Genomic DNA, 41,718 nt, shown 5'->3' with positions numbered 1-41,718 from the left:
ATCCGCCGCCGCGCCGCGTCCCGCTCGGCCTCGTCGCCGTCGGCCTCGGCCCGCCGCCGGGCATGGGCCCGCAGCAGCTCGGGCAGCCGTGCACGACCGTCCTCCGAGTCCCTGTCGTCCAGGAGCCCCGCCTCGCGCAGCTCGTCCAGCGCGTCCTCGGCGGCCTCGGCGCCACTGCCGAGCAGCGCGTCGAGGGCGGCCGGGGTGAAGGACGGGCCGGGGAAGTCGGCGAGCAGCCGGTAGAGCCGGGCGGCCTCGGCGCTCAGCCCGCGGTAGGCGGCGTCCCAGACCCGTTCCACCATCGGGATGCCCTTCTCGTGCAGCTCGGCCGTCAAAGACCGCAGCAGGCGGGGCAGCGGTCGCCGCGGATGGCGGCGCAGCCAGCGGCCGGCCACGTGCAGGGCGGCGGGCAGGCCCGCGCACAGCCCCAGCAGCCTGCGCGTCTCGTCCGGCTCGGCCGCGAGGCGCTCATCGCGCGTCACCCGCTGGAGCAGCTCCAGCGCGTGGGCCTCAGCCAGCGGATCCAGGGGCAGGTCGACGGCGGCGCCGGCCTGGAGGTCGTAAAGCGGTCCATGGCTGGTGACGATCGCGAGGCTCTCGCCCGAGCTGGGCAGGAGCGGTTCGACCTCGGTGTCGAAGCGGGCGTTGTCGATGACGACGACGAGCCGCTTGCCGTGGGTCAGCGACCAGTACTGCCGGGCGCGTTCCCGGAAGACCGGGGCGATCCAGTCCGACTCCAGGGCCCGCAGCAGATCGCCCAGGACGTCGGCGACATCCACCCCGCCGTCCTCGTGGCGCACCTCGTCGAGGTTGACGTAGAGCACGCCGTCCGGGTAGCGCTCCTGGACGCTGCGGGCCAGCCGGAAGGCCAGTTCCGTCTTGCCGGTGCCGGCGTATCCGCTGACCGCGAAGCACAACGGCCGCGCGCCCGGCCGCCGCTCCTCGATGGCCCGCAGAACCCGCGCCTGCTCCTCGTCACGGTCGACGAAGTGCGCCGGTTCCGGCGGAATCTGGTACACCATACGTCGCCCAACCCCGTTCGCCTCGCTGCCTGGCACGATCCGGCAGGAGCCTATCCGCAGAGGGGAGTTGATATGCCATCAGCGGGGTGGGACACGGCTCGTCACAGCGCCAGCGCCACCTGGAGCAACGGTTCGCGGCCGGCCGCCTCGGCGAACACCTCCTGCGCCACGTCCCACTCGTCCGGGCGCGTTCTGGCATACGGCCGCCAGTTCCGTACGACGACCAGCAGCCCCTTCTCGACGGCGTCATCGGGCCAGACGGTGTGGTCGGCGAGGCTGTCGGCCAGCGCGTCCCAGTTGCGGCCGAACCAGTCCGGCAACGACAGGGCATGGGCGCAGCGGTCCATCAGGCCCGCCTTGTCCGTGACCCCGTCGAGGTCCAGCGTGACCACGCGTTCCGTCATCTCGGTGCCGCCCTTCAGTACTGCCCTGAACGAGTCGTGGTGATCGCCGGTGTGTGGATCACCTTCCGTCAGGGGCCGTCCGGGTCGGACCTGTTGAGCGCGGGCCTCGGCGTCGGGCCCATGGTCATCAGGGCGTCCGCCGCCGACGTGTCGGTGACGAGGCTGGTGACGAGCCCGGACCGCAGCACCGCGTCGATCGCGGCCGCCTTCCGCTGCCCGCCCGCGATCGCGACGACCTCGGGGATACGGCGGAGCTGGTCGGCCTTGACGGTGATGCACCGTTCGCCCAGGTCCCGTCCCACCCGGCGCCCCTCGGCGTCGAAGAGGTGCGCGGACATCTCGGCGGCGACGCCGAGCGAGGCGTAGTGCGAGCGTTCCTCGTCGCTGAGCATGTCGTGCACCGTGGAGATGCCCGGCTCCCAAGAGCCGATGGAGACACAGGCGACCGTGACCTTGTCGAAGTACTCGAAGGCCCGGGCGATCCCGGTCTGGTGGCGCAGCGCCTGCGCGGTGGCCGCGTCCGGCAGCAGCATCGGCGCGTAGATGGGGTGGGCGTCGCCGCCGGAGACCTGGGCGGCCCGGCGGACGGCCTCGACCGAGCCGCGCTCGGCGGTCCCGGCGTCGTACACGCCCGTCAGCTGCACCACCGTGCACGGTGGCAGCCGGTCCAGGGCCGCGGCCATGTGGATGGTGGACCGGCCCCAGGCCAGGCCCAGTACGTCACCTTCGTTCAGGAGCTCGCCGAGCAGGTCGGCGGCCACTTCTCCCAGGTTCTCGGGGTCGGGCGTCTCCTCGGCCTCGGCCGGGGACTCGACCACGACGGCATGCCTGAGGCCGTAGCGGGCGCGGAGCGCGTCGGAGCGCTCGGCGTCCAGTTCGGCCGGCACACGGATCTCGATGCGTACGAGATCCCGTTCGAGGGCGGTCTCCAGGACCCGGGCCACCTTGAAGCGGCTGACGCCGAACTCCTCCGCGATCTGGATCTTGGACTTGCCCTCGAGGTAGAAGCGGCGGGCCATGGCCGCCGCCTGCACCAGCTCAGCGGGTCCCATCCGCATGGCTGACCGGCCCGCCGACATACCCGACACGGCGATCTCCTCACTGCTGTTCACACTCTGGATTCGCCGTTCATCCTCGCAGATCCGGCGCTGTTGATCAGCCCTGATGAGAGCCGTTCACGTTCCCTTGGCTCAGTGGTCGCACGCCCAGCTCGCCTCGGCCGTCGTCGCCTCCGCCTGGTTGCGCAATGCACGTACCGCCTCGGCCGGGTCCGATGCCCCGTACACCGCCGATCCCGCGACGAAGACGTCGGCTCCCGCGTCCGCGCACCGCTCGATGGTGGACGCCGAAACCCCGCCGTCGACCTGGAGCCACAACTCAAGACCGTGCTTGCTGATCAACTCGCGGGTGCGGCGAATCTTCGGAAGCATGATGTCGAGAAACGCCTGGCCCCCGAAGCCCGGCTCGACCGTCATGATCAGCATCATGTCGAGTTCGGGGAGCAGGTCCTCGTACGGCTCGATGGGCGTCGCGGGTTTCAGCGCCATGGAGGCGCGGGCTCCCTTGGCCCGGATCTCCCGGGCGAGCCGTACCGGAGCGGCGGCCGCCTCGACATGGAAGGTGACGGAACCCGCCCCCGCCTCTACGTACTGGGGAGCCCATCGATCCGGGGCCTCGATCATCAGATGGCAGTCCAGCGGAGTGTCCGTCGCACGGGCCAGTGACTCCACGACCGGCACACCGAGCGTGAGGTTCGGGACGAAATGGTTGTCCATGACGTCGACGTGGAGCCAGTCGGCTCCCTCCACCGCCTTCGCCTCGTCCGCGAGACGGGAGAAGTCGGCGGACAGGATGCTGGGATTGATCTGCACGGCCATGCCCCAAGACTGCCATGCGCTGCGCTGTGCTGGAACGGCGGTCCCTCGGGGCGAGGCGGTGCTTCGTCCGCGGGCCGTCCTTGGCCGGTCGCGCCCCCGCGGCGGAGCCGCATGTGTCACGGCCCCGGGCCCCTTACGGGGCGCGCCTGCGCATGCCGTATTGGGCGGCCCACCGGCTCCACAGGCGCCTACGGGGGTGGCCATGACGGAGGCCAAGAGGAACGAACGCGGCATCGCGCACCTGGTCTGCAATGCATCACGTTCGCCGCCCTCGGCACACTCCCGATGGTCTCCTTCGCGGAGATCGGCTTCGCGGTGGCGCTCGGCGTGCTGCTGGACACGTTCATCGTGCGGTCGGTGCTGGTGACGTCCCTGTTCCTGGACGTCGGCCCGAAGGTGTGGTGGCCGCACCGGCTGGCCCGCGAGGACGGCGGGGCACCGGCGATCGCCGAGCCGGAGAAGGTCAGCCGGTCCTCCGAATGACCGCCAGATACATGGCGTCGGTCCCGTGCAGATGCGGCCACAGCTGTACGTCGGGGCCGTCGCCGAGGTCCGGCATGTCCCGCAACAGGGGCCGCGCGTCGAGGAGTTCGGCCTCGGGGCGCTGCTTGAGCACGTCGTCCACGACGGCCCGGGTCTCGGCGAGGTGCGGCGAGCAGGTGGCGTAGCCGACGACGCCGCCCACCCGTACGGCGTTCAGCGCGGTGTGCAGCAGGGCGCGCTGGAGCGGCGCGAACCCGTCCAGGTCCTCGGGACGCCGGCGCCACCGTGCCTCGGGCCGCCGCCGCAGGGCGCCCAGGCCCGTGCACGGCACGTCCATCAGCACCCGGTCGAAGGAGCCGGCCCGCCACGGCGGCCGGGTCCCGTCGGCGGTGATGACCTGATAGGGCCCGGGGTTCCCGTCGAGCGCCTTCGCCACGAGCGCGGCCCGGTGCGGCTGCTTCTCCGCGGCGAGCAGCACGGCCCCGCGCTCGGCGGCGAGGGCGGCGAGCAGAGCGGCCTTGCCGCCGGGCCCGGCACACCCATCGAGCCACCTCTCGTCCCGGCCTTCGAGGGGCGCGTCGGCCAGCGCCAGCGCGACGAGCTGACTGCCCTCGTCCTGCACGCCCGCCCGGCCGTCCCGTACGGCCTCCACGGCACCGGGCTCGCCGCCCTCGGTCAGCCGTACGGCGTACGGCGACCAGCGCCCCGGCACCGCGGCGTCCTCCCGGAGCAGTTCGTCGGTGGTGGCCCGTCCCGGCCGGGCGACCAGGGTCACCTCGGGCCGCTCGTTGTCGGCCTCCAGCAGTTCCTCGATCCCGGCGCGCCCGCCGCCGAGCGAGTCCCACAGCGCGGAGACGATCCAGCGGGGATGCGAGTGCACGACGGCGAGGTGGTCCTCGGGGTCGTCGTCGTAGGGCGGCGCGACCTTCTCGAGCCACCCGTCGAGATCGTGCTGGGCGACCTTCCGCAGCACGGCGTTGACGAACTTGGCCCGCCCGTCGCCGAGTACGACACGGGCGAGTTCGACGGTGGCGGACACGGCGGCGTGGGTCGGGATCCGCGTCCCGAGCAGCTGATGCGCCCCCAGGCTGAGCACGTCGAGCACCGGCGGGTCGACGTCCCGCAGCGGCCGGTCGACACACGCGGCGATGACAGCGTCGTACGTCCCCTGCCGCCGCAGCGTCCCGTACACGAGCTCGGTCGCGAGGGCGGCGTCCCGCCCGTCGAAGTCGCCCTTCTCCCGCGCCTTGCGCAGCAGGGGCGGCAGCACGAGGTTGGCGTACGCGTCGCGCTCGTCCACCGCCCGCAGGGCCTCGAAGGCGAGGATGCGGACAGGGTCCTTCTGGGGCCGACGGTAGGGCTTGCCGGTCTTGCGGGGCCGACGGGGCTGGTCACTCACGAAAAAGGTGCTCCGGATTTCAGCGGTGGATACGCACCAAGCGTAAGGGGTCCTTGCACTATGAACGCCCGATCAGGTCGCGTGGTCTGGTGCCGTGCATCGCAAGGCGCCGGAGCGCCCTCGTGGCGGAGCCACGTGGGCGTTTCGGCAACGCGGCGAGGTGCGGTGCCAGGCCGCGCGACCCGGGCGGGCATAGTGCAAGGACCCCTAAGTCCGTGGGCCTCCACCTCACGCGCCGAGGGTCTCACCGTCGCCGATCCGCACCCCGCGCGCCCAGTCGGCGGCCTTCATCGGCTTCTTGCCCTGGGCCTGCACCCACAGCAGCTCGACGGCGTACGACCCCGTCCCGACGTGGACGTCGTTCTTGCCGACGGCGAGCGCGCCGGGGGCGAGGTCGGTCCGCTCGGGCACCGGCCGGACCTGGATCAGCTTGAGCCGCTCGCCCCGGAAAGTGGTCCAGGCGCCGGGCGCCGGGGTGCACCCGCGCACCACCCGGTCGACGCGCAGCGCGGGCGCGGCCCAGTCCACCTGGGCGTCCTCGACGGTGATCTTCGGCGCGACGGTGATGCCCTCGGCCGGCTGCGGTACGGCCTTCAGCGTGCCGTCCTCGATCCCGTCCATGGTCGCGGCGAGCAGCCCGGCGCCCGCGAAGGCGAGCCGGGTGAGCAGGTCGCCGCTGGTGTCGGTGGGCCGGATGGTCTCGGTCACCGTCCCGTAGACGGGCCCGGAGTCGAGCCCTTCCTCGATGAGGAAGGTGGAGGCCCCCGTGATCTCGTCGCCCGCCATGATGGCGTGCTGCACGGGCGCGGCCCCGCGCCAGGCGGGCAGGAGGGAGAAGTGCAGGTTGACCCAGCCGTGGGCGGGGATGTCGAGGGCGACGCGGGGCAGCAGGGCACCGTAGGCGACGACGGGACAGCAGTCCGGAGCGATCTCACGGAGCCGCTCGAGAAACTCCGGGTCCCGCGGCTTGGCGGGCTTCAGCACCTCGATACCCGCCTCCTCGGCCCGCTCGGCGACGGGCGACGCGACGAGCCTGCGTCCACGCCCGGCCGGCGCGTCGGGCCGCGTGACGACGGCGGCCACCTCGTGCCGCCCTGAGGTGAGCAGGGCGTCCAGAGCGGGAACGGCGACCTCGGGGGTACCGGCGAAGACGAGCTTCATGGGTGGGTTCGGGCCTCTCGGGCGGGGTTGGCTGCGGCAACGCACAAGTCTATGACCACGGCGGGAACAGCCGCCGACGGTGAGCAACCCCCAGGGGAGTCCAGCCTCCCGGCCAACTGGAACCGGGTGGTGCGCGGGTGGGAGACAAACCGAGGCCGAAGGCCGAGGCGCACACCCCCAGCGCAGGGGGCGTACAAACTTCCGCACACGCCCCCACTGCGTGACCCGCGGAGCGAATCCGCGTTGGTCAAGAAAGAGTTGACCACAACGGGCCGCACATCGCGCGGCCCCATCCTTTTCAACGCCGGTTCGAGAGGCTTGTTCATGGCCGACCACGCAACCCACGACGCCCAGGCTCGGGCCAGCCTGCACTTGCTGGTGCGGGACATCGAGCGGGTCCGCCGGCAGGTGGACGCACTGCGCACGCTCACCGCCCAGTTGGGCAACGTCTACCGCCCGCGCCGCTCCGGCCCCTCCACGGGCTTCGTCGTCTACGGACGCGCTCCCGCCCCGACGGTCCGTCTCGCCCAGGAACTGCGGGACAGTGTCGAGACCCTGGTCACGGCCGCCGTGGACTTCGACCGCTCACTCGGCTTCTCGTGGGACGCGGTGGGCTCCGCCCTCGGGGTCACCAAGCAGGCGGTCCATCGCCGCTACGGCGCCCGCCGCGCCGCGGCCCAGGCGGCGGCCGAGGCCGAGCAGGCCCCAGAGCCGACGGGCACCCGCCCGATCAGCGTGGGCACCGGCATCTCGACGGTGCCCACGGTCCCCGCGGCCCGCTCGATGCCGACCCAGCCGACGGCAGGCAGCCCGTCCCTACGCGACGAGGCCAGGCCAACCGCCTTCCCCGCCCCACGCAACGGCTGACCCACCCCACCTCTGCCCTCCCGGACCGCATCCGGGAGGGTAGCCGCATGTCACTGCCCGCCCCGCACAACCGCACCCGCCCGCCGCGGCCCCGCCGCGCTCCGCAGATGCCGCCCACCCGTTGCGGGCAACCGATGCCGTCAAGCTCCGGGCAGTCCTGCCGCTGGGGCGGCTCCCGACCCAAAGAGGGCGGCACCCCGTAGCGCCGGGCTGCGCGACCCACCCCCGCCCAGCACCACGCCGGGCAACCGGACAGCAGGCGGCACCCTGCCACCCGCCCCACCACCTCAGCCAATGTCAGGCGGATCAACCCGCACCCGCACCGAGGCCTCCACCCCCCCACGCGCCATCCGCGCAGCCTGCGCAGCCTTCAGCGCGGACGCCAATGCCGCCCCACTCCCCGGCGGCACCCGGATCAACGCCCGCTCCCAACGCTCCCCGGGCGGCGGCGCCCCCACCCGTCGCGGACGCCCGGCGGCCGTGACGGGCAACGGAACCGGGCCCAACACCTCCGCATCGCGCGGCAGGTCCACCGCCGCCAGAAACTCGGCGACCGCCTCCGCCGTCCCCGACACCGCCGCCATCCGCGACACCGGCGGAAACCCCAGCTCGGCCCGCTCGGAGAGCTCCCGCACCGCATGGCCGACGGGATCCCACCGCACCAGCGCCTGCACGGGCCGCAACGTGGGCTCGGCGACGATCACGACCGTGCCCCCCGCACCCTGCGGCCGTACGAGCGCCGCGGCCCCGATCCACCGCCGCAACGCGTCCTCACCGGCGCGCAGGTCGGGCCGCCCGAGCATGGCCCAGCCGTCCAGCATCAACGCGGCCGCGTACCCGCCCTCGGCGACGGGTTCGGCGCCTGGCGTACTCACGACCAGTGCGGGCGCCCCGGGCACGGTGTCCAGCACCTGCTCGCGCCCTGACGTCCGCACCGGAACGGCGGGAAACGCGCGCCCCAGTTCCTCGGCGGTCCGCCGCGCCCCCACGACCTGCGCCCGCAACCGAAACGCACCGCACTCCGGACAGTGCCAGGCACCCTCCTCGCGCCCGCACCACCCGCAGCGAAGCGCGGCCCCGGACTCCTGTCCCTCCAGGGGCCCGGAACAGTGCCGACAGCGCGCCGGCGCCCGGCAGTTGGCGCAGGCCATCCGCGGCACATACCCACGCCGAGGCACCTGTACGAGCACCGGCCCGTGCCGCAGCCCTTCCCTGACGATCTGCCAGGCGAGGGTCGGCAGCCGGGCCGCGCGGGCGGCCTCGTCGCGCGCGAGGTCCCCGTCGCCGACGGTCCGCACCAGCGGAGCGGCGGCTCGCACCTGCTCCCTCCCGGCGACGAGGGGGCGGGCCCACCCGCTCTCCACGAGTTGCGCGGCCTCGACGGTGCAGCTCCAACTCCCCAGCAGGAAGCCGCACTTGTCCTGCGCGGCCCGCAGCAACAGCACCTCGCGCGCATGGGGCTGGGGCGCATGCTGCTCGCTGTGGCTGTCGTCGCCGTCGTCCCAGAGGGCGACCAGCCCGAGGTCCTGCACCGGGGCGAACATGGCGGCCCGGGTCCCCACGACCGCCCGCACGCTCCCCCGCCGCACGGCCAGCCACTCCCGGTACCGCTTCTCGGGGCCGGCGTCCGCGGTGAGCACCGCATGCCGCCCCTCCCCCAGCAAGGCCGTCAGGGCGGCGTCGACACGCGCGACCGCCCGCCCGTCCGGCAGGACGACCAGCGCACCGCGCCCGGACGCCAGCGTCGCCGTCACGGCCCGCGCCAGCTCCTCGCTCCACTCGGGTCCCGGCAGCGCGTTCCACACGGCACGGGGTGCGCCTGCCGAGGCGAGCGACTCGAGAAACGCGGCGCCCCTCTCGTATCGGCCCCAGGAAGCCGGCTCCGGCGCCGCCGGCGGCGGGAGCGGCGCGGGCGAAGGCCGCTGCTCGGCCCGTGCGTTGCGCGGCGGTACGGCGAGCTGCAGCACATCGGCGAGACTGCCCGCATACCGGTCGGCGACGGCGCGCGCGAGTCCCAGCAGTTCCCCGCTCAGCACCCGCTCGGGCGACACGACCTGGGCGAGCGCGGCCAGGGGCCCCGAGTAGTCGCTCTCGGCCCGTCGCTCGACGAGAAACCCGTCGATCAGTCCCCCGCCCTCACGCCGCCCCTCCCGCACCCGATGCCGCCCGGCCCCGAACCGCACCCGCACGCGCACTCCGGGCTGCGCGTCGGCGTCCAGCTCCTCCGGCACGGCGTAGTCGAAGTACCGGTCGAGGTGCAGCGCGCCCTTGTCGACCAGCACCCGTGCGACAGGCAGCTCCTTGGCGAGCGCCGCCCCCCGCCAGGTCCGCGGCTTGGCCCGCGGCGCCTTGGCCTTGCGCACACTGTCCCGAATGAGCGCAAGCTGCTCGGGCGGCGGGCCCTCGCCCCCGCCGCTCACCGACCCGTTCTCGCTGCTCACACATGCATTCTTACCAAATACCACTGACAACCGACTGACAACCGACGGCGCCCGAGTTCCGCCATGGAACGCGAAGGAGGCCCGGTTCCGCGGGGGAATCCGGGCCTCGCGAAGCCGCGCGGGCTACAGCCCGGCCGCCTCCCGCAGCGCGTCCACGCGGTCGGTCCTCTCCCACGTGAACTCGGGCAGCTCGCGGCCGAAGTGGCCGTACGCCGCCGTCTGGGCGTAGATCGGGCGGAGCAGGTCGAGGTCGCGGATGATGGCGGCCGGGCGGAGGTCGAAGACCTCGTCGATCGCCTTCTCGATCTTCTCGGTGTCGATCTTGGCGGTGCCGAAGGTCTCGACGAACAGGCCGACCGGCTCGGCCTTGCCGATGGCGTAGGCGACCTGGACCTCGCAGCGGGTGGCGAGGCCCGCGGCGACGACGTTCTTGGCGACCCAGCGCATCGCGTACGCCGCCGAGCGGTCCACCTTGGACGGGTCCTTGCCGGAGAAGGCGCCGCCACCGTGGCGGGCCATGCCGCCGTACGTGTCGATGATGATCTTGCGGCCGGTCAGGCCGGCGTCACCCATCGGGCCGCCGACCTCGAAGCGGCCGGTCGGGTTGACCAGGAGGCGGTAGTTCTCGGTATCCAGCTTGATGCCGTCGTCGAGCAGCGCCTTCAGCTCCGGCTCGACGACGAACTCGCGGACGTCGGGGGCCAGCAGCGAGTCCAGGTCGATGTCGCTGGCGTGCTGTGAGGAGACCACGACCGTGTCCAGGCGGACCGCCTTGTCGCCGTCGTACTCGATGGTGACCTGCGTCTTGCCGTCGGGGCGCAGGTAGGGGATGGTGCCGTTCTTGCGGACCTCGGACAGGCGCTTCGACAGGCGGTGCGCCAGGAAGATCGGCAGCGGCATCAGGGTGGGGGTCTCGTCGGTCGCGTAACCGAACATCAGGCCCTGGTCACCCGCGCCCTGACGGTCCAGTTCGTCGTCGTCACCCTCGACCCGGGACTCGTACGCCGTGTCGACGCCCTGCGCGATGTCCGGGGACTGCGCGCCGATCGACACCGACACACCGCAGGAGGCGCCGTCGAAGCCCTTCTTCGAGGAGTCGTAGCCGATCTCCAGGATCTTGTCGCGCACGAGCTGCGCGATGGGCGCGTACGTCTTGGTGGTGACCTCTCCGGCCACGTGCACCAGACCGGTCGTGATCAGGGTCTCGACGGCGACACGGGAGGTGGGGTCCTCCTTGAGTAGCGCGTCGAGAATGGTGTCGCTGATCTGGTCAGCGATCTTGTCGGGGTGACCCTCGGTCACGGACTCCGAGGTGAACAGGCGACGGGACACAACGCTCCCTGGGGTTGCAGCGGCTGCTGGCTGATCATTGGTGGACGGGCCGGGGGCTGCGCCCGGCATGATCCGAGAACAGTTTATCGGTCGTGCTCGGCCACGGGCCTCCCTGTCTCGCCACTCGGGAGTGCTGTGACCTGCGGCACAGCATTCTGCCCAATCCCGGGCGGCCTTGGCCAGGGGCGTCGCCCCTCAATCTGCGTGGCGCGAACGATCCTTGTGCTGAAGGAAACATTCACCTCAGGCGTTTCACCACCAAGTCCCACACAGTTTCGGCCAGTGCTTCCTTCGGGCCGTGCGGGACCGGGGTCTCACTGCCGTCGGCGCCCAGCACCAGCGCCTCGTTCTCCTCGGAGCCGAACGTCTTGCGCTCCCCCACCTCGTTCACCACGAGCAGGTCACAACCCTTTCGCTGAAGCTTCTTCCGGCCGTTGGCCAGTACATCGTCCGTCTCGGCGGCGAAGCCGACGATCACTTGCCCCGGCCGTGCGCGGTCGGCCGAGATCTCCGCGAGGATGTCCGGATTCCGTACGAGGACGATGGGGTCCGGGTCCTGGGCGTCCTGCTTCTTGATCTTCCCGGACGCGTACGTCGCCGGGCGGAAGTCGGCGACCGCTGCGGCCATCACGACCGCGCCGGCGTCCGCGGCGGCCTTCAGGACCGCCTCACGCATCTGCACGGCCGTGCCGACCGGGACGACATCCACGCCGGCCGGGTCCGGCAGGCCGGTGTTCGCCGCGATCAGCGTGACGCGGGCGCCCCGCGCGGCGGCGGTGCGGGCGAGGGCGTAGCCCTGCTTGCCGGAGGAGCGGTTACCGAGGAAGCGGACGGGGTCGAGGGGCTCTCGGGTGCCGCCGGCGCTGACGACGACGTGCCGGCCGTTGAGGTCCGGCTCGGTGACGCCACGCGCGAGGACGCGGCGGCAGACCTCGAAGATCTCGGCCGGCTCGGGCAGCCGGCCCTTGCCCGTGTCGACGCCGGTGAGACGGCCGACGGCCGGCTCGATGACGACGGCGCCGCGGCGGCGCAGCGTCGCCACGTTCTCCTGGGTGGCCGGGTGTTCCCACATCTCGGTGTGCATCGCGGGGGCGAAGACCACCGGGCAGCGGGCGGTGAGCAGGGTGTTGGTGAGGAGGTCGTCGGCGAGGCCGTGGGCGGCCTTCGCGAGCGTGTCCGCGGTGGCCGGGGCGACGATCACCAGGTCGGCGTGCTGGCCGATGCGGACGTGCGGGACCTCGTGGACGTCGTCCCACACCTCGGTCGAGACGGGGTTGCCGGAGAGGGCGGACCAGGTGGCGGCGCCGACGAAGTGCAGCGCGGAGGCGGTGGGGACGACGCGGACGTCATGCCCCGACTCCGTCAGCCGTCGCAGCAGCTCACAGGCCTTGTACGCGGCGATGCCACCGCTGACCCCCAGAACGACCTTCGGCTTGTCCACCGTCTCTCCCCGCACCTCGGAAACGCAGCACCTCGGAAACGTACGCCGCGGCTCCCGGCGTACGAGTCCACTACACACCACAGGCCCGGCAGTCGCGCTGCCGGGCCTGTGGAAAAGCCAACCTCAAACCGAAAATATTACTGGGCCGGGCCCTCGACAGCCTCGGACGTCAGCAGACCCGCGTTGATCTCGCGCAGGGCGATCGACAGCGGCTTCTCGTGGACGTGGGTGTCGACGAGCGGACCGACGTACTCGAGGAGGCCCTCGCCGAGCTGCGAGTAGTACGCGTTGATCTGGCGGGCCCGCTTGGCCGCGTAGATCACGAGGCTGTACTTCGAGTCGGTGGCCTCGAGGAGCTCGTCGATCGGCGGGTTGATGATGCCCTCGGGCGCGGAGATGGAAGAGGACACGCTCTACCTTCCGATGGATGGGAAAAGATCGGTCGTGATCACATCACTCGTGATCACACAACATCCATCAAGGCTAGCAGCTCACGTGCCACGTCCTCGACGGAGGTGTTGACCAAGGTCACGTCGAACTCCGGCTCGGCCGCGAGTTCGACCTTCGCCGCGTCAAGACGGCGCTCGATCACCTCGGGCGGCTCGGTGCCCCGCCCGGTGAGTCTGCGCACGAGCTCCTCCCAGGAGGGAGGAGCCAGGAACACCAGCTGAGCGTCCGCCATGGACTCGCGGACCTGCCGGGCACCCTGGAGGTCGATCTCCAGAAGGACGGGCTCACCCGCCTCCAGCCGCTCCAGCACGGCCGCGCGCGGCGTGCCGTAGCGGTTGCCGGCGAACTCGGCCCACTCCAGCAGCTCACCGTTGGCGATCAGCTTGTCCATCTCCTCGTCGGTGACGAAGAAGTACTGGACGCCGTGCTTCTCGCCGGGGCGTGGCTTGCGGGTCGTCGCCGACACCGAGAGCCAGACCTCGGGGTGTTCCTTGCGCATATGGGCGACGACCGTGCTCTTGCCGACCCCGGAGGGGCCGGAGAGCACGGTCAGCCGCGGACGTTCACTCATGCAGCGATTATTCCAGCAATCCCGGAGTGCCCGGGACTCCTGCCCGGAGTGCCCGGATTCAGGAGCCGGTGCTGCCGAACTCACGCTCCAGGGAAGCGATCTGGTTGGAGCCGAGGCCGCGCACGCGGCGGCTCTCGGAGATGCCGAGTCGCTCCATGATCTGCTTGGCGCGGACCTTGCCCACGCCCGGCAGGGACTCGAGCAGCGCGGAGACCTTCATCTTGCCGATGACGTCGTTCTCCTGGCCCTGCTTGATGACCTCGTGCAGGGAGGCGCCGGAGTGCTTGAGTCGATTCTTGACCTCGGCCCGCTCCCGGCGAGCCGCGGCGGCCTTTTCGAGCGCGGCTGCGCGCTGTTCAGGGGTAAGGGGCGGAAGAGCCACGCCTACGTCACCTCGGATGTCGAACTGTCGGATACGGACCGGTGAGGAACCTAGTCGCCCCACACCTGGGGAGCTACGAGCAACACGCTTGCCCGTTCACTCTCGTCGGAGACTAGCGGCCAAGTCCGCCAGAGTCAGCGAGAACAGCGGAAAAGTCCTGGTCAGCCTCCGCCAGGCCGGACATTTCAGACATTCTGCCCCGGATTTGAGGATGTATTCAGACTCAAGTGGGCCGCGAGCCACTCATCGGAGGTCTCCCGCGAGGGCCCGCAGCGGCCCGGTACGGCTCAGGCGGCGGCCACCGCGGCCCGGATCTCCTCCGCGAAACGGTCCGCGGCGCCGCGCAGTGCGACCACATCGGGACCGTGACGCAAAACACCCCGGCTGACGTTCGGCACGACGTTGCGCACGGCCGCGCCGAACACCCCGGGAAGATCCGCGGGCGTCGCCCCCTGGGCACCGATGCCGGGTGCCAGCAGCGGCCCGTTGATGTCCAGGTCGTACGACGAGAGATCGCCGAGCGTGGCGCCCACGACCGCCCCGAAGGAGCCCAGGGGCTCCTCTCCCGCGTTCTCGTCGGACAGGTGGGCCAGTATGGTCGCGCCGACAGTGCGCCCGTCGGCCCGTACGGCGTGCTGGACCTCGCCGCCCTCCGGGTTGGAGGTCAGCGCGAGCACGAACAGCCCCGCGCCGTTCTCCCGCGCGAGCGCCACCGCGGGCGAGAGCGACCCGTAGCCGAGATACGGCGAGACGGTCAGGGCGTCCGAGAACAGCGGGGCGTCCTTCAGAAGGTAGGACTCGGCATACGCGGCCATGGTCGAGCCGATGTCGCCGCGTTTGGCGTCCATCACGACCAGCGCACCGGCCGCCCGGGCCTCCTCGACCGACTTCTCCAGTACGGCGACGCCCCGCGACCCGAAGCGCTCGAAGAACGCGCTCTGCGGCTTGAGGACGGCGACCCGGTCGGCCATCGCCTCGACAACGGTCCGGCTGAACCGCTCCAGGCCGGCGACGTCGTCGCCCAGACCCCACTCGGCGAGCAGGGACGCGTGGGGGTCGATGCCGACGCACAAGGGGCCGCGCTCGTCCATGGCGCGGCGCAGGCGTGCGCCGAAGGGCTCAGTCATGCCGTCTTCCTCACGTCGGCGCCGACCGCGTCGGCGAGGGTGGCGTACGGGCTCGTACGAAGGCGCGCGGCGAGCCCCTTGTGGATGGCGCGAGCCCAGAGCGGCCCCTCGTAGATGAAGGCGCTGTAGCCCTGGACCAACGTGGCGCCCGCCAGGATGCGCTGCCAGGCGTCCTCGGCGTTCTCGATGCCGCCGACCCCGACCAGGGTGATCCGGCCACCCACGCGCGCGTAGAGGCGCCGCAGCACCTGAAGGGAGCGCGCCTTCAAGGGCGCGCCGGACAGGCCGCCGGCCTCCTTGACCAGGGAGGGTTCGGATTTCAAACCGAGCTCCTCGCGCGCGATGGTCGTGTTGGTGGCGATGATCCCGTCCAGGCCGAGCTCGACAGCCAGATCCGCCACCGCGTCGATGTCCTCGTCGGCGAGGTCCGGCGCGATCTTCACGAGCAACGGGACGCGGCGGTCGGTCACCATGCTGTCAGCGGCCTCGCGGACGCCCCTCAGCAGGGGGCGCAGCGCCTCGGTGGCCTGCAGATTGCGCAGACCCGGCGTGTTCGGCGAGGAGACGTTCACGACCAGGTAGTCGGCGTACGGCGCCAGCCGCTCGGCCGACTTCACGTAGTCGACGACGGCTTCGGCCTCCGGGACGACCTTGGTCTTGCCGATGTTCACGCCGACGACGGTCTTGAAGACCGGCTCACGCGAGGCCAGGCGGGCGGCGACGGCCAGCGAGCCCTCGTTGTTGAAGCCCATGCGGTTGATCAGCGCCCGGTCCTTCACGAGCCGGAACAGCCGCTTCTTGGGATTGCCGGGCTGCGGCTCCCCCGTGACCGTGCCGATCTCGACGTGGTCGAAGCCGAGCATCGCCATGCCGTCGACCGCGACGGCGTTCTTGTCGAAGCCGGCGGCGAGCCCGAACGGCCCGTGCATCCGCAGCCCGAAGGCCTCGGTGCGCAGTTCCTTGTGGCGGGGCGCGAGAACGGCGGCGACGAACGTCCGCAGGACGGGGATCCTGACGGCGAGTCGGATCCAGCGGAAGGCCAGGTAATGGGCCTCCTCAGGGTCCATCCGGGTGAAAACCAGACGGAAGAAGAGTTTGTACATCTCTGTGTCCTCACGAAGAGGGGGACACCTTCCGGTGTCCCCCTCAAGGCTGCTAGTCGCGGGCCGCGGTCAGGTGTTCCGCGTGTTCCTGGAGCGAACGGACGCCCACGTCACCGTGGTTGAGGGCGTCGATGCCCTGGACGGCCGCCGCGAGCGCCTGAACCGTCGTCAGGCACGGTACCGACCGCGCCACGGCCGCCGTACGGATGTCGTAGCCGTCGAGGCGGCCGCCGGTGCCGTACGGGGTGTTGACGATGAGGTCGACCTCGCCGTCGTGGATGTGCTGGACGATGGTCTTCTCGCCGTTCGGGCCGGGGCCCTCGGACTGCTTGCGCACGACCGTGGCATTGATGCCGTTGCGCTTGAGCACCTCGGCCGTTCCGGAGGTGGCGAGCAACTCGAAGCCGTGCGCCACGAGTTCACGAGCCGGGAAGATCATCGAGCGCTTGTCGCGGTTGGCCACCGAGATGAAGGCGCGGCCCTTGGTCGGCAGCGGACCGTACGCCCCCGCCTGCGACTTGGCGTACGCCGTGCCGAAGACCAGGTCGATGCCCATGACTTCGCCGGTGGAGCGCATCTCCGGGCCGAGAACGGTGTCGACACCGCGGCCGTGGATGTCGCGGAAGCGGGACCACGGCATGACGGCCTCCTTGACGGAGATCGGCGCGTCCAGCGGGAGTTCGCCGCCGTCGCCGGTCGCCGGGAGCAGCCCCTCGGCCCGCAGTTCGGCGATGGTCGCGCCCAGGGAGATCCGGGCGGCGGCCTTCGCCAGCGGCACCGCGGTCGCCTTCGAGGTGAAGGGGACGGTGCGTGAGGCCCGCGGGTTGGCCTCCAGGACGTAGAGGATGTCGCCCGCCATCGCGAACTGGATGTTGATCAGGCCGCGCACCCCGACTCCGCGGGCGATGGCCTCCGTCGAGGCACGCAGCCGCTTGATGTCGAAGCCGCCCAGCGTGATCGGGGGCAGCGCGCACGCCGAGTCGCCGGAGTGGATGCCGGCCTCCTCGATGTGCTCCATGACACCGCCGAGGTAGAGCTCCGCGCCGTCGTAGAGCGCGTCGACATCGATCTCTATCGCGTCGTCGAGGAAGCGGTCGACCAGGACCGGCCGGGAGGGGCTGATCTCGGTGGACTCGGCGATGTACGACTCCAGCCGGGTCTCGTCGTACACGATCTCCATGCCGCGGCCGCCGAGGACGTACGACGGCCGCACCAGGACCGGGTAGCCGATCTCGTCGGCGATGGCCTTGGCCTCGGCGAAGGTCGTGGCGGTGCCGTGCTTGGGCGCCGGGAGGCCCGCCTCGGCCAGGACCCGCCCGAAGGCGCCACGGTCCTCGGCGGCGTGGATCGCCTCCGGGGGCGTACCGACGACCGGCACGCCGTTGTCCTTGAGCGCCTGCGCGAGGCCCAGCGGGGTCTGGCCGCCGAGCTGCACGATCACGCCCGCGATGGGGCCGGCGAGCGACTCCGCGTGAACGATCTCCAGCACGTCTTCGAGCGTCAGCGGCTCGAAGTACAGGCGGTCGGAGGTGTCGTAGTCGGTGGAGACGGTCTCCGGGTTGCAGTTGACCATCACGGTCTCGTAGCCGGCGTCGCTCAGCGCGAAGGAGGCGTGGACGCAGGAGTAGTCGAACTCGATGCCCTGGCCGATGCGGTTGGGCCCGGAGCCCAGGATGATCACCGCCGGCTTGGTCCGCTCGGCGACCTCGCTCTCCTCGTCGTAGGAGGAGTAGAAGTACGGCGTCTTCGCGGCGAACTCGGCGGCGCAGGTGTCGACGGTCTTGTACACGGGGCGAACGCCCAGCGCGTGCCGGACCTCGCGCACGACGTCCTCGCGCAGGCCGCGGATCTCGCCGATCTGGATGTCCGAGAAGCCGTGCCGCTTGGCCTGAGCCAGCAGCGACGGGTCCAGCTTGTCGGCGGCCGCCAGTTCGTCCGCGATCTCCTTGATCAGGAAGAGCTGGTCGACGAACCACGGGTCGATCTTCGTGTACTCGAAGACCTCTTCAGGCGTGGCGCCGGCGCGGATGGCCTGCATGACGGTGTTGATCCGGCCGTCGGTCGGACGGACCGCCTCCCGCAGCAGTTCGCCCTTGTCGCCGGGCTCGCCGACGAACGTGAACTGGCTGCCCTTCTTCTCCAGCGAGCGCAGCGCCTTCTGGAACGCCTCGGTGAAGTTACGGCCGATCGCCATGGCCTCGCCGACCGACTTCATGGTCGTGGTCAGCGTGGAGTCGGCGGAGGGGAACTTCTCGAAGGCGAACCGCGGTGCCTTGACGACCACGTAGTCGAGGGTCGGCTCGAAGGAGGCGGGCGTCTGCTCGGTGATGTCGTTCGGGATCTCGTCCAGCGTGTAGCCGACGGCCAGCTTCGCGGCGATCTTGGCGATCGGGAAACCGGTCGCCTTGGAGGCGAGGGCCGAGGAGCGCGACACGCGCGGGTTCATCTCGATGACGATCACACGGCCGTCGACCGGGTCGACCGCGAACTGGATGTTGCAGCCGCCGGTGTCGACGCCGACCTCGCGGATCACGGCGATGCCGATGTCGCGCAGGATCTGGTACTCGCGGTCGGTCAGAGTCATCGCGGGCGCGACGGTGATCGAGTCGCCGGTGTGCACGCCCATCGGGTCGAAGTTCTCGATGGAGCAGACGACCACGACGTTGTCGTGCTTGTCGCGCATGAGCTCCAGCTCGTACTCCTTCCAGCCGAGGATGGACTCCTCCAGAAGCACCTCGGTGGTCGGCGAGAGGGTCAGGCCCTGCCCGGCGATGCGGCGCAGTTCCTCCTCGTCGTGGGCGAAGCCGGAACCGGCGCCGCCCATGGTGAAGGAGGGCCGGACGACGACCGGGTAGCCGCCGAGCTCCTCGACGCCGGCGAGCACGTCCTCCATCGAGTGACAGATGAACGAGCGGGCGGACTCACCGTGCCCGATCTTCTCCCGGACCGCCTCCACGACCTCCTTGAACTGATCGCGGTCCTCACCCTTGTGGATCGCCTCGACGTTGGCACCGATGAGCTCGACGCCGTACTTGTCCAGGACGCCGTTCTCATGCAGCGAGATCGCCGTGTTGAGGGCCGTCTGTCCGCCCAGAGTGGGCAGCAGCGCGTCCGGCCGCTCCTTGGCGATGATCTTCTCGACGAACTCCGGGGTGATCGGCTCGACGTACGTGGCGTCCGCGATCTCCGGATCGGTCATGATCGTCGCCGGGTTGGAGTTGACGAGGATGACCCGCAGGCCCTCGGACTTCAGGACCCGGCACGCCTGCGTGCCGGAGTAGTCGAACTCGGCGGCCTGGCCGATGACGATCGGGCCGGAGCCGATGACCAGGACGGACTGGATATCGGTGCGCTTAGGCACGCTGGCCCTCCATCAGGACTGTGCTCATCAAAGACGTGAAGCGGTCGAACAGGTAGGCGGCGTCGTGCGGGCCGGCTGCCGCTTCGGGGTGGTACTGGACGCTGAAGGCCGGGCGGTCCAGGAGCTGCAGCCCCTCCACCACGTTGTCGTTGAGGCAGACGTGGGAGACCTCGGCGCGGCCGTAGGGAGTCTCGGAGACCTTGTCGAGCGGGGCGTCGACGGCGAAGCCGTGGTTGTGCGCGGTGACCTCGACCTTGCCGGTCGTACGGTCCTGCACCGGCTGGTTGATGCCGCGGTGGCCGTACTTCAGCTTGTACGTGCCGAAGCCCAGCGCCCGTCCCAGGATCTGGTTGCCGAAGCAGATGCCGAACAGCGGGGTGCCGCGCTCCAGGACGGCCTGCATGACGGAGACCGGGTGGTCGGCGGTGGCCGGGTCGCCCGGCCCGTTGGAGAAGAACACGCCGTCGGGCTGGACGGCGTAGACGTCCTCGACGCTCGCCGTCGCCGGCAGCACGTGCACCTCGATGCCGCGCTCGGCCATCCGGTGCGGGGTCATGCCCTTGATGCCGAGGTCGACGGCGGCGACGGTGAACTTCTTCTCACCGATCGCTGGGACGACGTACGGCTCCTTGGTGGCGACCTCCGCGGAGAGGTTCGCTCCCTTCATCTCGGGGGCCTGGCGCACCTCGGTGAGCATGGTGCCCTCGTCGGGCAGCGCGGCGCCGGAGAAGATGCCGACGCGCATGGCGCCGCGTTCGCGCAGATGCCGGGTCAGGGCGCGGGTGTCGATGCCGGAGATGCCGACGACGCCCTGCTGGGCCAGCTCCTCGTCCAGCGAGCGCCGGGAGCGCCAGTTGGAGGGCACGCGCGCGGGGTCCCGTACGACATAGCCCGAGACCCAGATCCGCTTCGACTCGGGGTCCTCGTCGTTGACGCCGGTGTTGCCGATGTGCGGGGCGGTCATCACGACGACCTGGCGGTGGTACGACGGGTCGGTGAGGGTCTCCTGGTAGCCGGTCATGCCGGTGGAGAACACGGCCTCGCCGAAGGTCACCCCCACGGCCCCGTAGGCACGGCCGCGGAAGATCCGGCCGTCCTCCAGGACGAGTACGGCGGGAGTCTTGGTGGCTCCCCTTGTGGAGGTCGTCATCGTTCGGCGCCTTCCGTGGTGGTTGTTTTGATCATGGAGTTAATGACGTCGACCCACTCGTTGTGCTCGGCCGCGTGGTCGGAGCGGAACCCGGAGTCGATCAGCCGCTCGCCGTGCGCCCAGGTCACCACGAGCAGCCCGCCCTCGGTCAGGACCTTGCCGGCGATGCCCTTGTCGAGCCGGGCCTCGCGCAGCGCGGCGGTGGGGACGAAGAAGTCGGTGGCGCCGGGGCGTACGACGTCCAGTCCCGCGTCCGTCAGCGTGAGCTCGACCCGGCTGCGGGTGCCCAGGCCGTGCGCCACGATGCGGTCCAGCCACTGCCCGGCGGTGGTGGAGCCGTGGTAGCGGCCGCTCATCGTCAGTTTCGCTTCACCCGGCGCTTCCGGCGCGGTGGGCAGCTCCGGGAGGTCGCCCTGGAGCGTGCCGCGCCATTTCCAGCCCTCGCGCATCAGCCAGTAGACGAGCGCGACGAAGAGCGCGAGTCCGACGAGCCAGCCGATGCGGGCGGCCCAGTCGGTCACTTCGGCCGACTTCTCTTCGGCCGCGAGTCCGGTCGCGAGTCCGGCGGCGAGCAGAGTTGCAGGTGTCACGTGAGCTTCCCGTCGACGAGCGTGGCCTTGCCCCGGAGCCACGTGTGCGTGACACGGCCCGGCAGCTCGCGACCCAGGTACGGGGTGTTGCGGCTGCGCGAGGCGAAGACCGCGGGGTCCACTGCACCACGGTATGCCGTGTCGACGAGCATGATGTTGGCGGGCTCACCAGCCGAGACGGGGCGGCCGTGGCCCTTCGCCCGTCCGATCCGCGCGGGCGTGAAGGACATCCGGTCGGCCACGCCGGCCCAGTCGAGCAGCCCGGTGTCCACCATCGTCTCCTGCACCACCGACAGGGCGGTCTCCAGGCCGACCATGCCCATGGCGGCGGCGGCCCACTCGCAGTCCTTGTCCTCGTGCGGGTGGGGGGCGTGGTCGGTGGCGACGATGTCGATCGTGCCGTCGGCGAGCGCCTCGCGCAGCGCGAGCACGTCACGCTCGGTGCGCAGCGGCGGGTTCACCTTGAAGACCGGGTTGTACGTCCGCACCAGCTCGTCGGTGAGGAGGAGGTGGTGCGGGGTGACCTCAGCGGTGACGTCGATGCCGCGGGACTTCGCCCAGCGCACGATCTCGACGGACCCGGCGGTCGACAGGTGGCAGATGTGCACCCGGGAACCCACGTGCTCGGCGAGCAGGACATCCCGGGCGATGATCGATTCTTCGGCCACGGCGGGCCAGCCGCCGAGACCCAGTTCGGCGGAGACCACGCCCTCGTTCATCTGGGCGCCCTCGGTCAGCCGCGGCTCCTGCGCGTGCTGGGCGACGACCCCGCCGAAGGCCTTCACGTACTCCAGAGCCCGGCGCATGATCACCGCGTCGTCGACGCACTTGCCGTCGTCGGAGAAGACGGTGACCCCGGCGGCCGACTCGTGCATGGCGCCCAGCTCGGCCAGCTTCTTGCCCTCCAGGCCGACGGTGACGGCGCCGATGGGCTGCACATCGCAGTAGCCGTGCTCCTGACCGAGCCGGTAGACCTGCTCGACCACACCGGCGGTGTCGGCGACGGGGAAGGTGTTGGCCATGGCGAACACGGCGGTGTAGCCGCCGCTCGCGGCCGCCCGGGTACCGGTCAGGACGGTCTCGGAGTCCTCGCGGCCGGGCTCGCGCAGATGGGTGTGCAGGTCGACGAGCCCCGGCAGGAGTACCTTGCCGTCGGCCTCGACACAGATCACATCCTGCGCGCCTCCGGCACGACCGGCGCCGTCATCCGAAAGCCCCGTACCGACGGCATCGATGACCTCCCCGTCGATCAGCACGTCCTGCGGCTCGCCGCCGAGCACCTTCGCACCACGGATCAGGATCTTGCTCATCTGTCTTACTTCTCCTCGGTACGGGTGTGGGTGACGGCGGGTTCGTTGCCGCCCAGAAGCAGGTAGAGCACGGCCATCCGGGTGGAGACGCCGTTGGCGACCTGCTCGATCGCGGTGCAGCGCTCGGAGTCGGCGACCTCGGCGGTGATCTCCATGCCCCGGACCATCGGGCCCGGGTGCATCACGATGGCGTGCTCGGGCATCCGGGCCATGCGGTCGCCGTCGAGGCCGTAGCGCCGCGCGTACTCGCGCTCGGTCGGGAAGAAGGCGGCGTTCATCCGCTCCCGCTGGACGCGCAGCATCATCACCGCGTCGGACTTGGGCAGTGTGCTGTCGAGGTCGTACGAGATCTCGCAGGGCCAGGTCTCGACGCCGATCGGCAGCAGCGTGGGCGGCGCGACGAGGGTGACCTCGGCGCCGAGGGTGTGCAGCAGGTCGACGTTGGAGCGGGCGACCCGGCCGTGCAGGATGTCGCCGACGATCGTGATGCGCTTGCCGGCCAGGTCCTGCCCGATCCCGGCGTCCCGGCCGACCAGGCGGCGGCGCATGGTGAAGGCGTCCAGTAGGGCCTGCGTCGGGTGCTGGTGGGTGCCGTCGCCGGCGTTGATGACGGCCGCATCGATCCAGCCCGAGTTGGCCAGGCGGTACGGGGCTCCGGAGGCGCCGTGCCGGATGACGACGGCGTCGACACCCATGGCCTCCAGGGTCTGGGCGGTGTCCTTCAGGGACTCGCCCTTGGACACGCTGGATCCCTTGGCGGAGAAGTTGATGACGTCCGCGGACAGCCGCTTCTCGGCGGCCTCGAAGGAGATCCGGGTCCGGGTCGAGTCCTCGAAGAAGAGGTTCACGACGGTGCGACCGCGCAGGGTCGGCAACTTCTTGATCGGCCGGTCGGCGACCCGGGCCATCTCCTCGGCGGTGTCGAGGATCAGGACGGCGTCGTCGCGGGTGAGGTCGGCGGCCGAGATGAGATGACGCTGCATCTGTCAGGCTCCGTAAGGCAGTTCAGGTTGGGGGTCCGGGGGTCTGGGGCCCGCGGCGGCAGCCGCTTGTGTCACAGCCCCAGAAGGCACAGCCGGGCAGGCGGGGGCGCATGAGCAGGCCGTACGACAGTGACGTACGCCCGCGTGCTAGTGCTGCGCGCCCGGCGCGGTCTGCTTCGCGCCGAGCAGCACGGTGTCGCGACCGTCCTCCTCGGCGAGCTGGACCTTGACCGTCTCCCGCAGCGACGTGGGGAGGTTCTTGCCGACGTAGTCGGCGCGGATGGGCAGTTCGCGGTGGCCGCGGTCGACGAGGACCGCGAGCTGGACCGCGCGGGGACGCCCGATGTCGTTCAGGGCGTCGAGGGCGGCACGGATGGTGCGGCCGGAGAAGAGGACGTCGTCGACGAGGACGACGAGGCGGCCGTCGATGCCGTCACCGGGGATGTCCGTGCGGGCCAGCGCACGCGGCGGCTGCATGCGCAGGTCGTCGCGGTACATGGTGATGTCGAGCGAGCCGACCGGAATCGTGCGTTCGGTGATCTGCTCCAGTTTGGCGGCGAGCCGCTGGGCGAGGAAGACGCCGCGGGTCGGGATGCCGAGGAGCACCACGTCGTCGGCGCCCTTGGCGCGTTCGACGATCTCGTGGGCGATGCGGGTCAGGACCCGTGCGATGTCGGGGCCTTCGAGCACGGGCCGCGCGTCGGCCGCTCGTGCGTCCTGCCGCTTGTCCTGCTGCTTGTCCTGCTTGTCCATACGAAACGGACCTCCTTCTCCGCCTCACGGGACGGACCTTAAAGGACGTCGGATTTGCGCCAGCCACGGTAGCAGACCCGCACGACGCTCCAGATCACCCCCTCGGCCCAATCGGTGCCCGATACCACGGAGGAGTCGGTGCGGACCATTCGGCTTGACGCGGCAGAGTAACGCTGCGTAACCTCACAGTGAGTTACCAGCCGCGCGGCATGGAAACAACGCCAGTCGCGTCGACACAGTGTCCGGGGAGCCATATGTCCAGCGAATACGCCAAACAGCTCGGGGCCAAGCTCCGGGCCATCCGCACCCAGCAGGGCCTTTCCCTCCACGGTGTCGAGGAAAAGTCCCAGGGGCGCTGGAAGGCCGTCGTGGTCGGTTCGTACGAGCGCGGTGACCGTGCCGTGACCGTGCAGCGCCTCGCCGAGCTGGCGGATTTCTACGGCGTTCCGGTGCAGGAGCTGCTGCCGGGCACCACGCCGGGCGGCGCCGCCGAGCCGCCGCCGAAGCTGGTCCTGGACCTGGAGCGGCTGGCCCACGTCCCGGCCGAGAAGGCGGGTCCCCTCCAGCGGTATGCGGCCACGATCCAGTCCCAGCGCGGTGACTACAACGGCAAGGTGCTCTCGATCCGCCAGGACGACCTGCGCACACTCGCCGTCATCTACGACCAGTCGCCGTCGGTCCTCACCGAGCAGCTGATCAGCTGGGGCGTGCTGGACGCGGACGCGCGCCGTGCGGTGGCGTCCCACGAAGAGGGCTGAGCCCCTCTCCTCACCCGTCCTCACCTCAGCAGAAACGTGCCGCCGGGGTGGCCGGAACTTCACGGTTCCGGCCACCCCGGCGGCTTTCTGCGGCCTTCAGGGGCCCAGGAGGTACGGGAACGCCTAAGGGCCCGCGGCGGTCTCGCTGCGGGCCCTTAGGCGTTCTCGGGCCCGCGGCGGTCTCGCTGCGGGCCCTTAGGCGTTCTCGCCTCTTGCGCCTCTCTACGCCTCGTCCCGGCGCAGTGAGGGCTTCAGGTCTTTGAGCCGGCCGAGCAGACCGTTGACGAACGAGGGCGACTCGTCCGTGGAGAACTCCTTCGCCAGCTGCACCATCTCGTCGAGCACGACGGCGTCCGGCGTCTCGTCCGCCCAGATCAGCTCGTAGGCGCCGAGGCGCAGGATGTTGCGGTCGACGACCGGCATCCGGTCGAGCGTCCAGCCGACCGAGTACTGCGCGAGCAGCTCGTCGATGCGCTTCGCGTACGCGGCGTAGCCCTCGACCAGCTGCATCGTGTACTCGCTCACCGGCGGCTGCCGGGTGTCGGTCCGGGAGAGCCGGATCCAGTCCGCAAGGACTGTCAGGACGTCGGCGCCGCGCTGGTCGCCCTCGAAGAGGATCTGGAAGGCGCGCTTGCGGGCCGTGTTGCGGGCAGCCACGGTTAGCTGTTCACCCGGCCGAGGTAGTCGCTCGTACGGGTGTCGACCTTGATCTTCTCGCCGGTGGTGATGAAGAGCGGGACCTGGATCTGGTGGCCGGTCTCCAGGGTGGCGGGCTTGGTGCCGCCGGTGGAGCGGTCGCCCTGGACGCCCGGCTCGGTCTCCTGGACGGTCAGCTCGACGGCGGCCGGCAGCTCGACGAAGAGCACCTCGCCCTCGTGCTGCGCGACCGTGGCCGTGAAGCCCTCGACGAGGAAGTTGGCGGCGTCGCCGACGGCCTTCCGGTCGACCATGAGCTGGTCGTAAGTCTCCATGTCCATGAAGACGAAGTACTCGCCGTCCATGTAGGAGAACTGCATGTCGCGCTTGTCGACGGTGGCCGTTTCGACCTTGACGCCGGCGTTGAAGGTCTTGTCGACGACCTTGCCGGAGAGCACGTTCTTGAGCTTGGTGCGCACGAATGCCGGGCCCTTGCCGGGCTTGACGTGCTGGAACTCGACAACGGACCAGAGCTGGCCGCCGTCGAGCTTGAGCACCATGCCGTTCTTGAGGTCGTTCGTGGAAGCCACGGTTGCGGAATCTCCTGGACTGACGTGGACGACCCCGGGGCAGGCGCACAGCTCGAAGCTAGAGCGCGAGCAGCTCCTTGGTCGTGATGGTGAGTAGCTCGGGTCCGCCGTCCGCCTCGGGGCGGACGACGAGCGTGTCATCGATCCGGACGCCGCCCCGGCCCGGGAGGTGGACCCCCGGTTCGACGGTGACCGGCACGCAAGCGTCCAGTTTACCCATGGCCGCGGGAGCCAACTGCGGGTCCTCGTCGATTTCGAGTCCCACCCCGTGCCCCGTCAGGGCCGGAAGCCGTTCCGCGTACCCCGCGGAGTCCAGCACCTGGCGTGCGGCACGGTCCACGTCGCGGTAGGCGGCGCCGGGTGCCAGGCTCTCCCGGCCGGCGCGCTGAGCGGCGAAGACGAGGTCGTACAGCTCGATCTGCCAGTCCGCGGGGGACGTACCGATGACGAAGGTACGGCCGATCTCGCACCGGTAGCCGCGGTAGGTCGCGCCGAGGCAGACGGAGAGGAAATCGCCCTCCTCGACCCGGCGGTCGGTGGGCCGGTGCCCGCGTCGGCCCGCGTTCGGGCCGGTGGCGACGGAGGTCGCGAAGGCGGGGCCGTCGGCGCCGTGGTCGACGAGGCGGCGCTCCAGTTCGAGGGCGAGGTGGCGTTCGGTGCGGCCGACGAGGATGGATTCGAGCAGTTCGCCCAGCGCCTGGTCGGCGATCTCGGCGCCGATCCTGAGGCAGGAGATCTCCTCCTCGTCCTTCACCACCCTCAGCTGCTCGACCGCGCCGCCCAGGTCGGCCAGGCGCAGTCGGGGCACGACGGACCGGATGGCCCGGTGCCGGGCGACCGTGAGGTGGTGCTCCTCGATCGCGAGGGAGTCGCCGCCCTGCGCTGCCGCGAGGTCGGCCGCGGCGACGGCGGGGTCACCGCCGGGGCCGGGCAGGCTCTGCACGCGCAGTGCCTCGTCGGGTCGGCCCTCCGCGGGGTCGTCCGGCGGACCGGTGCACAGCAGCAGGTCCTCGGTACTGCCGAGCAGCAGGACGGCGCCATGCGGGGCGGCGCCCGCGAGGTAGCGGACGTTGGCGGGACGGGAGACGAGCGCGGCCGCGCTGCCGCTGGCTTTGCAGCGTTCCCGTAGGCGGGTTCGGCGAGCTGCGTACACCTCTGACATGAGCCGAGCGTATGAGCTCCGCGGGGTTGGCGCCGGTTGGGAGGGCCGAGTGGGCGGGCGCCGTTCGGGGGACGGGGGTGGGGCCTTGGGTTGTGTGCCGACTGCGGGCCGCGGGGGCTGGTCGCGCCCACGCGGCGGAGCCGCACATTGATACAGCCCCGCGCCCGTTACAGGTTGGCTCAGCCGCCTGCGTCTACCAGTTCGGCGGGCTTGCGATCGACCTTGCCAGTACATCGTCCAGGACCTGGGCCGTCTGCGGTACGTCCAGCTGGGAGTTGTCGATGATCGGAAGGCCGGAGCCGTACCAGCCGGCCATGCGGCCGTGGATGCGGGCGACCTCCTCGTCGGTGAGGCGGCGATTGCCCGTACGTTCGGCGTTGCGCTCCAGGACGATCTCCAGGCCGGGCAGGAGGACGACCGGCAGGAGGCCGGGGCCGACGTGGCGCTTCCAGCCGCCGAGGCCGACGACGGGGCGGTCGGGGAAGACGGCGTCGTCGAGGATGCACGAGATGCCGTTGGCCAGGAAGTTGCGTGCGGCGAAGCCGCAGGTGCGGCGGGCGAGGCGGTACTGCGCCTCGGAATGGTCGTTCCATCCGGACTGCGGGTCGGCGAAGCCCGAGCGGACCCATTCACGTACGTCGTCCAGGCTGATGTGCGCGGTGGGGACCCGGCGATGATCCGCCCAGTACTTGGCGACGCTGGTCTTGCCGGCGCCCGCGGGGCCGATGAGCAGGACCGCGAGGGTGGTGGCCGCCGGGTCGGGAGCGGTCGTGGCGGGCGGCGAGCTGGGCATGGCGACGGGGCCGCCGGGCGGCAGCGGAACATGGCCCGTGGTGTCCGGCGCCGACGGCATGGGGGCATGCTGCGGCGTGGGCGGCATGGGGGCCGAGGGCGCTCCGGTGAAGCCCGGGGCGGGCGACGGCGGAGGGGGCGGCACGGGAGCGGGACCCTGGTGTGCGCCCGGGGGGTGCGGACCCGGGTGGTGTGCGGCCGGCGACCAGCCGGTGGCCGGTCCGTGCCCCGGCTGATGGGGCGGCGGCAGCGGAGAACCCACTGCGTGCTGCATCCGGTGCCACTCCGTCTCGTTCTTTTGGGCTCGGTTCGCCTCCGGGGCGCTGACAGCGGGGCGGACCCGCTTGCTACCGAACGGTACCGCCCCTGGTCGTCGTTTGGTGCAACGGCCGGGGGCGGTCCGAAGTGCCCTGTGGCACAAGGCGAATCAAGCGCAGGGCGAATCAAGCGCAAGGCGAATCGGGCGCAAAGTGCGTCTGAGGCCTTACTCGCCCACTTCGCCGTACGCGGCGAGGAGCACGGCCGGGTCGGGTCCCTCCAGGACGGTGGGCTTGGCCAGGCCGTCCAGGACGATGAAGCGCAGCAGGTCGCCGCGGGACTTCTTGTCGACCTTCATGGTCTCCAGCAGCTTGGGCCACTGGTCGTAGCGGTAGTGCAGCGGCAGGCCCACCGACTCCAGGACCGTACGGTGGCGGTCGGCGGTGGCGTCGTCCAACCGGCCTGCCAGGCGGCCGAGTTCGGCGGCGAAGTGCATGCCCACGGAGACCGCCGCGCCGTGGCGCCACTTGTAGCGCTCGTTCTTCTCAATGGCGTGGGCGAGGGTGTGGCCGTAGTTGAGGATCTCCCTGAGGCCCGACTCCTTCAGGTCGGACGAGACGACCTCGGCCTTGACCTTGATGGAGCGCTCGATGAGCTCGGCGGTGTGCGGGCCGGCCGGCGTGCGGGCGGCCTCGGGGTCGGCCTCGATGAGTTCCAGGATCCTGGGGTCGGCGATGAAGCCGGCCTTGATGATCTCGGCGAGCCCGGAGACGTAGTCGTTGACCGGGAGGGAGTCCAGCGCGGCCAGGTCGCACAGCACGCCGGCCGGCGGGTGGAAGGCGCCGACGAGGTTCTTGCCCTCGGCGGTGTTGATGCCGGTCTTGCCGCCGACGGCCGCGTCCACCATGGCGAGCACGGTGGTGGGGACGGCGATCCAGCGCACTCCGCGCAGCCAGGTCGCGGCGACGAACCCGGCGAGGTCGGTGGTCGCGCCGCCACCGACGCCGACGATGACGTCGGTGCGGGTGAACCCGGACTGGCCGAGCGCCTTCCAGCAGTAGGCGGCGACCTCGGCGGTCTTGGCCTCCTCCGCGTTCGGCACCTGGATGGCGACGACCTCGAAGCCCTGCTCGGCCAGGTCGGCGCGGAGCGCGTCGCCGGTCTCCGCCAGCGCCTCGGGGTGGATCACGGCGACCCGCTTGGCCTTCTCACCGATCAGCCCACCGAGCTCGCCCAGAAGCCGGCGGCCCACCAGGACCTCGTACGGCTCGCTGCCCGCGGTTCCGCCGACCTGGATCCGCGTCACTGCCTCGCTCATGCTTCTTTCAACTCCAGTGCGTCCAGGGCGACTTGGGTCACTTCTTCGGGTGTACGGCCATCGGTGGCCACGACAGCCGTGGCGACCTCCTCGTAGAGGTGCCGCCGGGCCTCCATCAGCTCGCGCCACTGCTTGCGCGGGTTGACCGCAAGCAGCGGCCGGGCGACGTTCAGGCCGGTGCGTTTGACCGCCTCGTCGACCTCCATCGACAGGTAGACGACCCGCTGCCCGGCCAGCAGCGCACGCGTGTCCGCATCCAGGATGGCGCCGCCGCCCAGCGCGAGGACGCCATCGTGCTCGGCCAGCGCCGTGTGCACCGCCCGCTTCTCGATCGCCCTGAAGGCCGGCTCGCCCTCATCGACGAAGATCTCCGCGATGCTGCGGCCCTGCTCGGCGACGATGTCCTCGTCGGTGTCCCGGTAGCCGACCCCGAGCCGCTCGGCGAGCAGCCGCCCGACGGTGGACTTGCCCACCCCCATCGGACCCACCAGCACCACCGCGGGCACCGCACTCACCGGATCGCCAGGTTCTCGAGGTACGACCGCACATTACGGCGGGTCTCGGGCACCGAGTCGCCGCCGAACTTCTCCGCCACCGCGTCCGCCAGCACCAGCGCCACCATCGCCTCCGCCACGATCCCGGCCGCCGGCACCGCGCACACGTCCGACCGCTGGTGGTGGGCCTGCGTGGCCTCACCGGTGACCACGTCCACGGTCTTCAAGGCCCGCGGCACGGTCGCGATCGGCTTCATCGCCGCCCGCACCCGCAGCAGCTCACCGGTGGTCAGACCGCCCTCGGTGCCGCCGGAGCGGCCTGTGGCCCGCCCGATGCCCTCATCCGTGCTGACGATCTCGTCGTGCGCCTTCGAGCCCGGCACCCGCGCCAGCTCGAAGCCGTCGCCGACCTCGACACCCTTGATCGCCTGGATGCCCATCAGCGCGGCCGCCAGCCGGGCGTCCAGCCGCCGGTCCCAGTGCACATGCGAGCCCAGGCCCACCGGCACGCCGTACGACAGCACCTCCACCACACCGCCGAGGGTGTCACCGTCCTTGTGCGCCTGGTCGATCTCCGCGACCATCGCCTTCGACGCGTCCGCGTCCAGGCAGCGCACCGGGTCCGCGTCCAGCCGCTCCACATCCGCCGGGGTCGGGTAGACACCGTAGGGCGCCTTCGCACCCGCCAGCTCCACCACGTGCGAGACGATCTCGATGCCCGCCGTCTCCTTCAGGTACGACCGGGCCACCGCGCCCAGCGCCACCCGGGCCGCCGTCTCCCGCGCTGAGGCGCGCTCCAGGATCGGGCGGGCCTCGTCGAAGCCGTACTTCTGCATGCCCGCCAGGTCGGCGTGCCCGGGACGCGGACGGGTCAGCGGGGCATTGCGGGCCAGGCCCGCCAGGATCTCGGGGTCGACCGGGTCGGCCGCCATGACCTGCTCCCACTTCGGCCACTCGGTGTTGCCCACCATCACCGCGACCGGCGAGCCGAGGGTCAGGCCGTGCCGCACGCCCCCGAGGAAGGTGACCTCGTCGCGCTCGAACTTCATGCGCGCACCGCGTCCATAGCCGAGCCGGCGCCGGGCCAGGTGGTCCGCCACCATCTCCGTGGTGATCGGCACGCCGGCGGGAAGGCCCTCCAGCGTCGCCACGAGTGCGGGACCGTGGGACTCCCCCGCGGTCAGCCAGCGCAACCTGCTCAACGGTGCTCCTCCATGCTCGCGCCCCGGTACTGCCCTGCGTACGCGCGTCCTCGCGTACGGCGACGGCGCGACCGAGTGCGCGGCCCCGGTCCGCCACCTCCGATCCTCCCACGTCCGGTGCCGTACCCGGCCGCGGGTCCATCAGGCGGACGCGGCAATGGCGAGTTCCGCCGGGTCACCCCATCCGCGCCGCCGCGCTCTTGATCGCCTCGCGGATGCGGAAGTACGTACCGCAGCGGCAGACGTTGGCGATCTCGTCGATGTCGGCGTCGGTGGGGTCGCCGGTGCGCTTGAGGAGGGCGACGGCGGCCATGATCTGCCCGGGCTGGCAGTAGCCGCACTGGGCGACGTCCTGTTCCAGCCAGGCCTCCTGGACGGGGTGCAGCCGGTCGCCGTCGGCGAGCCCCTCGATGGTGGTGACCTCGTGGCCCGCGGCCTCGGCGACCGGGACCACACAGGGGCGGATCGCTTCGCCGTCGAGGTGGCTGGTGCAGGCCTTGCAGACGTCGATGCCGCAGCCGTACTTCGGGCCGCGGACGCCGAGCAGGTCCCGCAGGGCCCACAGCAGGGGCAGGTCGTCGGGGGCGTCGACGGTGACGGTCTTCCCGTTGACGGTGAAGGTGTGGGAGGGCACGTACGGGCTCCTTGCGGGATGCTCAGCGAGGGAAGGGCGTGAAGTCCACGTCGAAGGTGACGGGAAAGCTGCGCGGCCTGGTGCCCGTGGCCCGGGCGTAGGCGTTGGCGACGGCACCGACAGCCGCCGGGACGCCGAGTTCACCCGCGCCGCCGGGTTCGTCGCCGCCCTCGATGACGAAGACCTTCACGTCCTTCGGGGAGTCCTTCTGACGGGCGTAGTGGAACTGCGAGTAGCTGCCCTCCAGCGGGAGCCCCTTGTCGATGTGGAGCCCCGCACGCAGGGTGGTGGAGATCGCGTCCGTCAGGCCGCCGAGCAACTGCGCCTCCAGGCCGCGCGGGTTGATCACCCGGCCCACGTCGGCCGCGACGACCGCCCTCGTCACGCGGGGCTTCTTCGGATCGGTGGCGTCGATCTCCACCAGGCAGGCCGTGCAGGACTTGTACTCCTCGTGGAAGCCGACACCCTGGGCCCAGCCGTCCGGCAGGCTCCGCCCCCACTCACCCTCCTCCGCGACCTTGTCGAGAACGGCCCGCTGCCGGGCGGTCTTGAGGAACGCGCGCCGGAAGGCGACGGGGTCCTTGCCGAACTTCGCCGCCAGTTCGTCGACGATGATCTCCTCGGCGCCGCGTGTGTTGGCCGAGTACACCGAACGCCACGATCCGGTGTGCATCTTGAGCGGCACCTCGGTGAGCGTCTGCGTGGTGACGCCGAAGTTGTAGGGGGACTTCACCGTGGTCAAGAACAGGGTCTGGGCGAAGGTCGCGTTGCCGAGGCCGGTGGGCAGATGGGCCGCGGCGGCGGTGACCGCGTCGCCGAGGCCGTGCCGGAAGTCGGTCTCCACGGCCGCCACCTGGTGCTGGAAGGTGAGTACCTGACCGGCGGCGTAGGTGGCACGGACCCGGTGGTGGGTGGCGGGCCGCATCCGGCCGTGCCGCATGTCGTCGATCCGCGACCACATCAGGCGGACGGGGCGGCCGGTCTTCTTGGACACGACGGCGGCCTCCAGGGCCGCGTCGTAGAACAGCCGCCGCCCGAAGGAACCGCCCGACTGCATCACGTGCATGGTGACTTTGGAAACCGGCAGCCCGACAGCCTTGGCGACGGCCGCCTGCGCGATGATCGGCGACTTGAGCCCCGACCAGATCTCCGCGCGGTCGGCGCGCACGTCCGCGACGGCGGAGTTGGTCTCCATCGGGGCGTGACTGGCGAACGCGAAGTCGAACTCGGCCTCCACCTTCTTCACCAGAGCCCCGAGGACATCCAGCGACGGGGTCGCCGCCTTCAGCTTCGCCCGGATGTCGTCGTCGGACAGCTCGTCCACGGTCCCCGGCCCCCAGGTGACGTCCAGGGCGTTCTTGGCGTCCAGGGCCTGCCCGAACGTCTCGGCGACCACAGCCACGCCGGTGTCGATGGTGACCACGTCCAGCACGCCCGGCATGGCACGTACGGCCGCCTCGTTGTTCACCGACTTCACGGCGCCGTTGACGGTCGGCGGGCGCCGCACCATGCACGGTTCGGCGCCGGGGACGTCGAGGTCGAGCGTGTACTGGTGCTTGCCGGTGACCAGGGCGCGGGCGTCGACGCGCGAGGTGGGGGTGCCGACGAGGGTGTGGTCCGACTCCTTCTTGGGCGTGACGGTCAGGGCGCCCAGGCTGAGGGAGGCGGCGGCAGCCGACAGCGAGCCGTACGAGGCGGTACGGCCGTCGGGCGCGACCACGACACCCTGACGTACCGTCAAGTCGCTTGCGCCGAGGTCCCATTGCCGGGCAGCCGCGCCGACCATCCGGGCGCGTGCCCCGGCCGCGGTGTGCCGTACCGGGTCGTACAGGGACCGGACGGAGTTGGAGCTGCCGGTCAGCTGGTTGAACAGCAGCTCGGGCCGGGCGTCCTCCAGCTGGACGCGGACGCGGTCGAGTGGGGTGTCCAGTTCCTCCGCGACCAGCATGGCCACCGCGGTGGTGAGCCCCTGGCCGACCTCCTCCCGGGGCAGCCGGAAGTGGGCGACGCCCTCCTCGTCGACGCTGAGCACCAGCATGGACGCGGTGGGCTTCCCGGCCAGGATCAGCAGATCACCGAGGTCGACCAGATCGGCCGGGGCCGGCGGGGTGGGTACCGCCCCCTCGGCGTCGCCGGGGGCGAAGGTGTCCAGACCGATCTTGGTCGCGACAGCGAGCGTGGGCGCGGCCACCAGATAGGTGAGAAACCTGCGCCGGCTGTGACGTGGCATGGCAGCTCCGTTCGGCGACCCGCCGACGTTGCCGGGTCGCCCGGAGATCCTGACCAGAAGTTACCGATCGGTAAAGGGGATTCACAGAATTACCACGCGCCGCCGCGAAAACCGGGCGGCTACTAGCGAGCCGCGAGCTCGTGTTCGCCGGCCTTCCGCATGGCGTCCAGAGGCGCCGGCGCGCGCCCCGTCATCTGCTCGACCTGGAGCACCGCCTGGTGGATCAGCAGGTCGAGTCCGCTGACGACGGCCCCGCCGTACGCGGACCACCGGGCGGCGAGTTCGGTCGGCCACGGGTCGTAGAGCACGTCGAAGAGCGTGGCGGGCTGCTCCGGTACGGCCGAGGACAGGGCGTCGGTCGTACCTGCCGGGGTGGTGGCGACGACGAGCGGTGCGCGCAGCGCCTGAGCGGCGTCGGCCCAGTCCGCCGTACGGACCTCGACGTCGAGCCGCTCGCCCCACTGCCGCATCTCGGCGGCGCGGGCCTCGCTGCGGACGTAGGCGACGACCTCGCCGGTGCAGATCCGGGCCAGCGCGGCCAGCGCGGAGGAGGCGGTGGCGCCCGCGCCGAGGATCGCGGCCGAGTCGACCTGCTCGATCCCCCGCTCCCGCAGGGCGGCGACCATGCCGGGGATGTCGGTGTTGTCGCCGACCCGGCGGCCGTCCTCGGTGAACACGACCGTGTTGACCGCCTCGACCGAGGCCGCCGTGTCGGTGATCTCGTCGAGGAGCGGGATAACGGCCCGCTTCAGCGGCATGGTCAGCGACAGCCCGGCCCACTCCGGCCCGAGTTCCGCCATGAACCCGGGCAGGGCGGCCTCGTCGACCTCGAACCGGTCGTACGACCAGTCCGTGAGCCCCAGTTCCTGGTAGGCGGCGCGGTGCAGCGCCGGGGAGAGGGAGTGGGCGATGGGCTTGCCGAGAACTGCTGCCCGGCGAGCGTCAGCTGCCCGAGCTCTCATTGAACTTGTCCTTGAGCCTCTGGAATTCGGCATGCGTCTTGGCGAATTCGGTCTTACTGACACCGTCGACAGCCACGAAGTAGTACCAGCCGTCCTTGGTCGGATCGAGCGTCGCCTTCATGGCGACGTCACCCGGGTTTCCGATCGGACCGGGCGGCAGACCCTTCTGTGTGTACGTGTTGTACGGGTCCTTGTTGTTGTTGATCTCCGACTCGCTGATGTCGATGTTGCTCTCGTTCTTCAGGTAATTGAAGGTCGAGTCGAACTGCAGGAGCCCGTAGGTCTCGGGGTTCGCGAGATCGAGGCGGTTGTAGACCACCTCCGCCATCTTGCGGTAGTCCTCGATGGTCTTGCCCTCGGCCTGGACGAGGCTCGCGACCGTGACGACCTGCAGCGGGCTCTTCAGCTTGAGCGCCTTGGCCTTGGCCTCCACGCCGAACTGGTCGTACTTCCGCGCGGCCTGGGCCACCATCTCCTTCAGGACCGTCTCGGGCTTCATACCCTTGGCGGCGGGATAGGTGCCTGGGTAGAGGAAGCCCTCCAGCGGGTCCTTGATCTCCTTGTTGTCGTCCGCCCAGCTCGGCAAGCCGAGGCTGTCGTACTGCTTCTCGGCGACCTTCTTGGTGGTGCCGGACGACAATTCGAGCTGCTCGTCGATCGCCTGGTAGACGCTGATGTTGCGCTCGCCCGGCTTGACCAGCACATTGTTCTGGCTCTTGGGGTCGAGCATCATCGCGACGGCACTCTCGGCGGACATCTGCTTCTTCAGCAGATAGGCGCCGGCCTGGATCTTGTTCCCTTCGGGATTCTGCGACTGCGCGGACACGAAGGCGTCGACGCTCTTGACGACGCCAGCCGCCTTCAGCGCCCGGCCGATCGCGGCACCGGTCGCGCCCTTGGGGATCTCGACGGTCACGATCTGGCTCGTGCCTTCGCCGGCGAAGTCCGGAGCCGGGGCGAAACGATCCTGGTAGTACTGGTAGCCGAAATATCCGACTCCACCCACTCCGCCACCGAGCACCAGCAGGACCACCAGACAGGCGCATCCGCTGCGGCGCTTCTTCTCCTTGCCGCCACGGCCCCGCCGGTCGCCGCGCCCGCCACCGTCTCCCGCCTCGTCGTCGCTGTCGTCGTCATCGCCGCCGCCCGCGAAGAAGGCGTGTTCGCCCTGGTCAGGGCCCGGGTCCCAGTCGGTCCGCGGCTCCGGTTCGGCGCGCCGCCGACTGGGCGGTTCCGGCGGCGGATACGCGTCCGGGGTGCCGTAGTGGTCAGGCTGCTGCCCGCCGTACGCCATGCCCTGCTGCCCGTACGGGTCCGAGGCGGCGTACTGGACATGCGAGTGCGTGCCGGTGGCCCAGTCGCCATTGTCGTACTGCTGCTGCGGCTGGGCCCCGTACTGCTGCTGGTCGTACTGCTGGTTGTACTGCTGCTGGTTGTACTGCTGCTGGTTGTACTGCTGCTCGCCGTACTGCTGCTGGTGCTGCTGCTGGTAGTGCTGCTGCGCCTGACCGTATGCGGCCTGCCGGCCGTTGCCCCAGTCGCCGTACTGCGGCTGCTGCGGCTGCTCCGGATAGTGCTGCGGCTGGCCGCCGTAGGGGGACTGCTGACCCTCCTGGGCCTGCTGTCCGCCCCATCCGCCGTCCCCGTACAACGGGTCCTCCGGATGCCACGGTTCGGAGCCTTCGCCCCGGCCATACTCAGTCATCGATCCCCTAGAGCCGCGAAGCGGCGGTCGCCATTCGTTTACGGCTCGGCTCCCGTTCCGCCTCTTTCTGTACGACGGCTGTTCGAACACCGCCGCATCGCGCGGAACGTTACCGTATCGCGATCAGATGACCACTTCGACGCGTTCGCCGGGTGCTTTACCTGACACCCGTTCGGATTCCAGGGCCTGCTGCAAGATGATCACGGCCGCTGCCTGGTCGATGACCGATCTGCCCTTCTTGGACTTCACCCCTGAGGCGCGCAGTCCCTGACTGGCCGTCACGGTCGTCATCCGCTCGTCGACGAGCCGGACCGGGACAGGCGCGATGCCCTTCGCGAGCTCCTGGGCGAAGCCACGAACTTTTACCGCGGCCGGGCCCTCGCCGCCCTTGAGGGAGCGAGGGAGACCGACGACGACCTCGATCGGCTCGTACTCCTCGACCAGTTGCCCGAGTCGGCGGTGAGCCGCGGGGACGTCCCGGCCGGGGACCGTCTCCACCGGGGTGGCGAGGATCCCGTCGGGGTCGCAGGAGGCGACCCCGATGCGGGCGTCCCCGACATCGATCGCGAGCCGACGGCCGCGGCGCATGCCGCCGCCGTCTCCGCTCGCCTGTCCGGCTGCGCTCACTTGGCCGTTTCCGCCACGAGCCGCTCGACGGCGTCGACGGCCTCGCCGATGGCGGCCGGGTTCTGGCCGCCGCCCTGGGCGACGTCCGGCTTGCCGCCACCGCCGCCGCCGAGGGTCTTGGCGGCCGTACGGACCAGGTCGCCGGCCTTGAGGCCGCGCTCGCGGGCGGCCTCGTTGGTGGCGATGACCGTCAGCGGCTTACCGCCCACCGTGCTGAACAGGGCGACCACGGCGGCTCGTCCGCCCTGGATGCGGCCGCGCACGTCGAGGACCAGCTTGCGCAGGTCGTCGGCGGTCGTGCCGTCCGGGACCTGACCGGTGACCAGGGCGACGCCTCGTACGTCCTTGGCGGACTCGGCGAGGCCGGCCGCGGCCTGGAGGACCTTCTCGGCGCGGAACTTCTCGATCTCCTTCTCGGCGTCCTTCAGCTTGCCGAGCATGGCCGAAACCTTCTCCGGGAGCTCCTCCGGGCGGCCCTTGATCAGCTCCTGGAGCTGGGCGACGACCGTGTGCTCCCGGGCGAGGAAGTTGTAAGCGTCCACACCGACGAGGGCCTCGATACGGCGGACACCCGAGCCGATCGACGACTCGCCGAGCAGCTTCACCAGGCCCAGCTGGGCGGTGTTGTGCACGTGCGTGCCGCCGCACAGCTCCTTGGAGAAGTCGCCGATCGTCACTACCCGCACGCGGTCGCCGTACTTCTCGCCGAACTCGGCGATGGCGCCCTGCTTCTTGGCCTCGTCGATGCCCATGACGTCGGCACGGACGTCGAGGTCGCGGGCGAGCACCTCGTTGATCTTCTGCTCGACGTCGGTCATCACGGCCGTGGGGACGGCGGAGGGCGAGCCGAAGTCGAAGCGGAAGCGGCCGGGCTGGTTCTCGGAGCCGGCCTGGGCGGCCGTCGGGCCGAGGGCGTCGCGCAGGGCCTGGTGCGTGAGGTGGGTGGCCGAGTGGGCGCGGGCGATGGCCTTGCGGCGGCGGTCGTCGATCGAGGCGTGGGCCGTGGCACCGACCGTCACCTCGCCGACCTGGACGACGCCCTTGTGGACGTACACGCCCGGGACCGGCTTCTGGCAGTCGCGGACCTCGATGACGGCACCGGAGTCGACCTTGATACGGCCGGTGTCGCCGATCTGACCGCCGCCCTCGGCGTAGAACGGGGTGCGGTCGAGGACGATCTCGACCTCGTCGCCCTCGGTGGCGGCCGGCGACGAGACGCCGTCGACGAGGATGCCGACGATCGTGGACTCGCCCTCGGTGTCGGTGTAGCCGATGAAGTCGGTCTCGCCGGCCTTGTCGGCGATCTCGCGGTAGGCGCCGACGCCGGCGTGGCCGGTCTTCTTGGACTGGGCGTCGGCCTTGGCGCGCTCCCGCTGCTCCTTCATCAGGCGGCGGAAGCCGTCCTCGTCCACGGAGAGCCCCTGCTCGGCGGCCATCTCCAGGGTGAGGTCGATCGGGAAGCCCCAGGTGTCGTGGAGCAGGAAGGCCTTGTCGCCGGGCAGGACGGCGGAGCCGGTGGCCTTGGTCTCGGTGACGGCCGTGTCGAGGATGTTGGTGCCGGCCTTCAGCGTCTTGAGGAAGGCGTTCTCCTCGGCGACGGCGACCTTCTCGATGCGCTCGCGGTCCGTGACCAGCTCCGGGTACTGCTGGCCCATCATCTCGATGACCGTGTCGATAAGGTCCTTGACGACCGGGCCGGTGGCGCCGAGCAGCCGCATGTTGCGGATGGCGCGGCGCATGATGCGGCGCAGAACGTAGCCGCGGCCCTCGTTGCCAGGGGTCACGCCGTCGCCGATGAGCATCACGGACGTGCGCATGTGGTCGGTGACCACGCGCAGCGAGACGTCCGAGTCGTGGGCGTCGCCGTAGGCCACGCCGGTCAGCTCGGTGGCCTTCTTGATGACGGCCATGGAGGTGTCGATCTCGTACATGTTCTGCACGCCCTGCAGAATCATGGCGAGCCGCTCCATGCCGAGGCCCGTGTCGATGTTCTTGCTCGGCAGGTCGCCGAGGATCTCGAAGTTGTCCTTGCCGATGCCCTCGCCGCGCTCGTACTGCATGAAGACGAGGTTCCAGATCTCCACGTACCGCTCGTCGTTGACGGCGGGGCCGCCCTCGACGCCGAACTCGGGGCCGCGGTCGTAGTTGATCTCGGAACAGGGGCCGCACGGGCCGGGGACGCCCATGGACCAGTAGTTGTCCTTCATGCCGAGGCGCTGGATGCGCTCCTTGGGTACGCCGACGATCTCGTGCCAGATGCGCTCGGCCTCGTCGTCGTCCTTGTAGACGGTGATCCACAGGCGCTCGGGATCGAGGCCGTAACCGCCCTTGTCCTGGGGCGTGGTGAGCAGCTCCCAGGCGTACTTGATGGCGCCTTCCTTGAAGTAGTCGCCGAAGGAGAAGTTGCCGCACATCTGGAAGAAGGTGCCGTGGCGGGTGGTCTTGCCGACCTCTTCGATGTCGGGCGTGCGGACGCACTTCTGCACGCTCGTGGCGCGGCTGAAGGGCGGCTTGACCTCACCCAGGAAGTAGGGCTTGAAGGGCACCATGCCGGCCGGGACGAGCAGCAGAGTCGGGTCGTCCGCGATGAGCGACGCCGAAGGGACGACGGTGTGACCGCGCTCCTCGAAGAAGCTCAACCAGCGGCGGCGGATTTCAGCCGACTCCATCAGTGGTCCTCATTCCGGTTGTACGAGTACGTCGGCCTCTCGACGTACTTGGGGTTGTTGCGGTTCTCGATGGCGGCGTACCGCCGGGGTGCGGGGAGTTCGGGGTCGACGGGGGCGTTGATCCCGAGCGCGTCGCCCAGTTCCTCCTCCCGCTGGGCCATGTTGTCCCGGACGTCGAGCGCGAAGCCCACCGCGCGGTCCTTGAGCCGGTGACCGGCCTCGATCGCCTTGTTCGTCGCCGTGGCGGCGAGGTTCTCGGGGGTCAGCTGCTTCAGCTTGCGGTTGACCTTGGTGGTGGCCCAGACACCGGCGGCGACGCCCGTGGTGAACCAGAAGGTACGGCGGAACATCCTTGGGTCAGTCCTTCTTTCCGCGGTTGTTCCGCTTGCTCCGCCGCGCGGACGGGACCGTACGGCCCACGATCACGGTACGTCGAGGCTCCTTGGCGGGCACGTCGTCACGTCGGCCGCCGAGGGCGCGGCGCACGCCGTACCCGAAGGCCGCGACCTTGACCAGGGGACCGCCGAAGGTGGAGGCGACGGTGGTCGAGAGCGCCGAGGCGTTCGACGTGACCTCCTGGACGTCGGAGGCGATCGCGTCGACCCGGTCGATCTGGGTCTGCGCGGAGCGCACCGCCGAGGAGGCGTCGGCCAGCAGCGGGACCGCCTGATCGGTCACCTCCGCCACCAGCTTGGTGGTCGCCCTGAGCGTCTGGGCCAGCCTCACCAGTGCGACGGCGAGGAAGGAGACCAGGATCGCCCAGAAGACGGCCACCAGGATCCCGGCAACCTCTCCACCGGACACTGTGTGCACCCGCTCCCTGAAACGTGCCTGAGTATCGAAAAAGTCGTACGCCGAGCCTATCGCGCCGGGGATGGGGCTCCGTACCGGATTCCCGCCCGCGCGCACTCGGGTCGCGCGGAGCGATTGTACGGACTGGATACGGCTCAGGACGCTCCGTGTGTCCTGCGCATCCATCAGCACGACAGCGCTCCCGTGCCCGGCAATCTGCCTCTGGAGCCCGACACGTTCGTGGGCCGCTCGGCCGAACTCCGGCCTGGCGGGGGCGCTGTGGACATGCCGAAGCCCGCCGCCTCGCCCACCCTGATGGGCGGGGAGACGGCGGGCTGAGGTGGTGCTACGGCCTGCTGGTGATCAGCGGGCGTAGTACTCGACGACGAGCTGCTCGTCGCAGATCACCGGGATCTCCTTGCGGTTCGGCTCGCGGTCCAGGCGGAAGGCCAGGGCGCGGAGGTTCACCTGGAGGTAGCGCGGGGTCTCGCCGTCGGGGGCGAAGCCGCCCTCACGGGCGATCGAGAAGAGGGTCTTCTCGCGGCTGCGCTCGCGGACCATCACGACGTCGTCGGGCTTGACGCGGAAGGACGGCTTGTCGACCTTCTGGCCGTTGACCTCGATGTGGCCGTGGACGACCATCTGACGGGCCTGGTAGATCGTGCGGGCGATGCCCGAACGC

General features: G+C 70.7%; 39 protein-coding genes and 1 pseudogene (1 of these 40 cut by a window edge). 4 read left to right on the top strand and 36 right to left on the bottom strand.

Annotation, left to right across the window (positions count from 1 at the left end; all coding sequences use genetic code 11):
- The 4 genes from CLM62_RS38065 to rpe all read right to left on the bottom strand — a co-directional run.
- Positions 1-1,022: ATP-binding protein (locus CLM62_RS38065; RefSeq protein WP_143659216.1), on the bottom strand; the 1,022-nt coding region annotated here is incomplete at its 3' end.
- A 101-nt stretch (positions 1,023-1,123) separates the two neighbouring features.
- Entirely contained in the window at positions 1,124-1,426 is a 303-nt protein-coding gene (locus CLM62_RS38060) for a barstar family protein (RefSeq protein ID WP_095754459.1), read from the bottom strand.
- Positions 1,427-1,494: 68 nt separating this feature from the next.
- The gene (locus tag CLM62_RS38055) at positions 1,495-2,538 is read right to left on the bottom strand and encodes a sugar-binding transcriptional regulator (protein WP_095754458.1); all 1,044 of its coding nucleotides are present in this window, start codon (positions 2,536-2,538) and stop codon (positions 1,495-1,497) included.
- 78 nt (positions 2,539-2,616) lie between these two features.
- Positions 2,617-3,303, bottom strand: a complete 687-nt coding sequence (rpe, locus tag CLM62_RS38050; RefSeq protein ID WP_095754457.1) for a ribulose-phosphate 3-epimerase — start codon at positions 3,301-3,303, stop codon at positions 2,617-2,619.
- A gap of 258 nt (positions 3,304-3,561) precedes the next feature.
- Between rpe and CLM62_RS38045 the strand changes: the two are divergent.
- A pseudogene (locus tag CLM62_RS38045) lies at positions 3,562-3,786 on the top strand (MMPL family transporter); the annotation flags it as partial.
- Here the strand turns inward: CLM62_RS38045 and CLM62_RS38040 are convergent.
- Complete coding sequence (locus CLM62_RS38040; protein ID WP_095754456.1) at positions 3,767-5,185, bottom strand: RsmB/NOP family class I SAM-dependent RNA methyltransferase; 1,419 nt, start codon at positions 5,183-5,185, stop codon at positions 3,767-3,769. The pseudogene CLM62_RS38045 and the gene CLM62_RS38040 sit on opposite strands and share 20 nt — an antisense overlap.
- Positions 5,186-5,413: 228 nt before the next feature.
- Complete coding sequence (gene fmt, locus CLM62_RS38030) at positions 5,414-6,346, bottom strand: methionyl-tRNA formyltransferase (RefSeq protein WP_095754455.1); 933 nt, start codon at positions 6,344-6,346, stop codon at positions 5,414-5,416.
- Positions 6,347-6,670: 324 nt separating this feature from the next.
- Between fmt and CLM62_RS38025 the strand changes: the two genes are divergently transcribed.
- Positions 6,671-7,213, top strand: coding sequence for a hypothetical protein (locus tag CLM62_RS38025; RefSeq protein WP_095754454.1), 543 nt, complete (start codon positions 6,671-6,673; stop codon positions 7,211-7,213).
- Positions 7,214-7,500: 287 nt separating this feature from the next.
- Here the strand turns inward: CLM62_RS38025 and CLM62_RS38020 are convergent, their stop codons facing one another.
- From CLM62_RS38020 to pyrR, 14 genes are all read right to left on the bottom strand, one after another.
- Positions 7,501-9,654: a primosomal protein N' gene (locus CLM62_RS38020; protein WP_095754453.1), complete on the bottom strand. Its 2,154-nt coding sequence runs from the start codon at positions 9,652-9,654 to the stop codon at positions 7,501-7,503.
- A gap of 123 nt (positions 9,655-9,777) precedes the next feature.
- On the bottom strand, positions 9,778-10,986 hold the full coding sequence (gene metK, locus CLM62_RS38015) for a methionine adenosyltransferase (protein ID WP_095754452.1): 1,209 nt from the start codon (positions 10,984-10,986) through the stop codon (positions 9,778-9,780).
- Positions 10,987-11,224: 238 nt separating this feature from the next.
- Entirely contained in the window at positions 11,225-12,427 is a 1,203-nt protein-coding gene (gene coaBC, locus CLM62_RS38010) for a bifunctional phosphopantothenoylcysteine decarboxylase/phosphopantothenate--cysteine ligase CoaBC (RefSeq protein ID WP_095754451.1), read from the bottom strand.
- 137 nt (positions 12,428-12,564) lie between these two features.
- A complete protein-coding gene (gene rpoZ, locus CLM62_RS38005) occupies positions 12,565-12,837 on the bottom strand; it encodes a DNA-directed RNA polymerase subunit omega (protein WP_003988945.1) in 273 nt (90 codons plus the stop codon).
- Positions 12,838-12,890: 53 nt separating this feature from the next.
- The gene (gmk, locus tag CLM62_RS38000) at positions 12,891-13,448 is read right to left on the bottom strand and encodes a guanylate kinase (protein ID WP_095754450.1); all 558 of its coding nucleotides are present in this window, start codon (positions 13,446-13,448) and stop codon (positions 12,891-12,893) included.
- 58 nt (positions 13,449-13,506) lie between these two features.
- On the bottom strand, positions 13,507-13,830 hold the full coding sequence (locus CLM62_RS37995; RefSeq protein WP_003977346.1) for an integration host factor: 324 nt from the start codon (positions 13,828-13,830) through the stop codon (positions 13,507-13,509).
- A gap of 287 nt (positions 13,831-14,117) precedes the next feature.
- Complete coding sequence (gene pyrF, locus CLM62_RS37990) at positions 14,118-14,957, bottom strand: orotidine-5'-phosphate decarboxylase (RefSeq protein WP_095754449.1); 840 nt, start codon at positions 14,955-14,957, stop codon at positions 14,118-14,120.
- Positions 14,954-16,060 carry a quinone-dependent dihydroorotate dehydrogenase gene (locus tag CLM62_RS37985; RefSeq protein WP_095754448.1) on the bottom strand — a complete coding sequence of 369 codons (1,107 nt, stop codon included), beginning with the start codon at positions 16,058-16,060 and terminating at the stop codon, positions 14,954-14,956. Before CLM62_RS37985 ends, pyrF begins: the two co-directional genes overlap by 4 nt.
- Before the next feature lie 52 nt (positions 16,061-16,112).
- Positions 16,113-19,421, bottom strand: coding sequence for a carbamoyl-phosphate synthase large subunit (gene carB, locus CLM62_RS37980; protein ID WP_095754447.1), 3,309 nt, complete (start codon positions 19,419-19,421; stop codon positions 16,113-16,115).
- Positions 19,414-20,571: a glutamine-hydrolyzing carbamoyl-phosphate synthase small subunit gene (carA, locus tag CLM62_RS37975; RefSeq protein WP_095754446.1), complete on the bottom strand. Its 1,158-nt coding sequence runs from the start codon at positions 20,569-20,571 to the stop codon at positions 19,414-19,416. Before carA ends, carB begins: the two co-directional genes overlap by 8 nt.
- Positions 20,568-21,161, bottom strand: coding sequence for a hypothetical protein (locus tag CLM62_RS37970; RefSeq protein ID WP_095754445.1), 594 nt, complete (start codon positions 21,159-21,161; stop codon positions 20,568-20,570). Before CLM62_RS37970 ends, carA begins: the two co-directional genes overlap by 4 nt.
- A complete protein-coding gene (locus tag CLM62_RS37965; RefSeq protein WP_095754444.1) occupies positions 21,158-22,471 on the bottom strand; it encodes a dihydroorotase in 1,314 nt (437 codons plus the stop codon). Before CLM62_RS37965 ends, CLM62_RS37970 begins: the two co-directional genes overlap by 4 nt.
- Before the next feature lie 5 nt (positions 22,472-22,476).
- Entirely contained in the window at positions 22,477-23,454 is a 978-nt protein-coding gene (locus tag CLM62_RS37960) for an aspartate carbamoyltransferase catalytic subunit (protein WP_095754443.1), read from the bottom strand.
- Between the two features lie 147 nt (positions 23,455-23,601).
- Positions 23,602-24,207, bottom strand: coding sequence for a bifunctional pyr operon transcriptional regulator/uracil phosphoribosyltransferase PyrR (pyrR, locus tag CLM62_RS37955; RefSeq protein ID WP_095754442.1), 606 nt, complete (start codon positions 24,205-24,207; stop codon positions 23,602-23,604).
- A 254-nt stretch (positions 24,208-24,461) separates the two neighbouring features.
- Here pyrR and bldD point away from each other — a divergent pair, with 254 nt between their 5' ends.
- A complete protein-coding gene (gene bldD, locus CLM62_RS37950; RefSeq protein WP_095754441.1) occupies positions 24,462-24,965 on the top strand; it encodes a transcriptional regulator BldD in 504 nt (167 codons plus the stop codon).
- A gap of 222 nt (positions 24,966-25,187) precedes the next feature.
- Here the strand turns inward: bldD and nusB are convergent, their stop codons facing one another.
- The 15 genes from nusB to CLM62_RS37870 form a co-directional block, all read right to left on the bottom strand.
- Positions 25,188-25,622 (bottom strand): transcription antitermination factor NusB, encoded by a 435-nt coding sequence (gene nusB / locus CLM62_RS37945; RefSeq protein WP_095754440.1) that lies wholly within the window; start codon positions 25,620-25,622, stop codon positions 25,188-25,190.
- A gap of 2 nt (positions 25,623-25,624) precedes the next feature.
- The gene (gene efp / locus CLM62_RS37940) at positions 25,625-26,191 is read right to left on the bottom strand and encodes an elongation factor P (protein WP_095754439.1); all 567 of its coding nucleotides are present in this window, start codon (positions 26,189-26,191) and stop codon (positions 25,625-25,627) included.
- A gap of 58 nt (positions 26,192-26,249) precedes the next feature.
- Positions 26,250-27,353 (bottom strand): aminopeptidase P family protein, encoded by a 1,104-nt coding sequence (locus tag CLM62_RS37935; RefSeq protein WP_095754438.1) that lies wholly within the window; start codon positions 27,351-27,353, stop codon positions 26,250-26,252.
- 193 nt (positions 27,354-27,546) lie between these two features.
- Positions 27,547-28,419, bottom strand: coding sequence for a Pro-rich N-terminal domain-containing protein (locus CLM62_RS37930; protein ID WP_095754437.1), 873 nt, complete (start codon positions 28,417-28,419; stop codon positions 27,547-27,549).
- A 210-nt stretch (positions 28,420-28,629) separates the two neighbouring features.
- A complete protein-coding gene (gene aroB, locus CLM62_RS37925) occupies positions 28,630-29,721 on the bottom strand; it encodes a 3-dehydroquinate synthase (RefSeq protein WP_095754436.1) in 1,092 nt (363 codons plus the stop codon).
- On the bottom strand, positions 29,718-30,200 hold the full coding sequence (locus CLM62_RS37920) for a shikimate kinase (RefSeq protein ID WP_095754461.1): 483 nt from the start codon (positions 30,198-30,200) through the stop codon (positions 29,718-29,720). The genes aroB and CLM62_RS37920 overlap by 4 nt, the downstream gene beginning before the upstream one ends.
- A 32-nt stretch (positions 30,201-30,232) precedes the next feature.
- Positions 30,233-31,417 (bottom strand): chorismate synthase, encoded by a 1,185-nt coding sequence (gene aroC, locus CLM62_RS37915; protein ID WP_095754435.1) that lies wholly within the window; start codon positions 31,415-31,417, stop codon positions 30,233-30,235.
- Between the two features lie 175 nt (positions 31,418-31,592).
- A complete protein-coding gene (locus CLM62_RS37910; RefSeq protein ID WP_095754434.1) occupies positions 31,593-32,051 on the bottom strand; it encodes a (2Fe-2S)-binding protein in 459 nt (152 codons plus the stop codon).
- A 22-nt stretch (positions 32,052-32,073) separates the two neighbouring features.
- Positions 32,074-34,281, bottom strand: a complete 2,208-nt coding sequence (locus tag CLM62_RS37905; protein WP_095754433.1) for a xanthine dehydrogenase family protein molybdopterin-binding subunit — start codon at positions 34,279-34,281, stop codon at positions 32,074-32,076.
- Positions 34,282-34,403: 122 nt separating this feature from the next.
- The gene (locus CLM62_RS37900; RefSeq protein WP_095754432.1) at positions 34,404-35,243 is read right to left on the bottom strand and encodes a shikimate dehydrogenase; all 840 of its coding nucleotides are present in this window, start codon (positions 35,241-35,243) and stop codon (positions 34,404-34,406) included.
- The gene (gene mltG / locus CLM62_RS37895) at positions 35,224-36,948 is read right to left on the bottom strand and encodes an endolytic transglycosylase MltG (protein WP_095754431.1); all 1,725 of its coding nucleotides are present in this window, start codon (positions 36,946-36,948) and stop codon (positions 35,224-35,226) included. The genes CLM62_RS37900 and mltG overlap by 20 nt, the downstream gene beginning before the upstream one ends.
- A gap of 123 nt (positions 36,949-37,071) precedes the next feature.
- Entirely contained in the window at positions 37,072-37,536 is a 465-nt protein-coding gene (ruvX, locus tag CLM62_RS37885; RefSeq protein ID WP_095754429.1) for a Holliday junction resolvase RuvX, read from the bottom strand.
- A gap of 35 nt (positions 37,537-37,571) precedes the next feature.
- A complete protein-coding gene (gene alaS, locus CLM62_RS37880; protein ID WP_095754428.1) occupies positions 37,572-40,244 on the bottom strand; it encodes an alanine--tRNA ligase in 2,673 nt (890 codons plus the stop codon).
- A complete protein-coding gene (locus CLM62_RS37875) occupies positions 40,244-40,594 on the bottom strand; it encodes a hypothetical protein (protein WP_095754427.1) in 351 nt (116 codons plus the stop codon). The genes alaS and CLM62_RS37875 overlap by 1 nt, the downstream gene beginning before the upstream one ends.
- Positions 40,595-40,601: 7 nt before the next feature.
- Entirely contained in the window at positions 40,602-41,057 is a 456-nt protein-coding gene (locus tag CLM62_RS37870; RefSeq protein ID WP_095754426.1) for a DUF948 domain-containing protein, read from the bottom strand.
- A 183-nt stretch (positions 41,058-41,240) separates the two neighbouring features.
- Between CLM62_RS37870 and CLM62_RS52315 the strand changes: the two genes are divergently transcribed.
- Positions 41,241-41,375: a hypothetical protein gene (locus CLM62_RS52315; RefSeq protein WP_257004322.1), complete on the top strand. Its 135-nt coding sequence runs from the start codon at positions 41,241-41,243 to the stop codon at positions 41,373-41,375.
- A gap of 24 nt (positions 41,376-41,399) precedes the next feature.
- On the opposite strand, the gene rpsD is transcribed toward CLM62_RS52315, so the two are convergent.
- A protein-coding gene (gene rpsD / locus CLM62_RS37860; RefSeq protein WP_095754424.1) for a 30S ribosomal protein S4 crosses the window boundary here: on the bottom strand, positions 41,400-41,718 show its 3' portion. 296 nt of this gene lie beyond the right edge of the window; 319 of the gene's 615 nt are visible here — the last part of the coding sequence; its start codon lies beyond the right edge, outside the window; it ends in the stop codon at positions 41,400-41,402.

It is taken from the genome of Streptomyces sp. SA15 (assembly GCF_002291145.1).
GTDB lineage: Bacteria > Actinomycetota > Actinomycetes > Streptomycetales > Streptomycetaceae > Streptomyces.
The sequence above is the reverse complement of the archived record's forward strand: the minus strand, read 5'-3'. Positions and strand labels throughout refer to the sequence as shown.

What these genes read in the sequence shown, in the direction of transcription:
- rpe (WP_095754457.1), bottom strand. Translation starts at nt 3,303, where the DNA reads ATGGCCGTGCAGATCAATCCCAGCATCCTGTCCGCCGACTTCTCCCGT.
- pyrR (WP_095754442.1), bottom strand. Translation starts at nt 24,207, where the DNA reads ATGGACAAGCAGGACAAGCAGCAGGACAAGCGGCAGGACGCACGAGCG.
- ruvX (WP_095754429.1), bottom strand. Translation starts at nt 37,536, where the DNA reads ATGCGCCGCGGCCGTCGGCTCGCGATCGATGTCGGGGACGCCCGCATC.
- CLM62_RS37875 (WP_095754427.1), bottom strand. Translation starts at nt 40,594, where the DNA reads ATGTTCCGCCGTACCTTCTGGTTCACCACGGGCGTCGCCGCCGGTGTC.
- CLM62_RS38060 (WP_095754459.1), bottom strand. Translation starts at nt 1,426, where the DNA reads ATGACGGAACGCGTGGTCACGCTGGACCTCGACGGGGTCACGGACAAG.
- pyrF (WP_095754449.1), bottom strand. Translation starts at nt 14,957, where the DNA reads ATGACTGAGCCCTTCGGCGCACGCCTGCGCCGCGCCATGGACGAGCGC.
- CLM62_RS37900 (WP_095754432.1), bottom strand. Translation starts at nt 35,243, where the DNA reads ATGAGAGCTCGGGCAGCTGACGCTCGCCGGGCAGCAGTTCTCGGCAAG.
- mltG (WP_095754431.1), bottom strand. Translation starts at nt 36,948, where the DNA reads ATGACTGAGTATGGCCGGGGCGAAGGCTCCGAACCGTGGCATCCGGAG.
- CLM62_RS38025 (WP_095754454.1), top strand. Translation starts at nt 6,671, where the DNA reads ATGGCCGACCACGCAACCCACGACGCCCAGGCTCGGGCCAGCCTGCAC.
- alaS (WP_095754428.1), bottom strand. Translation starts at nt 40,244, where the DNA reads ATGGAGTCGGCTGAAATCCGCCGCCGCTGGTTGAGCTTCTTCGAGGAG.
- gmk (WP_095754450.1), bottom strand. Translation starts at nt 13,448, where the DNA reads ATGAGTGAACGTCCGCGGCTGACCGTGCTCTCCGGCCCCTCCGGGGTC.
- CLM62_RS37930 (WP_095754437.1), bottom strand. Translation starts at nt 28,419, where the DNA reads ATGCAGCACGCAGTGGGTTCTCCGCTGCCGCCGCCCCATCAGCCGGGG.
- CLM62_RS37960 (WP_095754443.1), bottom strand. Translation starts at nt 23,454, where the DNA reads ATGCAGCGTCATCTCATCTCGGCCGCCGACCTCACCCGCGACGACGCC.
- CLM62_RS37935 (WP_095754438.1), bottom strand. Translation starts at nt 27,353, where the DNA reads ATGTCAGAGGTGTACGCAGCTCGCCGAACCCGCCTACGGGAACGCTGC.
- aroB (WP_095754436.1), bottom strand. Translation starts at nt 29,721, where the DNA reads ATGAGCGAGGCAGTGACGCGGATCCAGGTCGGCGGAACCGCGGGCAGC.
- CLM62_RS37920 (WP_095754461.1), bottom strand. Translation starts at nt 30,200, where the DNA reads ATGGGGGTGGGCAAGTCCACCGTCGGGCGGCTGCTCGCCGAGCGGCTC.
- bldD (WP_095754441.1), top strand. Translation starts at nt 24,462, where the DNA reads ATGTCCAGCGAATACGCCAAACAGCTCGGGGCCAAGCTCCGGGCCATC.
- fmt (WP_095754455.1), bottom strand. Translation starts at nt 6,346, where the DNA reads ATGAAGCTCGTCTTCGCCGGTACCCCCGAGGTCGCCGTTCCCGCTCTG.
- CLM62_RS37965 (WP_095754444.1), bottom strand. Translation starts at nt 22,471, where the DNA reads ATGAGCAAGATCCTGATCCGTGGTGCGAAGGTGCTCGGCGGCGAGCCG.
- CLM62_RS37905 (WP_095754433.1), bottom strand. Translation starts at nt 34,281, where the DNA reads ATGCCACGTCACAGCCGGCGCAGGTTTCTCACCTATCTGGTGGCCGCG.
- CLM62_RS37985 (WP_095754448.1), bottom strand. Translation starts at nt 16,060, where the DNA reads ATGTACAAACTCTTCTTCCGTCTGGTTTTCACCCGGATGGACCCTGAG.
- carA (WP_095754446.1), bottom strand. Translation starts at nt 20,571, where the DNA reads ATGACGACCTCCACAAGGGGAGCCACCAAGACTCCCGCCGTACTCGTC.